55 protein-coding genes and 1 pseudogene (1 of these 56 running past the window's edge) are annotated in these 55,196 nt (G+C 72.7%); 30 read left to right on the top strand and 26 right to left on the bottom strand.

Annotation, left to right across the window (positions count from 1 at the left end):
- A pseudogene (locus tag VLJ82_RS00470) lies at positions 1-801 on the bottom strand (SGNH/GDSL hydrolase family protein); the annotation flags it as partial.
- A gap of 275 nt (positions 802-1,076) precedes the next feature.
- Here VLJ82_RS00470 and VLJ82_RS00475 point away from each other — a divergent pair.
- The 5 genes from VLJ82_RS00475 to VLJ82_RS00495 all read left to right on the top strand — a co-directional run bounded on the left by VLJ82_RS00475 (position 1,077) and on the right by VLJ82_RS00495 (position 6,459).
- A complete protein-coding gene (locus tag VLJ82_RS00475; RefSeq protein ID WP_408661352.1) occupies positions 1,077-2,702 on the top strand; it encodes a class I adenylate-forming enzyme family protein in 1,626 nt (541 codons plus the stop codon).
- Entirely contained in the window at positions 2,699-3,916 is a 1,218-nt protein-coding gene (locus VLJ82_RS00480; protein ID WP_408661353.1) for an MFS transporter, read from the top strand. Before VLJ82_RS00475 ends, VLJ82_RS00480 begins: the two co-directional genes overlap by 4 nt.
- On the top strand, positions 3,913-4,668 hold the full coding sequence (locus VLJ82_RS00485) for an SGNH/GDSL hydrolase family protein (RefSeq protein ID WP_408661354.1): 756 nt from the start codon (positions 3,913-3,915) through the stop codon (positions 4,666-4,668). Before VLJ82_RS00480 ends, VLJ82_RS00485 begins: the two co-directional genes overlap by 4 nt.
- Positions 4,669-4,825: 157 nt before the next feature.
- Entirely contained in the window at positions 4,826-5,980 is a 1,155-nt protein-coding gene (locus tag VLJ82_RS00490; RefSeq protein ID WP_408661355.1) for an ImmA/IrrE family metallo-endopeptidase, read from the top strand.
- The gene (locus tag VLJ82_RS00495; protein ID WP_408661356.1) at positions 5,980-6,459 is read left to right on the top strand and encodes a DUF4411 family protein; all 480 of its coding nucleotides are present in this window, start codon (positions 5,980-5,982) and stop codon (positions 6,457-6,459) included. The genes VLJ82_RS00490 and VLJ82_RS00495 overlap by 1 nt, the downstream gene beginning before the upstream one ends.
- Here the strand turns inward: VLJ82_RS00495 and VLJ82_RS00500 are convergent, their stop codons facing one another.
- The 9 genes from VLJ82_RS00500 to VLJ82_RS00540 are packed head-to-tail and all read right to left on the bottom strand — an operon-like array spanning position 6,460 to position 14,877.
- On the bottom strand, positions 6,460-7,824 hold the full coding sequence (locus tag VLJ82_RS00500; protein ID WP_408661357.1) for a hypothetical protein: 1,365 nt from the start codon (positions 7,822-7,824) through the stop codon (positions 6,460-6,462).
- Positions 7,821-8,732 carry a phytanoyl-CoA dioxygenase family protein gene (locus VLJ82_RS00505; RefSeq protein WP_408661358.1) on the bottom strand — a complete coding sequence of 304 codons (912 nt, stop codon included), beginning with the start codon at positions 8,730-8,732 and terminating at the stop codon, positions 7,821-7,823. The genes VLJ82_RS00500 and VLJ82_RS00505 overlap by 4 nt, the downstream gene beginning before the upstream one ends.
- Before the next feature lie 2 nt (positions 8,733-8,734).
- Positions 8,735-9,835: a 4-hydroxyphenylpyruvate dioxygenase gene (gene hppD / locus VLJ82_RS00510; RefSeq protein ID WP_408661359.1), complete on the bottom strand. Its 1,101-nt coding sequence runs from the start codon at positions 9,833-9,835 to the stop codon at positions 8,735-8,737.
- Positions 9,832-11,151 carry a beta-ketoacyl-[acyl-carrier-protein] synthase family protein gene (locus VLJ82_RS00515; RefSeq protein ID WP_408661360.1) on the bottom strand — a complete coding sequence of 440 codons (1,320 nt, stop codon included), beginning with the start codon at positions 11,149-11,151 and terminating at the stop codon, positions 9,832-9,834. The genes hppD and VLJ82_RS00515 overlap by 4 nt, the downstream gene beginning before the upstream one ends.
- Entirely contained in the window at positions 11,148-12,755 is a 1,608-nt protein-coding gene (locus VLJ82_RS00520) for a class I adenylate-forming enzyme family protein (protein ID WP_408661361.1), read from the bottom strand. The genes VLJ82_RS00515 and VLJ82_RS00520 overlap by 4 nt, the downstream gene beginning before the upstream one ends.
- Positions 12,752-13,285 carry a beta-ketoacyl synthase chain length factor gene (locus tag VLJ82_RS00525; RefSeq protein WP_408661362.1) on the bottom strand — a complete coding sequence of 178 codons (534 nt, stop codon included), beginning with the start codon at positions 13,283-13,285 and terminating at the stop codon, positions 12,752-12,754. Before VLJ82_RS00525 ends, VLJ82_RS00520 begins: the two co-directional genes overlap by 4 nt.
- A complete protein-coding gene (locus VLJ82_RS00530; RefSeq protein ID WP_408661363.1) occupies positions 13,282-14,373 on the bottom strand; it encodes a beta-ketoacyl-[acyl-carrier-protein] synthase family protein in 1,092 nt (363 codons plus the stop codon). The genes VLJ82_RS00525 and VLJ82_RS00530 overlap by 4 nt, the downstream gene beginning before the upstream one ends.
- Positions 14,366-14,608 carry a hypothetical protein gene (locus VLJ82_RS00535; RefSeq protein ID WP_408661364.1) on the bottom strand — a complete coding sequence of 81 codons (243 nt, stop codon included), beginning with the start codon at positions 14,606-14,608 and terminating at the stop codon, positions 14,366-14,368. The genes VLJ82_RS00530 and VLJ82_RS00535 overlap by 8 nt, the downstream gene beginning before the upstream one ends.
- Positions 14,608-14,877 carry an acyl carrier protein gene (locus tag VLJ82_RS00540; RefSeq protein WP_408661365.1) on the bottom strand — a complete coding sequence of 90 codons (270 nt, stop codon included), beginning with the start codon at positions 14,875-14,877 and terminating at the stop codon, positions 14,608-14,610. The genes VLJ82_RS00535 and VLJ82_RS00540 overlap by 1 nt, the downstream gene beginning before the upstream one ends.
- A 16-nt stretch (positions 14,878-14,893) precedes the next feature.
- On the opposite strand from VLJ82_RS00540, the gene VLJ82_RS00545 reads away from it, so the two are divergent.
- Positions 14,894-15,574, top strand: a complete 681-nt coding sequence (locus VLJ82_RS00545; protein WP_408661366.1) for a 4'-phosphopantetheinyl transferase family protein — start codon at positions 14,894-14,896, stop codon at positions 15,572-15,574.
- On the opposite strand, the gene VLJ82_RS00550 is transcribed toward VLJ82_RS00545, so the two are convergent.
- Positions 15,505-16,899, bottom strand: coding sequence for a class I adenylate-forming enzyme family protein (locus tag VLJ82_RS00550; protein WP_408661367.1), 1,395 nt, complete (start codon positions 16,897-16,899; stop codon positions 15,505-15,507). The two genes, VLJ82_RS00545 and VLJ82_RS00550, sit on opposite strands and share 70 nt — an antisense overlap.
- A gap of 278 nt (positions 16,900-17,177) precedes the next feature.
- Between VLJ82_RS00550 and VLJ82_RS00555 the strand changes: the two genes are divergently transcribed.
- From VLJ82_RS00555 to VLJ82_RS00565, 3 genes are all read left to right on the top strand, one after another.
- Positions 17,178-17,975: a beta-phosphoglucomutase family hydrolase gene (locus tag VLJ82_RS00555; protein WP_408661368.1), complete on the top strand. Its 798-nt coding sequence runs from the start codon at positions 17,178-17,180 to the stop codon at positions 17,973-17,975.
- Entirely contained in the window at positions 17,972-20,341 is a 2,370-nt protein-coding gene (locus tag VLJ82_RS00560) for a glycoside hydrolase family 65 protein (RefSeq protein WP_408661369.1), read from the top strand. Before VLJ82_RS00555 ends, VLJ82_RS00560 begins: the two co-directional genes overlap by 4 nt.
- Positions 20,342-20,577: 236 nt before the next feature.
- Positions 20,578-20,997, top strand: a complete 420-nt coding sequence (locus VLJ82_RS00565) for a CBS domain-containing protein (protein WP_408661370.1) — start codon at positions 20,578-20,580, stop codon at positions 20,995-20,997.
- A 66-nt stretch (positions 20,998-21,063) separates the two neighbouring features.
- Here the strand turns inward: VLJ82_RS00565 and VLJ82_RS00570 are convergent, their stop codons facing one another.
- Positions 21,064-21,222: a hypothetical protein gene (locus VLJ82_RS00570; protein ID WP_408661371.1), complete on the bottom strand. Its 159-nt coding sequence runs from the start codon at positions 21,220-21,222 to the stop codon at positions 21,064-21,066.
- A gap of 170 nt (positions 21,223-21,392) precedes the next feature.
- Between VLJ82_RS00570 and VLJ82_RS00575 the strand changes: the two genes are divergently transcribed.
- The 3 genes from VLJ82_RS00575 to VLJ82_RS00585 all read left to right on the top strand — a co-directional run bounded on the left by VLJ82_RS00575 (position 21,393) and on the right by VLJ82_RS00585 (position 23,519).
- A complete protein-coding gene (locus tag VLJ82_RS00575; RefSeq protein ID WP_408661372.1) occupies positions 21,393-22,292 on the top strand; it encodes an NAD(P)-dependent oxidoreductase in 900 nt (299 codons plus the stop codon).
- A 101-nt stretch (positions 22,293-22,393) separates the two neighbouring features.
- Positions 22,394-23,233, top strand: coding sequence for an alkaline phosphatase family protein (locus tag VLJ82_RS00580; RefSeq protein ID WP_408661373.1), 840 nt, complete (start codon positions 22,394-22,396; stop codon positions 23,231-23,233).
- Positions 23,234-23,324: 91 nt separating this feature from the next.
- Positions 23,325-23,519, top strand: coding sequence for a hypothetical protein (locus VLJ82_RS00585; protein WP_408661374.1), 195 nt, complete (start codon positions 23,325-23,327; stop codon positions 23,517-23,519).
- A gap of 6 nt (positions 23,520-23,525) precedes the next feature.
- Here VLJ82_RS00585 and VLJ82_RS00590 read toward each other — a convergent pair whose 3' ends face one another.
- Positions 23,526-24,446: an NADP-dependent oxidoreductase gene (locus tag VLJ82_RS00590; protein ID WP_408661375.1), complete on the bottom strand. Its 921-nt coding sequence runs from the start codon at positions 24,444-24,446 to the stop codon at positions 23,526-23,528.
- Between the two features lie 102 nt (positions 24,447-24,548).
- Positions 24,549-26,339, bottom strand: coding sequence for a glycoside hydrolase family 3 N-terminal domain-containing protein (locus VLJ82_RS00595; RefSeq protein WP_408661376.1), 1,791 nt, complete (start codon positions 26,337-26,339; stop codon positions 24,549-24,551).
- Between the two features lie 295 nt (positions 26,340-26,634).
- On the opposite strand from VLJ82_RS00595, the gene VLJ82_RS00600 reads away from it, so the two are divergent.
- Complete coding sequence (locus VLJ82_RS00600; RefSeq protein ID WP_408661377.1) at positions 26,635-27,654, top strand: iron-containing redox enzyme family protein; 1,020 nt, start codon at positions 26,635-26,637, stop codon at positions 27,652-27,654.
- Positions 27,651-28,622, top strand: a complete 972-nt coding sequence (locus VLJ82_RS00605; protein ID WP_408661378.1) for a glycosyltransferase — start codon at positions 27,651-27,653, stop codon at positions 28,620-28,622. Before VLJ82_RS00600 ends, VLJ82_RS00605 begins: the two co-directional genes overlap by 4 nt.
- 7 nt (positions 28,623-28,629) lie before the next feature.
- Here VLJ82_RS00605 and VLJ82_RS00610 read toward each other — a convergent pair whose 3' ends face one another.
- Entirely contained in the window at positions 28,630-28,899 is a 270-nt protein-coding gene (locus VLJ82_RS00610) for a CDGSH iron-sulfur domain-containing protein (protein WP_408661379.1), read from the bottom strand.
- Positions 28,900-28,982: 83 nt separating this feature from the next.
- A complete protein-coding gene (gene malQ / locus VLJ82_RS00615) occupies positions 28,983-30,896 on the bottom strand; it encodes a 4-alpha-glucanotransferase (protein ID WP_408661380.1) in 1,914 nt (637 codons plus the stop codon).
- Between the two features lie 250 nt (positions 30,897-31,146).
- Here malQ and VLJ82_RS00620 point away from each other — a divergent pair, with 250 nt between their 5' ends.
- The 3 genes from VLJ82_RS00620 to VLJ82_RS00630 all read left to right on the top strand — a co-directional run bounded on the left by VLJ82_RS00620 (position 31,147) and on the right by VLJ82_RS00630 (position 33,219).
- Positions 31,147-31,926, top strand: a complete 780-nt coding sequence (locus VLJ82_RS00620; protein ID WP_408661381.1) for an ANTAR domain-containing protein — start codon at positions 31,147-31,149, stop codon at positions 31,924-31,926.
- Positions 31,927-32,103: 177 nt separating this feature from the next.
- Positions 32,104-32,451, top strand: a complete 348-nt coding sequence (locus VLJ82_RS00625; RefSeq protein WP_408661382.1) for a hypothetical protein — start codon at positions 32,104-32,106, stop codon at positions 32,449-32,451.
- Positions 32,452-32,535: 84 nt separating this feature from the next.
- Positions 32,536-33,219 carry a DUF6766 family protein gene (locus tag VLJ82_RS00630; RefSeq protein WP_408661383.1) on the top strand — a complete coding sequence of 228 codons (684 nt, stop codon included), beginning with the start codon at positions 32,536-32,538 and terminating at the stop codon, positions 33,217-33,219.
- A gap of 2 nt (positions 33,220-33,221) precedes the next feature.
- Here VLJ82_RS00630 and VLJ82_RS00635 read toward each other — a convergent pair whose 3' ends face one another.
- The gene (locus tag VLJ82_RS00635; RefSeq protein ID WP_408661384.1) at positions 33,222-33,629 is read right to left on the bottom strand and encodes a PPOX class F420-dependent oxidoreductase; all 408 of its coding nucleotides are present in this window, start codon (positions 33,627-33,629) and stop codon (positions 33,222-33,224) included.
- A gap of 135 nt (positions 33,630-33,764) precedes the next feature.
- On the opposite strand from VLJ82_RS00635, the gene VLJ82_RS00640 reads away from it, so the two are divergent.
- Complete coding sequence (locus tag VLJ82_RS00640) at positions 33,765-33,947, top strand: hypothetical protein (RefSeq protein WP_408661385.1); 183 nt, start codon at positions 33,765-33,767, stop codon at positions 33,945-33,947.
- A 10-nt stretch (positions 33,948-33,957) separates the two neighbouring features.
- Here the strand turns inward: VLJ82_RS00640 and VLJ82_RS00645 are convergent, their stop codons facing one another.
- The 7 genes from VLJ82_RS00645 to VLJ82_RS00675 all read right to left on the bottom strand — a co-directional run bounded on the left by VLJ82_RS00645 (position 33,958) and on the right by VLJ82_RS00675 (position 40,370).
- Complete coding sequence (locus tag VLJ82_RS00645; RefSeq protein ID WP_408661386.1) at positions 33,958-34,353, bottom strand: SRPBCC family protein; 396 nt, start codon at positions 34,351-34,353, stop codon at positions 33,958-33,960.
- On the bottom strand, positions 34,350-34,910 hold the full coding sequence (locus VLJ82_RS00650; RefSeq protein ID WP_408661437.1) for a GNAT family N-acetyltransferase: 561 nt from the start codon (positions 34,908-34,910) through the stop codon (positions 34,350-34,352). The genes VLJ82_RS00645 and VLJ82_RS00650 overlap by 4 nt, the downstream gene beginning before the upstream one ends.
- A gap of 41 nt (positions 34,911-34,951) precedes the next feature.
- Positions 34,952-36,451: a CoA-acylating methylmalonate-semialdehyde dehydrogenase gene (locus VLJ82_RS00655; RefSeq protein WP_408661387.1), complete on the bottom strand. Its 1,500-nt coding sequence runs from the start codon at positions 36,449-36,451 to the stop codon at positions 34,952-34,954.
- Positions 36,452-36,596: 145 nt separating this feature from the next.
- A complete protein-coding gene (locus VLJ82_RS00660) occupies positions 36,597-38,231 on the bottom strand; it encodes a RecQ family ATP-dependent DNA helicase (protein WP_408661388.1) in 1,635 nt (544 codons plus the stop codon).
- Positions 38,231-38,503: a hypothetical protein gene (locus VLJ82_RS00665; RefSeq protein ID WP_408661389.1), complete on the bottom strand. Its 273-nt coding sequence runs from the start codon at positions 38,501-38,503 to the stop codon at positions 38,231-38,233. The genes VLJ82_RS00660 and VLJ82_RS00665 overlap by 1 nt, the downstream gene beginning before the upstream one ends.
- 176 nt (positions 38,504-38,679) lie before the next feature.
- Positions 38,680-39,315 carry a DedA family protein gene (locus VLJ82_RS00670; RefSeq protein WP_408661390.1) on the bottom strand — a complete coding sequence of 212 codons (636 nt, stop codon included), beginning with the start codon at positions 39,313-39,315 and terminating at the stop codon, positions 38,680-38,682.
- A gap of 62 nt (positions 39,316-39,377) precedes the next feature.
- On the bottom strand, positions 39,378-40,370 hold the full coding sequence (locus tag VLJ82_RS00675; protein WP_408661391.1) for an FKBP-type peptidyl-prolyl cis-trans isomerase: 993 nt from the start codon (positions 40,368-40,370) through the stop codon (positions 39,378-39,380).
- Positions 40,371-40,511: 141 nt separating this feature from the next.
- On the opposite strand from VLJ82_RS00675, the gene VLJ82_RS00680 reads away from it, so the two are divergent.
- Positions 40,512-41,453 (top strand): MBL fold metallo-hydrolase, encoded by a 942-nt coding sequence (locus VLJ82_RS00680; protein WP_408661392.1) that lies wholly within the window; start codon positions 40,512-40,514, stop codon positions 41,451-41,453.
- A gap of 42 nt (positions 41,454-41,495) precedes the next feature.
- Here VLJ82_RS00680 and VLJ82_RS00685 read toward each other — a convergent pair whose 3' ends face one another.
- Positions 41,496-43,034, bottom strand: coding sequence for an alpha,alpha-trehalose-phosphate synthase (UDP-forming) (locus tag VLJ82_RS00685; RefSeq protein ID WP_408661393.1), 1,539 nt, complete (start codon positions 43,032-43,034; stop codon positions 41,496-41,498).
- Between the two features lie 416 nt (positions 43,035-43,450).
- Between VLJ82_RS00685 and VLJ82_RS00690 the strand changes: the two genes are divergently transcribed.
- From VLJ82_RS00690 to VLJ82_RS00710, 5 genes are all read left to right on the top strand, one after another.
- Complete coding sequence (locus VLJ82_RS00690; protein ID WP_408661394.1) at positions 43,451-43,903, top strand: SRPBCC family protein; 453 nt, start codon at positions 43,451-43,453, stop codon at positions 43,901-43,903.
- Between the two features lie 113 nt (positions 43,904-44,016).
- Positions 44,017-44,940 (top strand): metal ABC transporter solute-binding protein, Zn/Mn family, encoded by a 924-nt coding sequence (locus VLJ82_RS00695; RefSeq protein ID WP_408661395.1) that lies wholly within the window; start codon positions 44,017-44,019, stop codon positions 44,938-44,940.
- Positions 44,937-45,788, top strand: coding sequence for a metal ABC transporter ATP-binding protein (locus VLJ82_RS00700; RefSeq protein WP_408661396.1), 852 nt, complete (start codon positions 44,937-44,939; stop codon positions 45,786-45,788). Before VLJ82_RS00695 ends, VLJ82_RS00700 begins: the two co-directional genes overlap by 4 nt.
- Positions 45,785-46,696, top strand: coding sequence for a metal ABC transporter permease (locus tag VLJ82_RS00705; RefSeq protein WP_408661397.1), 912 nt, complete (start codon positions 45,785-45,787; stop codon positions 46,694-46,696). The genes VLJ82_RS00700 and VLJ82_RS00705 overlap by 4 nt, the downstream gene beginning before the upstream one ends.
- Positions 46,693-47,559 (top strand): metal ABC transporter permease, encoded by an 867-nt coding sequence (locus tag VLJ82_RS00710; protein WP_408661398.1) that lies wholly within the window; start codon positions 46,693-46,695, stop codon positions 47,557-47,559. Before VLJ82_RS00705 ends, VLJ82_RS00710 begins: the two co-directional genes overlap by 4 nt.
- On the opposite strand, the gene VLJ82_RS00715 is transcribed toward VLJ82_RS00710, so the two are convergent.
- Positions 47,551-48,195, bottom strand: coding sequence for a 2'-5' RNA ligase family protein (locus VLJ82_RS00715; RefSeq protein ID WP_408661399.1), 645 nt, complete (start codon positions 48,193-48,195; stop codon positions 47,551-47,553). The two genes, VLJ82_RS00710 and VLJ82_RS00715, sit on opposite strands and share 9 nt — an antisense overlap.
- A 122-nt stretch (positions 48,196-48,317) precedes the next feature.
- Here VLJ82_RS00715 and VLJ82_RS00720 point away from each other — a divergent pair, with 122 nt between their 5' ends.
- The 6 genes from VLJ82_RS00720 to VLJ82_RS00745 all read left to right on the top strand — a co-directional run.
- Positions 48,318-48,689, top strand: coding sequence for a cupredoxin domain-containing protein (locus VLJ82_RS00720; protein ID WP_408661400.1), 372 nt, complete (start codon positions 48,318-48,320; stop codon positions 48,687-48,689).
- 248 nt (positions 48,690-48,937) lie between these two features.
- Positions 48,938-50,371, top strand: a complete 1,434-nt coding sequence (locus VLJ82_RS00725; RefSeq protein WP_408661401.1) for a phenylacetate--CoA ligase family protein — start codon at positions 48,938-48,940, stop codon at positions 50,369-50,371.
- Position 50,372: 1 nt separating this feature from the next.
- A complete protein-coding gene (locus tag VLJ82_RS00730; RefSeq protein WP_408661402.1) occupies positions 50,373-51,326 on the top strand; it encodes a hypothetical protein in 954 nt (317 codons plus the stop codon).
- 219 nt (positions 51,327-51,545) lie between these two features.
- Positions 51,546-53,456 (top strand): ATP-binding protein, encoded by a 1,911-nt coding sequence (locus tag VLJ82_RS00735; RefSeq protein ID WP_408661403.1) that lies wholly within the window; start codon positions 51,546-51,548, stop codon positions 53,454-53,456.
- Between the two features lie 31 nt (positions 53,457-53,487).
- Positions 53,488-54,141 carry a GOLPH3/VPS74 family protein gene (locus tag VLJ82_RS00740; RefSeq protein WP_408661404.1) on the top strand — a complete coding sequence of 218 codons (654 nt, stop codon included), beginning with the start codon at positions 53,488-53,490 and terminating at the stop codon, positions 54,139-54,141.
- Positions 54,142-54,363: 222 nt separating this feature from the next.
- Positions 54,364-55,196 carry the 5' portion of a patatin-like phospholipase family protein gene (locus VLJ82_RS00745; RefSeq protein ID WP_408661405.1) on the top strand. It continues 532 nt past the right edge of the window, so 833 of the gene's 1,365 nt are visible here — the first part of the coding sequence; the start codon lies at positions 54,364-54,366; the stop codon falls past the right edge of the window.

The raw sequence follows: 55,196 nt of genomic DNA on the forward strand, positions 1-55,196 counted from the left end.
GCCCGCGAAGCCGCCGTCACCGGGTTCGAGACCCTCGTGGCTCAGCCGGGCTCCTGCGCGGCTGACGTTCAGCACACCGGGCAGCGCCTTGGGGTGGACCTTGCCCTGCAACCGGTCGAAGAGCTGGTCGGGCCAGCGCAGGTTGCTGTTGACCGCGATGCCGTTGCCGTCGCCGAGCGAGTCGCCGAACACGATCACCGAGCCCGCCGCCTTGTCGCGGAGCACGTCGACGCCGGACAGGAAGAACCAGCAGCAGGTGCGCGTGATGGTGAAACCGGAGCCGCTGACGTCATTGGCGAGGTCGGTCGAGCCGACGAAGTTGGTCTGCTGGGACTGGCCGTGGAAGGTGGTCGGGCCGGTCGGGGTCGGGAAGTACACCGTGACCACCAGGTCCTGCTCGTTGCCGACCGCCAGGTCGACCGGGTCGCTGAGCAGCTCGGCACCCTTGTTCATCACCGCCGACGGCTGGCCGCCGAAGCTCAGCTGGTGCAGGGACGCGGCGTCGATGTCGGCCTGGGTTGCGGTGCTCGTGTCGGGCTTGGCCACCGTGGCGTGCCCGACGGTCACCGCCTGGTCGCCGTCCTCGTTGGACAGCTTGATCCGGACCTGGCTGCCGCTGACCGTGGTGTGCACGATCAGCCGGACCGACTGGTTGGTGAACCCGGTGTTGGTCGAACCGGCGGAGTTGCCGTGGGTGACCGCGGCCATCCAGGTACCGGCCCACTGCCGGCCGTGCACGGGTTGCGGCGTGGCCGCCGACGGTGAGCTGGCCGCGGCCAGGCCACCGGATCCGGTGAACAAAAACGCCGACCCGAGCAGAGCCAGCGCACCGGTGACTGCGGTGCCTTTCGCTTTTGACGAAATTCCAGACATTCGAGGTGAACCTCCATACGGCGCAGCGCTCGAACCCCCGGATTGTTGGAACTGTCAGCGGCGCCTGGTCAATGGGAACGAAAGGTAGTACCGCCGAACTTCGGCAGTCAAGGGAGTGTTAAAGAAGTTTTTCCCGTCTTTCGGTCGTAACGGATGGCATTTCTCGTAGAGTGCGAACCACAAACCGGGATTCTGGAGGTGCCGTGCAGCCCCGATCCGGCAACCGGGCCAGTTACGTGCATGGTGCCCTGGAACTCTTCGAGGAGCTGGCCGACCTCGAGGCCATCGTCGGCGGCGGCCGGCGGCTGACGTACCGCCAGCTGCGGCAGGACGTGCTCGACCTCGCCGCTGCGCTGGCCGATCACGGAGTGCGATCGGGCAGCGCGGTCCTGGTGATGATGAGCAATTCCGTCTCGGGACCCGTCCTGCAGTTGGCCCTGCACCTGCTGGGCTGCCGCTCGATGTGGATCGCCTCGGTGACTGCCCGCCGCGAGATAATGCAGTTCGCCGAACTGGCCGCTCCCGACGTGTTCGTCTACGACCCTGCCGCCCCGAACCAGCTCGGAGGCGAGATCAGCGCGGCGCTGCCCGGGATTCCGGTGCTGTGCATGGGCGCAGGCGGCGCCGGCCCGGACCTGACCGCTCCGCGGCCGCCGGGCGCGCCGGCCTGGTCGCTGGACACCCCGACCGCGGAGCCGGAGTCGTTCCTGCAGACCAGCGGCACCACCGGAACGCCCAAGCTGGTGCACCACAAGCACGGCTTCTACGCCCAGATCCTCGAACTGGGACGGCAGTTCCGGGCCGCCGGCTTCCCGGTGCTGCGGCACCTGTCGCACTCGCCGATGTGGCTGGCCAGCGGCCAGATGACCGGCCTGTTCAACCTGTTCACCGGCGGCGTGCTGTTCCTGCGGGAGGACTGGGACCCGGCGGCGTTCCTGCGGGTGGTCGAGGCCGAACGGCTCAACTCGACATTCCTGACCCCGCCGATGCTCTACGAGGTGCTGGACCACCCGGACTGCGAAACAGCCGATTTCTCCAGCATGTTCATGTTCAACGTGGGCGCCGGGCCCGCCTCACCCGCCCGGCTCCGGCAGGCCATCGCGCGGTTCGGGCCGGTGCTGCGCATCGTGTACGGCCTCAGCGAGGCGGTGGTGATCACCGCACTGCCCAACCTGACCGACGACCCCGAGCACCCGGAACGGCTGCGCTCGTGCGGCACGCCCTTCGGCGACGTCCGGATCCAGATCCGCGACACCGCCGAGCTCGCCCGACCGACCGGCACCGAACCACCGGTACCCACCGGGCAGACCGGCGAGGTGTGGGTGCACAGCAGGCTCAGCTTCTCCGGGTACTTCGGCCAGCCCGAGCTCACCGCCGCGACCATCGTCGAGGGCTGGGTACGCACCCGCGACCTCGGCTACCTCGACGACGACGGCTACCTGTACCTGGTGGACCGGGTGCACGACATGATCGTCACCACCCGGCGCAACTGGGCGATCTTCTGCCGCCCGATCGAGGACGCGCTGGCCGAGCATCCCGAGGTACGCGCGGCGGCGGTGATCGGCGTGCCCGACGAGATCGTGGGTGAGGTACCGCACGCCTTCGTGGTGACCACCGAGGGCGCCCGGGTCAACGAGGCGGAGCTGATCGAGCTGGTCGGTGAGACGCTGAACGAGATGTGGGCGCCGCACTCGGTGGAGTTCGTGGCGGCGCTGCCGCGCAACCGCTCGGCGAAGGTGGACAAGCAGGCGCTGCGGGCGGCCTGGGCGGCGCGGGCGAGCCAGCCGGCCGGGGCAGAGCCGGCCGGCGCCGCGAGCGGGCCTGCGTGAGCCCGCGGGCCAGGTATCTCGCCCTGCTCGGCGCGGACATCGGGTCCACGCTGGGCAGCCAGATCTCGCTGGTCGCCATTCCCTGGCTGGTGCTGACCACCACCGGCAGCGCGGCCGACATGGGCCTGGTGGCCGCCACCGAGATGATCCCGTACCTGCTGTCCAGCATGCTGCTCACCCCGGTCGCCGACCGGCTGGGCCTGCGCACCAGCTCGGTGCTCTGCGACCTCGGCAGCGCGCTGGCGGTCGGCTGCATCGCGGCCTTCCATCAGGGCGGGCTGGCGTTGCTGCTGGTGCTGGTGGCCCTCGCCGGCGCGCTGCGCGGCGTCGGGGACCGGGTCAAGCACGTGCTGCTGCGCCCCGCGGGGCAGGCGGCGGGCTACTCGGCGATCCGGATGACCTCCACCTACGAGGGGCTGAGCCGGCTCGCCGCGCTGCTCGGCGCCCCGCTGGGCGGCCTGCTGATCGCGGGGTTCGGCGCCCGCGGCGCGGTGTGGCTGGACGCGGCCTCGTTCGCCGGATGCGCGGTGGTGGTGGCTGTGGTGGTGCGGGCGGCCCAGGCCGGTACCGCCACCCGGCAGGCCCCGGCCGAGCCGTACCTGACCGCCCTGCGGGGCGGCTTCCGGTACCTGCGCGAGGACCGGACGCTGGCCCGGATGGTGCGGGTGGTGTTCGCGCTCAACGTCTTCGCCACCGCGGCGACGGCGGTCTTCATCCCGGTGTGGGCCCGGGACGTGCTGCACTCCCCCCAGGGCCTGGGCCTGGCACTGGGCGCCTATGCCGGCGGCGCCCTGGGCGGCACCCTGCTGTTTACCCTGCTGGCCGACCGGCTGCCGCAGTACCCGGTGTTCGTGATCGGCGGCCTGGTCAGCTGCCTGCCCCGGCTGCTGGTGCTCGCGCTGAGCGACAACCTGCTGGTGGTGGTCGCGGTGAACGTGCTGGCCGGGCTGGGCATCGCCTCGGTGAACCCGATCCTGGGCGCGGCGCTCTACCAGCGGGTGCCGGACGCCCTGCAGACCCGGGTGATCGGCCTGTGCGGAACGGTGTGTTTCACCGGAGTGCCGATCGGCGCGCTGGCCGCCGGCTGGGCGGTCAGCCGGCTCGGGCTGCACACCGCCCTGCTGGCCGCGGTGCTGGTCTGCGTGGCGGTGCTGGCCGGACCGCTGGCGGCCCAGCGGCGGGCCAGGCTCGACCTGTCGGTGAGCCGGGCATGATCGCCGGCGAGCGGGCCGGCCATTCCGGCGAGCGGGCCGGCCATTCCGACGACCGCGCGGCCGAGCTCGCCGATCCGGACTGCCTGGCGGCCGACGAGGCCGGGGCGTTGCTGACCGGCCATCCGTGGCGGCGGCTGGTGGTGCTCGGCGACAGCGTCGCGCACGGCCCGTTCTTCCCGGTGCCGGGCTTCACCCCATTGCGGTGGAGCGATCGGGTGGCCGCCGAGCTGCGGGCGAGCGCGCCGGACCTGGACTACCGCAACCTCGGGGTGGACGGCCTGCTGACCCGCGAGGTGCGGGCCGGGCAGCTGGAGCCGGCCCTGGCGTTCCGGCCGGATCTGGCGCTGGTGGTGTGCGGCGGCAACGACGCGTTCCGTCCGAACTTTGCCGAGCAGGCCGAGGCGGTCGCCGCGGAGCTGACCGCGATGCTGGCCGAGCTGCGCGCGGCCGGGGCGCAGCCGGTCATCATCGGCATCTTCGACGTCTCGCACAGCCCGTTCCTGCCCGACCGGTACCGGCTGTCGCTCCGGCGCCGGCTGGGGTTGCTGGCCGAGCAACTGCGCACCGTCGCCGGCCGCTCGGGCTGCGTGCACGTGGACCTGAGCCGGCATCCCCGCTCGGCCGACCCGGAGCTTTACGCGCCGGACGGCAAGCACGGCAACGCCCGCAGCGACGCCATCGCCGCGGCCGAGGTGGTCCGGGCACTGGGCGCCTGGCGCAAGACTGCGGACAGCCGGAGCGCGCCACTATGACTGGTACGGCGACCGGTCGTCGATCCCGTCAAGTCCGATGTGCGAATTAACGTAGGAGCCGCGCTATATATTCAGGCGGTCGTGACCGGACCAATGGCGATCGCGGCCCTAGTCTGGGGTTTGGCAGGCATCGAGGGCAGGGAGGAGAAGCGGCGCCATGGCCAACCGGGTGAGCGTCGCTCCCGAACTGCTGGTGTGGGCCCGCAAGCGTTCGGGTCGTCAGGTGAGCGACTTCGCCAAACGCTTTCCGAAGCTCGAGCAGTGGGAAAGCGGTGCCCTCGCACCCACGATGCGGCAACTGGAGAACTACGCCAAGGCCACGCATACCCCGATCGGCTTCTTCTTCCTGCATGAGCCGCCTGTCGAAGAGGTGCCGCTACCGGACTTCCGGACGTTCGGTGACGAGCATGTGCTGACGCCGACGCCCGACCTGCTCGACACGGTGTATGCCTGCGAGCTACGTCAGGACTGGTACCGCGACTTCGCCCAGGAGCGAGGTTACGACGAGGTCGGGCTGGTCGGCAGTTTCAGCGTCAGCGACGATCCCGAAGTCGCCGCCGGAACCTTGCGGGACCTCCTCGGCTTCGGGCTGGCTCGTCGAGCCGACTTCAGGACGTGGAGTGATGCGCTGAACGGTCTCCGCGACCACGCGGAAGACGCCGGCGTACTGGTCATGATCAACGGTGTCGTCGGCAGCGATACTCATCGCAAGCTGAATCCGAAGGAATTCCGGGGCTTTGCACTGGCTGACAAGCTGGCGCCGGTGGTGTTCGTCAACGGTGCCGATACCAAAGCAGCGCAAATCTTCACGTTGGCTCACGAACTGGCCCACCTGGCACTAGGTGGCTCGGCCCTGTCGCGTCCTGATCTCGCCGACTTGGACATGGGCTCGGGGGTGGAGGCGTGGTGCAATCGAGCGGCCGCCGAGTTGTTGGTGCCACGAGCCTCGATCGCCCAGGAGTACACCGAAGGGCCCGACCTCACGGCAGAGCTGGACCGGCTGGCGAAGTTGTACAAGGTGAGCACCCTAGTTGTGCTTCGCCGGATCTATGACGCGGGTTTGATGCCCTGGTCGGTGTACCGAAGTGCGTACCAGGACGAGCTCGCACGGGTGCTGGAACTGGCCACCAGCGGCAGTAGCGGCGGGAACTTCTACAACACCGAGCCGATTCGCGTCAGCCGGACCTTCGCCCGGGCGTTGGTGACCGATACGAACGAAGGCAGGACGCTGCACCGGGACGCATTCCGCCTGCTGGGCTTCAAGAAGTTCTCGACGTTCGAGGAACTGAGCCAGCGCCTCGGGGCCGCTTGATGTACTTGCTTGACGCGAACGTACTGATCGACGCCAAGAACCGGTACTTCGCCTTCGACATCGTGCCTGCCTTCTGGGACTGGTTGGCCGCACAGCACTCAGCGGGCAAGGTATTCATCGTTCAGGCGGTGCACGACGAGATCGTCAGCGGCGGAGACGAGTTGGCGAACTGGGTCAAGGCGCAGCCTGCCTCGTTCAGCTTGGCACCCACAGCCGCGGACGCAGCGTCGCTCACTTCAGTGAGCGCGTGGGCTAACGGCAGTGGTTTCAAGGCGGCGGCGGTGTCGGACTTCCTCCAGGCGGCTGATTACTTCATCGTCGCCCAGGCGTTGACGCTCGGCTTTGCAGTGGTGACTCTCGAGAAGCCCGACCCCCTCTCCAAGAAGCGGATCAAGATTCCCGACGCCTGCGCCGCGGTCGGAGTCACCTGGATCACGCCGTTTGAGATGCTGCGAGCCGAAGGTGCGAAGTTCGCCTAGCTAGCCCTCGACCAGGGCGAACCCGTCGACCAGCGCGCCGAAGGCCACGTTCAGCACGGAGCCGCCGCCCGGGAAGCCTATCCGCGTCTCGCCGCCGCACTGCTCGCCGCCGAACTGGTACGGGCCGAAGCAGCACGGCACGCCCTGGGAGACCACCTCTCCGGTAGCCATGTTGACGAAGTCCATCGGCAACAGATCGCCCACGACGAGTTCCTGCAGCAGGAAGGCGCCACCGGCCGCGGCCCGCTCGAGTGCGGCGCGCCACTCCTCCGGGGTGGCGTCCGGGCCGAGCAGCACGTCCCGGCCGTTGGTGCCGTCGCTCGGCTTGAGCACCAGCTCGCTCCGGCGGGCAACCGCGTCGGGCACCTGGTCGGCGGTGAGCAGCGCCGTGGCCGGGATGTGCGCCCGGACCAGGTCGCGGTCGGCCTCGGAAAGCTGCGGCAGGTCCTCCCACAGCCATGCCAGGGTGAGCTTGTTGGTGAGCAGCCAGGTCGTCGCCGAGGTGAAGCACCGCACGGTGCCGGCCCGGACCACCCGTTCCAGGGCATCCACGCCGGGACCGGGCGGTGGGATGTCGGGTACGAACATCCGCAGCACGGTGCGGAACGGCTGGCCGTCCACCAGTAGCCGGTCCTGCTCGTCGGCGTCCAGCCAGTCCAGCCAGTACGGAACGAGCTCGAATCCGGCCAGTGCTGCCCGGTCCCTGACCGGCTTCAGGAAGTTCAGGAACTCGCGCTGGTCGGCCGGGCCGGCGTGGCCGACGCTCCAGTCCGACACCATCACCACCCGGCGGTCCTCGGCCGGCCCCAGCCACCGCGCCACCGTCCGCAGCCGGCCGTCCACCGCCGACGGCGGCCGGTAGATGCCGGCCGCCTCACTGATCCCCTCGGCGCGGTACACCGCGTCGAAGTTGGCCGCCAGGTTGTCCGAGTCGAAGGCGCCGCCCAGCGCCCCGTCGATGTTGAACTCGACGAACTTGGGCACCCCGCCGCTGAACAGCACGTCCGGTCGGCTGGAGACCAGCAGCTCGGAGGTCAGCGGCTCGTCGTCGTCGAGCAGCCGGATCCGGCCGGCGGGCACGCCCAGCGCCCGGCGCAGCTCACCGGCGGTGCCGGCCCGGCGCCGGCAGGCCTCGAGGATCAGCTCGGCGATCCGCACCGACACCTCGTGCAGCGCGGTGAACATCGACGAGGTCATGATCACCGGCCGCAGCGGCCGCCAGGTCTGGTTGTAGCTCGGCACGTTCTGGTGCACTTCGCGCCAGTGCCGCACCCCGCAGGCCACGATCTGCTCGCGCACCGGCTCCGGCAGCGTCTCCCAGCCGGTCTCGGTGCTGCCCCACCGAAAAGTGGTCGATGCGCTCATGACCGCCACAGGGTCGGGCAGTACACCGGGTCGGAGTAGTCGGGGTAGCCCTCGGCGGTCCGCCGGACCAGGCTGTCGTGGTTGTAGCCGGCCAGCGCCCCGGTGGACAGCCCGAACTCCCGGAAGGCGTTGTCGCCGTCCTGCAGGTGCAGCGAGATCGCCCGGCGCGGCCGGCCGCTCAGGTTCGCGCCGCTGCCGTGGTAGGTGCGGCAGTGGTGGAAGCTCATGTGGCCCTTGGGAATCTCCATCGGGATCCTGACCACCTCGGCGCCGTTGTGGGCGGCGTTCTCGGCCAGCATCACGTCCAGCTGGGACTTGTCCCGCTCGGCGAAGTGCCGCACCGTGCTGTCGTCGGTGCCGATCTCCTCCCAGCGGTTGCTGCCGTCGACCATGGTGATGGTGCCCATCTCCACCCCGCAGTCGTGGAACGGGATGAACGCGGTGAGCATCTTCTCCGAGCTGCAGCAGGACCAGTAGTGCTTGTCGAAGTGCCAGGGCACCACGTTGGTCGGCTCGGAGGCCACCGGCGGCTTGTAGATCATGGTGGACTGGAAGATCCGGATCTCCTCGGCCTGGGCGAGCCGGGCGGCAACCGCGCCGACCAGCGGCTTGCGCAGGATCGCGGCGATCGCGTCGCTCTCGTAGTGCACGTAGTCGTTGTGCCGCTGCACCTGCCCGTGCTGGGGTTCCCAGTAGGCGAGCTTGGCCGGCCGGTTGGGCAACCGGCGGTCCCGGGCGCCGTCGTAGTAGTCGTCGCTGGCGGCCACCAGGGCGTCGATCTCGGCGTCGGAGAAGAGCTTGCCGGACAGGTACCAGCCGTGCTCGGCGTAGAAGCGGACGTCGGCGTCGGAGGGCAGCAGCGCCTCCTCCTCGGCGGTGAGGCGGAACTCGGTGCTGGTCGTCGTCATCGTCACACTTCCATGGGTTCGGGGTCGGGATCGGCGGCCATCGGGGTGGGTGCGTGCACCATCTCACGTTCCTTTGCCTCGTACAGGGCGCGGATGTTCCCGCTGCCGAAGGTGCGGGCACCGCGGCGCTCGATGACCTCGAGGAACAGCGTGCGCCGGACGTGGGTGGACTCGGTGAAGATCTGCAGCAGCTGGCCCCAGTGGTCGCGGTCGACCAGGATGCCCAGCCGGGCCAGATCCGCCACCGACGCGTCCACATGGCCGACCCGCTGCTCCAGGGTGCGGTAGTAGGCGTCCGGGGTGGACAGGAAGCGCACCCCGCGGGCGCCGAGGTGGTCCACCGCCGAGACGATGTCGTCGGTGATCAGCGCGATGTGCTGCACCCCGGCCCCGGCGTGCCACTGCAGGAAGTCGTCGATCTGGCCGGGCCGCCGCTCGACGTCCGGCTCGATCAGGGTGAAGGTCACCCCGCCGGACGGGCTCTGCACCACTACCGAGTTCATGCCCTGGCCGGCCACCTCGATGTACTCGGTGAAGATCTCGGCGAAGCCGTAGACCTCCTGGTAGAAGTCCGAAGTGGCCTGCAGCTTGCCGGCCGGCACGCAGATGGCCAGGTGGTCGATCCGGGAGAACATCGGGTGCTCGTTCGGCTCCCGCTCCAGCATCTCGATCGGCCCGGGCAGGAAGCTGTCGCCCTCGCGCTGCACCAGCCGGTGCACCACGTCGCCGAACCCGCCGACGTCGGCGAAGGTTACCGAGGAGGTGCCGTCGGTGAACGAGCGCGGCGGCGACACCGGGGCCGCGCCGCGGCTGACCAGTTCGGCGAAGCACTCCGCCACGTCGTCGACCCGCATCGCCACCACCGCCACGCCGTCGCCGTGCCGCTGGACGTAGCTGACCGCGTTGTGCTCGGCGGCCAGGCCCGAGGTGAGCACCAGCCGCACCTCGCCCTGCGCCATCAGCAGCGAGCGCTGATCCATCAGCCCGGTCTCCGGCCCGCCGCGGCCGGCGGCCTCCAGCCCGAACGCCGAACCGTAGTAGTAGGCAGCCTGCTGGGCGTCACCGACGAACAACTCCAGATGGTCGATATCGAAGATGTTCATGGGGTGTTCTCCTCGCGTGCGTGGTCGTCCTGGGTGCCGGCGACAGCGACGGCTGGGTGGCGGCGTGGGGTGGCGCTGCGGCCGAACAGCAGGGTGACGTTCTGTCCGCCGAAGCCAAAGGAATTCGACATCGCGTACTGCGCTGCAGTCAACAGCGGCCGGTCACAGATGTGGTTCAGTTCGCACTCGGGATCCGGATCGGTCAGGTTGTAGGTGGGCGGCAGGATGTCGCAGTTGAGCGCCATCGCGCTGATCGCGGCCTCCACCACCCCCGAGGTGCCCAGCATGTGCCCGGTCAGCGACTTGGTGGAGCTCACCGCCGGCCGGGCGGTGCCGAACGCCTGACCGATCGCGTGCGACTCGGCGACGTCGCCGAGCTTGGTGGAGGTGCCGTGCGCATTGACGTAGCCGACCTGATCGGGCGCGATCCGGGCGTCGGCGAGCGCGGCGCGCATGCAGGCGGTGGCTCCGGTGCCGGCCGGATCCGGAGCCGTCGGGTGGTAGGCGTCGGTGCTGACGCCGTAGCCGACCAGGTCGGCATAGCCCCGGGCGCCGCGCTCGTCGGCGTGTGCGGCCCGTTCCAGCACCAGCAACGCCGCGCCCTCGGACAGCACGAAGCCGTTGCGGCGCCGGTCGAAGGGCCGGCTGGCCTGGCTCGGGTCGTCCCAGTCCCGGGCTAGCGCCCGGGCGTTGTCGAAGGCCTCGGCGAAGGTCGGGAACAGCGGCGCCTCGCTGGCCCCGCAGATCACCACGTCCGCCTCGCCGGAGCGGATCAGCCGGATCCCGTCGGCGATCGCCTGGGCGCCCGAGGCGCACGCGGTGCCCACCACCGAGGTGTAGCCGCGGATGCCGTGCTCGATGGCGATCCGGGCCGACGGCATGTTCGGCAGGATGCCGGTCAGCAGGTAGGGGCTGACCCCCACCCGGCCGCGCGCCGCGCGGTCGAGCACCTGCGACTCCAGGGTGGACATGCCGCCCACCCCGCCGAGGATCACCGAGACCCGGTCGGGCCGGACGTCCTGCCCGACCACCAGCCCGGCGTCGGCCAGCGCCGCCCGGGCGGTCAGCAGGGCCAGCACGATGGTCCGGTCCAGCGTCTTGCGCTCCGGGCCGGAACCGATGCCGGTCGCGTCGAGGGCGCCCACCATGCCGGCCACCTCGATGGAGCCGGCGACCGGATGGCCCTCCGGTGGCCGGGCCAGGCCCGAGCGTCCGGTGCACACCGCGTCGAACACCTCGGCGATCCCGGTGCCGACCGGGGTCAGCATGCCGATGCCGGTGATCACCACGCCGGGGCGGGTCGCCTCGGCGCTCACCGGACCGGCTCCTGCGCCCGCAGCACGGCCTTGCGCACCTTGCCGGTGGCCCCCTTGGGCACCTGCTCGGCCGGGGTGATCGCGATCCGCCGCACGGTCGCCGCGGTGGCCGGGTCCAGGGCGGCGCGCACCGCCGCGCTGAGCTGGTCCAGGTCGGCGTTCGCGGCCGGGTCCACGTCCAGCAGCACGTCCGAGACGACGCCGTCCTCGGTTCGCCTGATCACCACGGTGCAGTCGGCCACCTGCGGGCAGGCGGCCTGGATGCGCTCCTCGGCCAGCGCCGTGTAGTACCGGGTGCCGTCCGGGCCGGTCACCGAGTCGGCCGCCCGGTCCAGGTGGAAGAACCGCCCGTCGGCGTCCCGGCGTACCAGGTCCCCGGTCAGGTAGTAGCCGTTGCGGCGGGCCCGGTAACTGGTCAGCGAGTCGTTCCAGTACCCCGGCGACAGCGAGGGCGACCGGATGCCTAGGTGGCCCACCTCGCCGTCGGCGACCGGCTCGCCGTCGTCGTCGAGCACCGCCGCCTCGACGAAGCGGTACGGCTGCCCGATGCACCGGTCGTAGCTGTCGGTGTCGGCGCGGTGGGTGATGTGGAACATCGAGTGGCCCATCTCGCTGGAGCCCAGGCCGTCGATGAAGCTGGAGCCGGCGCGGCGCACCACGCCCTGCCGGGTCATCTCCTCGTGCGAGCCCACCGCCACCAGGTGCCGGACGTGCGGCTCATGGGTGCAGTCGCCGGTGTTGAACCACAGCCGGACGCAGTCCAGGTCGTAGCCGGCCAGGTCCAGCCGGGCCAGCTCGGCCCAGGTCACCGAGAAGCCGAAGACCCCCTCGGGACGCCAGCGCTCGATCGCCGCCAGCACCCGGGCGCCCTGCTGGGACGACAGCGCCAGGAAACCGGCCCGGTTGGCCAGCGCCTGGTTGACCATCAGCACGGTGGCGGTGTGCGCGGCCGGCAGCGCGTTGAGGATCCGCCGGGTGCCCTGGGCCTGCGGCATGCTCAGCAGGTGGCGGGTGGCGGCGAACAGGCTGGCGTGGGTGTGCAGCACCGCCTTGGGCATGCCGGTGGTGCCCGAGGTGTGGGTCAGCACCACCGGGTCGTCGCGATGGTGCCGGTACGGCGCGGGGGCGGCGTCCGGGTCGGCCTCCCCTAGTTCGACGACGGCGTCCGGGACGGCCTCGCCCAGGTCGTGGCCGGCCAGCTGGGCCAGCCGGTCGGCGTCGGCGAACACCGCGCGGGCCCGCAGGCCGCGGACGTAGGCCGCCACCGTGGCCGCCGGCAGGTTGCCGTTCACCAGCGCGGGGATCGCTCCCAGCCGGTTGGCCGCCAGGAAGGACAGGATCTGGTCGGCCGCCGTCGCCGACCAGATCGCCACCGGATCCCGCGGGCCGAATCCCCGGGCGTGCAGCGCCGCGGCCCGGGCGGCGACCCGCTCGTCGAGCTGGCCGAGGGTGAGCGGGTGCTCCGCGGGGTGCTGCTCGACCGCGGTGTCGAAGCTCAGCCCCGGCCCGTCTGGGTCAGCACCCAGATCCAGCAGCCGCTGCAGGACGTTGCCGGCGCCGATCAGCGGATCGGCGGCGAGCGCACCGCGGCTGGGCACCTTCACGAGGCGGCCCTGCCGGCCAGCAGCAGCGCGTGCGCCCGGTCAACCGAGTCCGGCACCGCCGGGTCGGCCTGCTCGGCCAGGATCAGCAGCACCTCGTCGGCGTCGCCGTCCTCGAGCAGCAGCTCCGCCTCGGCCAGCCCGTCGGCCAGCGGGTCGCCCACCGGGCTGATGCCGACCACCGGGCCACCCAGGCCCCAGCGGGCGGTCAACTGGCCCACCACGCTGTTGGGTGCGATCTGGAAGAAGAACAGCGGGCCCAGCCGGCGGCCGGCGGCGACCTTGTCGCGCACGTGCCCGGCGCTGACCACGTCGTTGCCGGCGGTCACCAGCAGCACCGCGGTGCGCTCCCGGGACGCCGTCGCGGCCTGCTCGCCGTAGTGGCCGCCCAGGCAGCCCTCGGCGGCCGCGGCGACCAGCGGGCTGAAGGAGGACAGCACGTAGCCGGGCAGCACCGGCAGTTCGCGCGCCGGCTGCTCGGGCCAGCGGTACTCGCTCAGCACGGCCAGTCGGTCGGAGGAGATGGCGGTCATGTCGCCTGCACCAGCAGGGCGGTGTTCGCGCCCCCGAAGGCCGAGTTCAGGCTGAGCGCGTAGGGGCTGGCCACCGGCCGGGGCGAGCCCGCGATGACGTCCAGCGGGCAGGACGGGTCCGGGCCGAGGTAGCCGGCGTTGACCGGCAGCTTGCCGGCCTGCAGCGACAGCACCGTGATCACCAGCTCCAGCAGGCCGGAGGCCTCCAGCGCGTGGCCGTGCACCGCCTTGGTCGAGCTGACCGGGATCCGGTCCGCCGCGGCGCCGAGCGCGGTGCGCAGCGCGGCGGCCTCGGCGGCGTCGCTGAGCTGGGTGCCGGTGGCGTTGGCGTTGATGTAGCCGAGCGCGTCCGGTGCCACGCCGGCCCGCCGCAGCGCCGCCTCGACGGCCCGCGCAAGCCCGCCGCCGTCCGGGGCCGGCTGGCACGGGTGGTAGGCGTCGCCGGCCCGGCCCCAGCCCACCAGCCGGGTCGCCGGCCGGCGGCCACGGGCGGCGGCCGCCGCCTCGGACTCCAGCAGCACCGCGGCGACCGCGTCGCCGAGCAGCAGCCCGGTCCGGCCGGCGCTGAACGGCCGGACTGCCCCGTCGGTGGCCAGCGCCTGGCCGGCGTCGAACAGGGCGAACTGGTCGGACTCCACCAGGTAGCCGGCGGCCACCAGCACCCGCTCGGCACCGCGCCGAATCAGCAGCGCGGCGTCGGCGACGGCGGTGCTGGCCGACACGCAGGCCCCGATGTAGACCCGGCCGGCACCGGCCAGGCCGGCTCGCTCGGCGAGCCGCACCGCCTCCGCGCCGGCACCCGGATGGCCGTGCACAGCGAGCAGCAGCGGGGTGGCGGCCCGCTGGCCGGCGGTCAGCCCGGCGTCCTGGCAGGCTTGCTCGACCACCCCGGCGAGCTCGTCGGAGAGGCTGCCGGCCCGGTCCAGGGTGGCGGCGAGGCCGACCCGGCGGCCGCTGACGTCGAAGCGCCGGACCGGCCCGAACGCGGCGGTGCCGGACAGCGCGGCAGCCAGCTGCGGCTCGCTGCCGCGGCCGAGCGCGCTGAGCACCGCGAGGCCGGTGATGCCGACCGGCAGGACCTCAGCCATGGCTGCTCCGGACCGACTCCCCCAGCAGCTGCACCGCGTCGGTGATGGTGCGCAGCCGGGCCAGCTGCTCGTCGTCGAGGTCGAGCTCGATGCCGTAGCGCTGCTCGACCTGGTGCACCAGCCAGGCGACCTCCATCGAGCTCAGCCGCTCCAGCGTCGAATCCGGGCCACGGGTGCCCAGCGGGGTCAGCATGGCGAGCACGTCGTCCCGGTCCAGGTTCGGAGTGTCCGGCATCAGCCCTGCTTGCTGCCGGCCGTCTGGGAGACCCGCTCGGCCACCGCGGCGGTGAACTCACCGACGGTCATCAGGGCCAGTGCCTCGGACTCCTCGGCGCGGAACCGGAAGTGGTAGTGGTCCTCGGTACGCATCAACAGGTCGGCCAGGGCGAGCGATTCCAGGTCCAAGCCGGACGGGCCCAGCGTGGTGTCGTCGTCGAGCCCTTCGACGTCGTAGTTCATGTCGATCAACGAGGCGACGACGAAAGCGCGGACCTCATTCTGCATTGGGTACCTTCTTTCCGTGGGCTGGCATGGAGATTCCGGAACGGGCACTGTGCACGCCTGGGTGGTGGCCTGTCCGCACCGGTCGCGGGCCGAGGCCCGCCGGCTGCTGGTCGAGGCCGGTGCCCGGCTGCTGGAGGTCGAGGTCAGGCAGGTCGTGGTCAGCCGGGAGCCGACCGGCCAGCCGGTCGTACGGACCGCCGGCGGTTCTGGCGCGCGCGTCTGGGTCAGCCTCAGCTACGGTCCCGGCCTGCTCGCGGTGGCCGCGAGCCTGGCCGGCCCGGTCGGCATCGACCTGGAGGGCGAAACCCGGCCGGAGATCAGCCGGCTGGCCAAGCGCTGGTTCGACCCGGTCGAGGCCGACTGGTTGCGGGAGCGGCCGGCGGCCGACCGGCCGCGGGACTTCCTGCTGCTGTGGACGGCGAAGGAGGCGCTCGGCAAGGCGCTGGGCGTCGGGTTGCGGGATGCCGGGCTGCGCCGCCGGGTGCCGCTGCCACCGGTTGCCGACGGCAGCTTCCACCCGGTCCCGGACGGCCTGTGGCTTGCCCACCCGGCACCGCACCCGGGCTGGGTGCTGGCGGTCGCCTCCGGGGTGCCGGTCTCGGCGCTGGTCGTGCAGGACGAGGGCGATCATGTCGTGCCCGCCCGGAGCACGGCGCGGTCGCGAACCAGCTTGCCGGTGGTGGTGCGCGGGAACTGATCGAAGACCTGGTACAGCTGCGGCCGCTTGTAGCCGGCCAGCAGGGTGGCCAGCCGGGCCTCGATGTCTTCCACCCGGCAGTCCGGCTGCAGTTGCAGGTAGGCCACGATCACCTCGTCGAACAGCACCACGGCCGCCGTCACGCCGGGCAGCGCGCCGATGGTGCTCTCCACCTCGGCCAGATCCACCTGCAGGCCGCCGATGGTGACCTGGGAGTCCAGCCGGCCCAGGATGGTGACCAGGCCGGTGTCGGGGTCCACCCGGCCGGCGTCCCGGGTGCGTAGCCAGCCGTCGGACCACCGGTCCGGCACCGCCGGACCGAGGTAGGGCGAGGCCTCGCGCGCGATCTGCAGCTCGCCGTCCACCGCCCGCACGGTGATGCCCGGCGCCGGGCGCACCGCGGGCCGGTGGCTGCCGTCGAGGTCGGTGCCGATCACCCCGACCTCGGTCATGCCGTACATGTTGCCCAGCGGCACGCCGAACCGGTCGGCGAACCGGGCCGCGGTGGCCGCCGGCACCAGCTCGCCGCCGGTGGTCATCCGGCGCAGCTGCGCCGGCCGGCGCTCAGGCGCGGTGGCGCTCAGCAGGTTGATGTGGAACGGCACCCCCAGCACGGTGGCCGGCGTCGCGGTGCTCTCGATCGCGTCCAGGATGCTGTCGCCGGTCAGCCGCTGCGGCGGGACCAGCTCGACGCCGGCGTGCAGCCCGTACAGCAGCCCGCCGACCAGCCCCAGCACGTGCACCATCGACGGCAGCAGGATGATCCGCTCGCCGGGCGAGGCGACCCCGTCGATCTGGGTGTAGCGGCGGATCTCGGCGATCAGGTCCGCAGCCGTCCGGCCGATCACCTTGGACGGCCCGGTGGAGCCGGAGCTCAGCTGGATGACCGCGTGCTCGCTGGGAGCCGGCTGCGCGCCGTGCGAGCTGATGGTGTCCTCGACGTCGAAGAAGACCCGCAGGCCGCCGGCCACCCGTTGCGGGGAGACGATCACCTGCGGCAGCAGCCGCTGCCGGGCCTGCTCCACCTCGTGGTCGGTGAGCCGGTAGTCGAGCAGGATCGCCTGGGCGCCCAGCTGCCAGACCGCCAGCAGGTTGGCCACGTAGGCCATCGAGGGCGGCAGCCGCAGCGCCGCGGCACCGCCCGGCCGCAGCCCCGCGGCGGTCAGCCGCTCCCGCCGGTCGGCCACCAGCCGGCGCAACTGGTCGCGGGTGATCGGATCGGGAACGCGGAAGCACACCGCGGAGTCGGGGCCGGCCAGCAGCACCTCGTCGACCCAGCCGGCATCGGTTGCCCACGTCGCATCCGCCCGTTGCTCCATGGTCATTGCGCAAACTCCATAAACTTCGCTGGCTGACTACGGCGGGTGACTGAATTGCAGAAGATAAACGAGTGGTAACTCACCGGCTGGGGAGGATTGCCGCAGACCTTACGCGCTTCGCACCTTGCTGTCATTGGGCTTTGAATAACCGTCCCATCCCGTTTACAAAGGCTTCGTCCAGCGCGCCGGACAGGCCGCCCGGCTTGACTGCAACTAGCCTTGGAAGCTGTCCGGCCAGGGTGAAATACCACCCGGTTCCGGCCATTCTTGTGCAGGGGGCTGAGATGGCACTGGGGCTGCCCGACGGCGTGCTGGCCTGCCTGTTCGACCTCGACGGGGTGCTCACCGACACCGCGGCGGTGCACGCGGTGGCCTGGCAGCACACCTTCGACGAATTCCTGCGGGCCCGCGACGGCGCGAGCTTCCGGCCGTTCGAACACACCGACTACGAGCGCTACGTGGACGGCAAGCCGCGCGAGGACGGCGTGCGCGACTTCCTGGCCTCCCGCGGCATCACCCTGCCCGAGGGCAGCCCGGACGACCCACCGACCGCCTCGACCGTGCACGGGGTGGGCAACCGCAAGAACGCCGAGCTGACCCGCCGGATCGCCGAGGACGGGGTGGCGGTCTTCCCCGGCTCCCGGCGCTACCTGGAGGCCGCCGAGCGGGCCGGGCTGCGCCGCATCGTGGTCTCCTCCAGCGCCAACACCGAGCTGGTGCTGCGCACCACCGGGCTGGACCGCTTCGTCGAGGGCCGGATCGACGGCGTCACGCTGGTGCAGCGGCAGCTGGCCGGCAAGCCCAGCCCGGACTCGTTCCTGGCCGGGGCGGAGCTCGCCGGGGTGCTGCCGGCCCAGGCGGCGGTGTTCGAAGACGCGCTGGCCGGGGTGGCGGCCGGCCGGGCCGGCCGGTTCGGCTACGTGGTGGGCGTGGACCGGGTCGGGCAGGCCGACGAGCTGCGCGAGCACGGCGCCGACGTGGTGGTGCGCGACCTGGCCGAGCTGCTGGCCGGCGAACCGGCTGGCGGCGAACCGGCTGGCGGCGAACCGGCTGGCGGCGAACCGGCGGGGGGCGGCCGGTGATCACCGACGCCCGGTTCCCGATCGAGCCCTGGCAGGTGCGGGAGCTGCGGCTCGACCTGGAGATGCTGGCCCAGAGCGAGTCGGTGTTCGCGCTGTCCAACGGCCACATCGGGGTGCGCGGCACCCTCGACGAGGGTGACCCGAGCGGGCTGCCGGGCACCTACCTCAACTCCTTCTACGAAGCCCGGCCGCTGCCCTACGCCGAAGCCGGCTACGGCTACCCCGAGTCCGGCCAGACGGTGGTCAACGTCACCGACGGCAAGCTGATCCGGCTGCTGGTCGACGACGAGCCCTTCGACATGCGCTACGGCACCCCGGTGCGGCACGAGCGGGTGCTGGACCTGCGCACCGGCACCCTGCGCCGGTCCGTCGAGTGGATCTCGCCGGCCGGTACCCGGATCCGGGTGCGCTCCGAGCGGCTGGTCTCCTTCACCCAGCGCGCCATTCTGGCGATCCGCTACCAGGTCGAGGCGCTCGACGCCCCGGTCCGGGTGGTGGTGCAGTCGGAGCTGGTGGCCAACGAGGAGCTGCCCAAGCAGTCCGGCGACCCCCGGGTGGCCGCGGTGCTGGAACGCCCGCTGGAGGCGGTCGAGCACAGCTCCAGCGGCAACCGGTCCGCGCTGCTGCACCGCACCCGGGTCTCGCAGCTGCGGATGGCCGCCGCCGTCGACCACGTCCTGGACAGCGATACCGAGCTCGACTCGCACACCTACGTCCAGCCCGACTGGTCGCGCACCACCGTCGGCGCGCGGCTGGCGGCCGGCCAGACGCTGACGGTCACCAAGTTCGTCGCCTACGGCTGGTCCAGCCAGCGCAGCATCCCGGCGCTGCGCGACCAGGTCGACGCCGCGCTGTCGGCGGCGCTGCACACCGGCTGGGACGAGCTGCTGGCCGAGCAGCGCCGCTACGTCGATGACTTCTGGGACGGTGCCGACGTCGAGCTGGACGGCGACGACGCGGTGCAGCAGGCCGTCCGGTTCGGGCTGTTCCACGTGCTGCAGGCCGGCGCCCGGGCCGAGCAGCGCGCCATTCCGGCCAAGGGGCTGACCGGACCCGGCTACGACGGCCACGCCTTCTGGGACACCGAGAGCTTCGTGTTGCCGGTGCTGACCGCGACCGCCCCGAAGGCCGCGGCCGACGCGCTGCGCTGGCGGCACTCGACGCTGGACCTGGCGCTGGAGCGGGCCCGGGTCCTGCAACTGGCCGGCGCCGCCTTCCCCTGGCGCACCATCCGCGGGCAGGAGACCAGCGCGTACTGGCCGGCCGGCACCGCGGCCTTCCACATCAACGCCGACATCGCGCTGGCGGCCGTCCGGTACGTGCAGTGGACCGGCGATGAGGACTTCGAGGCCGGCTGCGCGCTGCCGTTGCTGGTCCAGACCGCCCGGCTCTGGCACTCGCTGGGCTACGCCGGCACCGACGGCCGGTTCCACCTCGACGGGGTGACCGGGCCGGACGAGTACTCCGCGATCGTGGACGACAACACCTACACCAACCTGATGGCGGCCCGGAACCTCAGCTACGCCGCCGACGCCGCCCGGCGCTGGCCGGACCAGGCCGGCGAGCTCGGGGTGGACGAGCGGGAGATCGAGGCCTGGCAGGCGGCCGCGGACACCATGGCGGTCCCTTACGACGCCGAGCGCGGCATCCCGGAACAAGACCGCGGCTACCACCGGCACGAGGTCTGGGACTTCGCGGCCAGTGCCGCCTCCGAGGGCTACCCGCTGCTGCTGCGCTCGCCGTACTTCCAGATCTACCGCAAGCAGGTGGTCAAGCAGGCCGACCTGGTGCTGGCCCTGCACTGGTGCGGCGACTCCTTCAGCCTGGAGGAGAAGGCCGGCGCGTTCGGCTACTACGAGCAGATCACCGTCCGGGACTCCTCGCTGTCGGCATGCTCGCAGGCCGTGATCGCCGCCGAGGTGGGACACCTGGACCTGGCGCACGCCTACCTCGGCGAGGCCGCCCTGATGGACCTGCGCGACCTGGAGCACAACACCCGCGACGGGGTGCACGTCGCATCGCTGGCCGGGGCCTGGATCGCGCTGGTCTGCGGGTTCGGCGGGATGCGCGACCACGGCGGCCGGCTCAGCTTCGCTCCGCGGCTGCCGGCGGCGATCTCCCGGCTGTCCTTCGCGGTGCGCTGGCGCGGCTGCAAGGTCCGGGTCGAGGTGCACGCCGACCGGGTCCGCTACGCCGTGGTGGACGGCAGCCACGGCGCGCTGAGCTTCGACCACCACGGCTCGCAGCTGAGCTTGGACGTCGGCGCGCAGGTCGAGCTGCCGATCCCGCCGCTCGCGGTGGACAGCCCCACCCCGAGCCAGCCGGCCGGCCGGGCACCGGGAGAGGCGTTCCGGATCGAGCGCTGAGCCCGGGCTCCCTCAGCGACCGGTCGGTTCGGCACCAGCCGACTACGCCGGGCGGGTTTATCCGGAGCGGTCGCGTTGGTACGGCCGGCACGGCTGAGGTTACGGTGGGGATCCGGTCAGCAGCGACCCGGTGCCGCCGCTCTCCCCCGCCCCGGTTCCTCTCGTGCGAGAGTGTGCCGGTCGGGGTTCCCCGGCCTGCTGGACAAGGGAGATCGGCCCCAGCAAGGAGGCCCGAAATGGCTACCACCGTTTCTGACGTGATGACCCGCAATCCCGAGACCGTCGAGGCCGGCGAGCCGGTCGCCGAGGCCGCCCGGCGGATGCGCGATGCCGACATCGGCGACGTGCTGGTGCTCGACAACGGCCGGGTGGTGGGCATCCTCACCGACCGCGACATCGCCGTCCGGGTGGTGGCCGAGGGCAAGGACTCTTCGACGCCGGTCCGGGAGGCGTGCTCGGCCGGCGACCTGCAGACCGTCGCACCGGACACCTCGCTGCAGCAAGCGGTGCAGCTGATGCGCAGCAACGCCGTGCGCCGGCTTCCGGTGGTGGAGAACGACCGGGCGGTCGGCATTCTCAGCCTGGGTGACATCGCGATCGAGCAGGACGAGACCTCGGCGCTGGCCGACATCAGTGCCGCGGAACCGAACGACTGACCGGGCCCATCAGCCGGACGCCGATCAGCCGGGCACGCTTGGATCGTGCGCGGCTGATCGGGTCGCTCAGCCGCTGCGCGCCCCGGCGGGCCGCCGGTCGGCGGCCGGGCTCCGATCGTCGGCCGGTTGCTGGCCCCGCCGTTCCCAGCGCAGCACGAACATCGCCACCAGCGCGAGGTTGCCGAACACGACGAGCAGGCTGACCACCACTGCCAGGGCGATCACCCGGCACTCCGCGGGGCAGCAGGCAGCGGGTAGGAGGATTTCATGACACACCGTCTCCAGACGCAGTGCGCCCGATCCGGCCACTGCAGCACAGTTTCTGCTCCTGGCCGAGCAGGTCCCATCCTAGCCACCGGCCGGTCCGGCACCGGACGGCCGGGCGGGCCGGCCCGGTGACCGCCGCGACCGGGACGCCCACCGTGGCGGTGCTCGGCACCGGGATCATGGGGGCCGGCATGGCCCGTTCGCTGCTGCGCAACCAGATCCCGGTCCGGGCCTGGAACCGCACCGCGAGCCGGGCGCAGCCGCTGGCCGCCGACGGCGCGCTGGTCGCCGGATCGGTTACCGAGGCGGTGTCCGGCGCGGACGTGGTCCTCACCATGCTCTACGACGGCGATGCCGTGCTGGACGTGATGACCGAGGCGGCGCCGGCCTGCTCGCCGTCCGCGATCTGGTTGCAGTCGGCCACCATCGGGCTGGCCGCGACCACCCAGGCCGCGGCGCTGGCCGAGACCGCCGGGTTGCGGCTGCTGGACGCCCCGGCGCTCGGCACCAAGCAGCCGGCCGAGCAGGGCAAGCTGGTGATGCTGGCCGGCGGTCCCGGTTCGCTGCTGGCCGAGCTGCGCCCGGTGCTGGACGCGATCAGCACCCGCACCGTCCACGCCGGCGAGCTGCCTGGCCAGGGCACCGCCCTCAAGCTCGCCTGCAACGCCTGGATCGCCAGCATCACGGCCGCCGCCGCCCAGTCGCTGACGCTGGCGTCCGGGCTGGCGGTGGAGCCGCGGCTGTTCCTGGAGGCGATCAGCGGCGGCGCCTCGGACTGCGCCTATGTCCATCTCAAAGGCGGGCAGATGCTGGCCGGGGAATTCGACCCGGCATTCGCGCTGGACGGCGTCAGCAAGGACCTGGGGCTGATCACCGAGGCGGCTGACCGGGCCGGCGCCGACACCACCCTGCTGGCAGCGCTCAGCCAGGTCTACCGGGTGGCCAGCGAGCGTGGCTACGGCAGCCAGGACATGGCGGCGGTGATCCGCGCCTTCGACGCGGGCCTGATCGGCGGGCCGAGCAGCTGAGCAAGAGCCGGTTCGCCGTCCTGCTGGCTGCCGTGCTGGCGGCCTCGGCATGCGGCGGCGGGCGAGCTACCGACCGGACACCGCGGGCGGCGGCGCCGATCTTGTCGAGTCCACCGGCGACCTTTGGTTCGGCACCGGCCACCGGCTCGGCGGCGACCTCGGCGCCCACCAGCTCGGCGGCCACCGGGGTGCCGAGGTTCGACCACATCGTGGTCGCGGTGGTCGAGAACCACGCCTACTCCGAGATCATCGGCCGGCCGAGCGCGCCGTTCCTGAACTCGCTCGCGGCCCGGGGCGCGCTGCTGACCCGGTCCTACGCGGTGACCCATCCCAGCCAGCCGAACTACCTGGCGCTGTTCTCCGGCTCCACCCAGGGGCTGACCAGCGACTCCTGCCCGCACCGCTACACCGGCCCGAACCTGGCCGCCGCGCTGCGGGCCGCCGGCCTGAGCTTCGTCGGCTACTCCGAGGACCTGCCGGCTGCCGGCTACCCCGGGTGCGGCAGCGGCAACTACGCCCGCAAGCACAACCCGTGGGTGAACTTCCCCGCGCTGCCGGCCGGCCTGAACCAGCCGCTGACCGCCTTTCCGGCCGACCCGGCCCGGCTGCCGACCGTCTCGTTCGTGATACCCAGCCTCGCCAACGACATGCACGACGGCACCGTCGCGCAGGGCGATGCGTGGCTGGCCGCGCACCTGGGCAGCTACGCCGCCTGGAGCAGCACGCACAACAGCCTGCTGATCGTCACCGCCGACGAGGACGACAACGGCCACGGCAACCGGATCGCCACCATCCTCGCCGGCGCGCACGTCGAGCCCGGCCGGTACGCCACCCGGATCGACCACTACGGCCTGCTGCGCACCCTGCTGGCCAGTTACCGGTTGGCACCGTTCGGTGCCGCGGCGCGGGCCCCGGCGCTCACCGGCATCTGGGCCGGCTGAGCCGGTGCCGGCCGGACCGGCCAGAATGGGAGACGGAGTGCACCCGGGCGCCGTCCGGCAACCGGAGCAGAACCGACGAAAGGTAACGGACGTGACTGACCCGGAATTCGGCATCGAGGTGCCCGAGGCGGATCGGTTGGAGCAGTTGCAGGAAGCGGACGCCGGCATCGAGCCGGTGCAGCGCGCGCAGGACGACCCACCGCTGTTCGACGTCGGCAGCGCCAACCCCGCCGACGTGCTGGAGCAGCACCGGGAGGTCCCGGCCGACGACGAAGAGGACTGGTGAACGCGGTCAGCTGATCCGCAGCACGACCTTGCCCAGCGCGTGGCCGGACTCCACCGCCGCGATCGCGGCCGGTGCCTGGTCGAAGTCCAGCACGGTGCTGACGTGCGGGTCCAGCACGCCCTCGGCGGCCAGCCGGGCCACCTCGGCGAGCACCCGGGGCCCGCGCTCGCGGCGGATCGCCACGCCGCCGAACCGGGCCGCGGTGTCCGGGTCGGCAGCCGTGACCAGCTTCGCCGGGTCGGCCAGCAGGCCGGCCACGGCTGCCAGTGCCGCGCCGCCGACCAGGTCGAAGATCGCGTCCACCCCGTCCGGCAGCGCCGCGGCCAGCCGCTCGGCCTCGCCCTCGCCGTACGGGATCAGCACCGCACCCAGCGATTCCACCAGCTGCCGCTTGGCCGGGCTGCCGGTGCCGAAGACCCGGATGCCGCGGTGCCGGGCGAGCTGGGCGGTGGCGATGCCGACGCCGCCGCCGATGCCGGTGATCAGCAGCCGCTGACCGGCGGCCAGGTCCAGCTGGGCCAGCCCGTCGTAGGCAGTGGTGGCCGCCACCGGCAGCGCCGCGGCATCGACGAAGCTGAGCCGTGCCGGCTTGGCCACCACCGAGTCCTGCCCGGCCAGGGCGTACTGCGAGAACGCGCCGGAACCGGCGGCGGGCCAGCCCAGCACCTCGTCGCCGGCCGAGAATCCCTCGACCGACGGGCCGGTTCCGACGACCACGCCGGAGATCTCGCTGCCGAACTGCGAGGGCAGCTGCCGAGGTGAGAAGCCGGCGAACCGGCCGCTGCGCACCTTGTGGTCGACCGGGTTCACTCCGGCGGCACGTACCTCGACCAGCAGCTGGCCGGCGCCCGGCCGCGGCAGCTCGACTTCGGCGAACTCCTGGGTGTCCGGGCCGCCGTACTCGCGGAAGCGGAAGACCGTAGGCACTCGAGGCACCTTCCTGTCGGCGGTGGCTGCTGGCGGGTCTGACAGCAGCTGGCACCAGTGCCCAACCCGGCCCGGCACCGCCGCTATTCCAGGCCGGCCGGGTCAGTCCGGATTGCTCGCCAGCGCGCTGAGCTGGACGAAGCTGCCGTTGAACCGGTCCTGGCCACCCGGCAGCGGTCCGGACGCGGCACTCTGCCAGAGGGTCCAGGTCGCGGTGCCGGCCGGGACCGCCGCCGGCGGGCTGGTGGTGTAGCTGGGAATCCAGAACGGGTTGGTGGCGGCGAACGCGCCGGAGTTGCCGGTGCAGGTGTTCCACCAGTCGAAGCCGGCGTAGATCATCGGGTACTTCGAGGTCCGGACGTGCATCTCGGTGGAGAACGCGCTGATCCAGCTGACCATCGCGGCCGGCGACAGCCCGTAGCAGGTGCTGCTGCCCGGCTGCAGCACCAGGGCGGGTGGCAGCGTCCTGCCGTCGCCGGACCAGCCCCCGCCGTGCGCCAGGAAGTAGTCGGCCTGCGCGGTGCCGCCGGAGGAGTCCGGGTGCGCGTAGTGGTACGCGCCGCGGATCATGCCGATGGTGTAGGAGCCGTTGTACTGCTGGGCGAAGTAGGGGTTGGTGTAGCTGGTGCCCTCGGTCGCCTTGACGTAGGCGAACCGGGCCCCGGCGTTGTAGGCGGCCTGCCAGTCCACGTTGCCCTGCGCGCTGTAGACATCCATCCCCCGACCGAGCAGGCCGCGGCGGTCCTTGGCGGTGAGGATGCGCAGCACCGAGGCATCGACCCGGGACCGGAACGCCGAGTCGGCGTTGGCCTTGGCCAGCACGGCGTCATACATCGCCGGCATCACCGACGGGTCCACGGTCAGCACCAGGTCGCCGCCGGCGGTGAGGAAGTTGACCGCCCGGGCGCCGGGCGTCCAGGCGCGTACCTGGGCGGCCTGGCCGAGGTCGTCGCTGACGATGACGCCGGTGAAGCCGAGGTCGCCGCGCACCATCCCGGTGACGATGGTCGAGGAGAAGGCGGCGGGGTTGGCGGCATCGATCTTGCTGTAGTAGGCCGTCGACATCATCAGCATCGGCGCACCCGCCCGCACCGCGTCGGCGTAGGGGGTGAGGTAGCTGTCGGTCCGGGTGGTCTGGGAGTCGGTGACCCCGCTGCTGACGTCGGGATTGGCCGTCACCCGGCCCAGGCCCGGGAAGTGCTTGATCGCGGCGTCCACCCCGGCGTCGGCCAGTCCCTGGGCGAACGCGGTGCCGTGCGCGGACACCGTCGCCGGGTCGTAGCCGTACTCGCGCTGGTAGTAGCCGATCGGCGGGTTGGACGGAGCGAACGCGGCACTCGGGACGGTGTCCAGCACCGGGGCCAGGTCCAGCTGCACGCCGGCCGCCCGGAGCTGGCCGCCCCACACCTTGGCGTCCGCGCGCAGGGTGGCGGTCGAGTAGCCGCCCTGGGTGAGGGCGCTCGGGATGGTCGAGAAGCCGGTGCCGGACAGCACCTGCACCTGGCCGCCCTCCTGGTCGGCGGCGATGGCGAGCGGCACGCCGGCCGTGGCCGACAGGCTCGCCTTGCCCTGCAGGGTGGCGGTGACCGAGGCGGTCGACGCCACCCCGGCGGAGCTGCGCCCGGTGAGGATCACGTTGCCGGCGTGGTAGGTCTGGATGTCGGTGACGGTCTGGCTGCTCACCGAGCCCGCCGGCGTGCCGACCAGGAACAGCTGGCCGACCCGCTGGGGCAGTGACATGCTGGCCAGCACGGCGTTGGCGACGCTGCTCGCGCTCAGCGGCGCGGCAGCCGCCCGCACCGGCCCGCCCGGGCTGGCCGGCGTGAGCGCGGCCAGCAGGCAGCCGGCGACCAGTGCCGGAGGGAGCAGCCGGCGGCCCGACGACAGCGACATCTCTTCTCCTGCCAGGCGTTTCGTGCAAAACGGTGGATTCGCGGCCAGACCTTACCCGGTCCTAGACGTTCTGGCTGACTGGCCGCGGCAGGGCCGGCAGGAGTGATCTGCTGGGTTAGCATGAAATGGCTCGACCCAGAGCGTGAACGGCCCCGCGGCCCGCGCTCGACCAGGCTCGAGCAACCCCCGGGGCTCGGCCTGAGGATGCCGCCATGCCCAGCTTGCTGTCGAGTTCCCGCCTATCCCGCACCGGATTGCCGCCCGGCCCCGCCCGGCTGACGGAGGCGGTGTCGCGATGAGGCTGCCCGAGCCGCGTGGCCCGCTGACCGAGGAGCTGGTCGCCGCGCTGCGCCGGCCGGCCGGTTCGGTCCAGCTGTTCGGCGCGGGCCTCAGCCTGGACCATCCGGCCGCCGCGCTGGCCGACGACGACCTGCAGCTGGGCCTGTGGACCTGCTACGAGCTGCACTACGACGGCTTCGCCGACGCCGCCCCGGGCTGGGAGTGGCAGCCCGAGCTGCTGGCCTGGACGCGCACCCTGGAGGAGCGGTTCGGCGAGGCGCTGCGCGACTGCGTCCAGGTTTCGCCGACGCCGCCAGACCTGCCGGTCGCCGACCGGCTGCGGGCGCTGGTCGACGCCGACGACGGCCCGCCGCTGTCGCGGTACCTGCAGACCAGTGCGACCGTCGAGCAGTTCCGGGAGTTCGTCACCCACCGCTCGATCTATCACCTCAAGGAGGCCGACCCGCACAGCTGGGCGATCCCGCGGCTGCGCGGCCGGGCCAAGGCGGCGCTGGTGGAGATCCAGTCCGACGAGTACGGCGCGGGCGCGCCTGCCCGGATGCACTCGGAACTGTTCCGGGCCACCATGCGCGGCCTGGGCCTGGACGACAGCTACGGCCACTACCTCGACCAGGTGCCCGGCGGCACCCTGGCGATCAGCAACCTGATCTCCTACTTCGGCCTGCACCGGGACAACCGGGGCGCCCTGGCCGGCCACCTGGCCGCCTTCGAGATGACCTCCTCGGCACCGAACCGCCGCTACGGCAGGGGATTGCGCCGGCTGGGCGGCGACGCCACCGCCACCCGGTTCTACGACGAGCACGTGACCGCCGACGCGCTGCACGAGCAGCTGGCCGCCCACGACCTGTGCGGCTCGCTGGTGGCCGACGAGCCGCAGCTGGCCGACGACGTGCTGTTCGGCGCGGCGTGCGCGCTGCACCTGGACAACCTGTTCGCCGAGCGGCTGCTGGGCTGCTGGTCGGCGGGCCGGTCCTCGTTGCGCGACACCGTCGCCGTGGCGGCCGGACTGCCATGACCCTGAGCTACCTGCTGCCGATCAAGAGCGAAGCGGGTCGCGACATCGGGGAACTGGCCCGCTACCTCGACCAGGTGAGCCGGGCCGCGCAGGTGATCGTCGTCGACGGCTCGCCGCCGGCGGCCTTCGCCGCGCACCGCGCCGTGCTGGGCCCGGCGGTCACCCACGTCCGCCCGGCGGCTGATGTCCGCTACCGCAACGGCAAGGTCAACGGCGTGGTGACCGGCTTCCGGCTGTGCGACTCGGACAAGGTCGTCATCGCCGACGACGACGTGCGCTACGAGCCGGCCCAGCTGCACCGGCTGGAGCTCGCCCTGGACACCGCGGACCTGGTCCGGCCGCAGAACTACTTCCGGCCGCTGCCCTGGCACGCCCGCTGGGACACCGCCCGCTCGCTGCTGAACCGGGCGGTGGCCGGTGCGGACTTCCCGGGCACCCTGGCGGTGCGGCTGACGCCGGAGCTGCGGGCGGCCGGCTACGACGGCGACGTGCTGTTCGAGAACCTCGAGCTGATCCGGACGGTGCACGCGGCCGGTGGCCGGGAACGGTTGATGCTCGACCTGTACGTGCGGCGGTTGCCGCCGAGCACCCGGCACTTCCTGCGGCAGCGGGTGCGGCAGGCCTACGACAGTTTCGCCCAGCCCGGACGGATGATCGCGGAGCTGGCGCTGCTGCCGGCCTTCCTGGTGCTGGGCCGGCACCCGGCCCGGCTGGCCCTGGCATTGGCTGCCGCGGTCGGGCTCGCCGAGGCCGGCCGGCGCCGGGGACACGGCCGGACGGTCTTCGCCTCGGGATCGGTGTGGTTCACCCCGGCCTGGCTCGCCGAGCGTTCGGTGTGCTCCTGGCTGGCGGTGGCGACCCGGCTGCTGTTCGGCGGCGTGCGCTACTCCGGCGACCGGATCTCGCGGGCCGCCCATTCCCCGGCGGAGCTGCGGCGCCGCTGGCGGCCCGTCGGCCGGCGGACCTGACAGCCGGTCAGCTCCGGCCGGCGAGGCGGTGGCTGCCGTCGCAGAACGGCTTGACCGCCGACCGCCCGCACCGGCACAGCGCCACCGCCCGGCCGCTGCGCGGGATCGGGGTGCCGTCCAGCTCGCACAGCGCGAAATCGCCCCGCACGATGAGCGGGCCGTCCGGGTAGGGCGTGATGCGGGCCGCGGCGTCCTCGACCCGGTCGATGGCGTCGATGGCATCGATGGCCTCGAGAATGTCGGCAGGCGGCACGGGCTCCGTTCCGGATTCCGTCATGGCCGCCTCCCCCGTCTGCCCGTCGACACCCTTCCACCGTAACCAATGGCCGCCACCCGGCGGTCCAGCCGTGCCCCGGCCCGTCAGGTGTCCGATGTCTTTCCCGGCGGCGGAACAAGCCGATCGCCCGGGGCGTGTCGGGTGTCGGCCGCCGCGGCAGCCACGGCAGCAGCCGTCCGGCAGGCCCGGTCCAGCACCTCGGCGATGGCTGCGGCGCCCGGCAGGGACGGCAGTTCCTCCACCGGCACCGGCAGCGGCACCGACCAGTTCTGCCGCCGGGTGGTGCCCGGCAGGTTCGGCCGCAGCTCGATGCCGGCCGCGTCCTCCAGGGTGGCGGCCAGCAACGTCGAGGGCGCCCGGGCCAGCGCCCGGTAGGCCGCGACGGTCACCTGTTGCGGGGTGGCCCCGGCGGGTGCCGCGGCCAGCTCGGCCAGGTGGGCACGCAACTGCTCGGTGCTGGCGGGGTCAGCGTCCAGGCCACTGGCCTGCTGGTCGGCCAGGTCCGCCCCGCTCCACAACCCGGCCACGGTGGGCAGGTCATGGGTGGTCACCGCGGCCAGCGCGGGCACCGGCCAGGCCGGCGGCGGTTCCTCCTCGAACCACAGCAACCGGTAGGACAGCATGTTGCGGGCCGCCATCTCCTCCCGCAGCCCGGGGGCGACCGTGCCCAGGTCCTCCCCCACCACCAGCGCCTGGAACCGGTGGCTCTCCAGCGCCACGATCTCCAGCAGGTCGGCCACCGGGTAGGAGACGTAGCCGCCCTCGGTGGGCGGGCTGCCCTCCGGGATCCACCAGAGCCGCAGCAGCCCCATCACGTGGTCGATGCGCAGGCCGCCGTTGCGGGCCAGGGTGGCCCGCAGCGCCTCGACGAACGGTTGGTAGCCGGCCTGCCGCAGCCGCCACGGCACGAACGGGTGCAGTCCCCAGTCCTGGCCGCTGAGGTTGAACGGGTCCGGCGGGGCGCCCACCGTGACGCCCTCGGCCATCACCTGCTGCCAGGCCCAGGTGTCGGCGCCGTTCGGGTCGACGCCGATCGGCAGGTCCTGGATGACGGCCACCCCGGGCGCCCGGTCGGAACAGCCGGACAGCTGCAGCTGCAGCAACCACTGCAGCCAGGCGTAGAAGCCGATCGCCTGCTCGGCCTCCCGCTCGAACCGCGGCACCGCCTCGCCGTCCGGGTGGCGCAGCTCCGCGGGCCAGTCGCGCCAGCTGGCACCGTGCCGGTCGGCCAGCGCGCACCAGGTGGCGAACCGCTGCAGCGCGGGTCCCTGCTCGGCCCGCCAGCGCGCGAACTCCTCCTCCGGCCGGACCTGGGAGTACACCCGGTGCAGTGCGGCGCGCTTGAGCCGCCACACCGCGTCCCGGTCGATCAGCGGGCCGGCGTTGGCGGCGCGGCCGGCCTGTTGCAGGTCGCGCAGGTCCACCCGGTCGGCGCCGGGCACGTCCTCGATGCGCAGATAGATCGGATTGCGGAACGCCCTGCTGGTCGGAAAGTACGGGCTGGGTTCCTGCGGCAGGGTGGGCGCGGCCGCGTGCAGCGGATTGACCAGCACGAAGCCGGCGCCTTGCCCCGCCGCCCACTCGACGATGGTGCGCAGGTCGCCGAGGTCGCCGATCCCCCAGCTGAGCGCGGACCGGGCGGCGTAGAGCTGTACGGTCCAGCCCCAGGCCCGCCGGTCGGGCAGGTAGCAGCGCCCGGGGCCCACGATCAGCTGCCGGGCAACCGGGCCGGTCAGGGTGTGGTAGCCCAGCGGGCAGTCCTCGGGCACCGTGCCGTCGAGATCGAGGGTGCCGCCGCCCTCCAGCCGCAGCCGGCCGGTGACCGGCACCGGGTCGCCCCGGCGCGCCACGATCGGCGCGCTGTCCTCGGCGCCGGCCGGCGGTGTGCCGAGCGCCTGCCGCAGCCGGGCGATCACGGCCGGGTCGATGCGGTGCTCGGAACCCGCGGAGTCCAGGTAGGTTTCGGCAACCTCGGAGGTGGGTGGGGTCAGGCTCACCGGCGTGCCCGTGCCGCGTTCTGGTGCCGTTGCCGCCCCGTTGCCCGCACAACCTCACTATGCCCCGCGGCCGGGATCGCCAGCAAACCGGACGAGACTGTCATCCCGGGCGTCTGGTTACATTGTCACTATTAACCTGGCGCACACTCCTCGATGCCTAAACTGATTCCAGGTTTGACCGGACAGCCTGTGTGCTCAGCGCTGAGACAAGCTCCTGTACCGAGCTACAGACCAGCGGCTGGAGGTAGTCATGCCGAATCTGTCGACCCCACTCACCGAACTGCTGGCCGCCACCGTCCGCTCGCCACTGGATTCCTCGGCGGCGGAGCTGACGGCGTTGCTGCACGGGCTGCGGGCCGCGCCCGATCCGGTGCCGGTGTTCCGCAGCCTGACCCGGCTGCTGGTGCCGCGGCTGTGCCAGGCCGCCACCGTCTGGATCAGCGTCGACGGTCAGCAGCCCAGCGCCATCAGCTGCCAGGTGCTCGGCAGCAGCGGGCACGAGCCGTGCACCCTGGGTCCCGACGTCGCCGCATACTGCTCGGACTCCGGCGCAGGTGGCGACTTCGGAGCCGACGCGGACAGCGTCGTGGTGCCGTTCAGCCCGCCGCCGGTCGATGCGCAACGCGGCTACCGGGGCGTGCTGGTGATGAGTTTCGCCGGTCTGCGCCCGACCATGACCCATGTGCTCATCGGTCACCTGCTGGTGGACCGCGCGGTGGGGCTGGTGCAGCGCGAACAGCTGCAGGCCAAGATCGAGAACCTGCACTGCGCGCTGAACACCAATCGCGAGATCGGCACCGCGATGGGTGTCCTGATGGCCCGCCACCAGTTGACCGCCGAGCAGGCCTTCAGCCTGTTGCGGCGGGCCAGCCAGCACTCCCACCGCAAGGTGGTGGCGCTCGCCGCCGAGGTGGTGCAGACCGGCATGCTGGAGCTGCCCGAGGGTGTCGACCTGACCGAATGCCGTCCGACACCCGGCCCGCCGGCGCAGCGCTACCACCGCCCGCATTCGCTGCGGGTGGCGCAGTGAACTGATCACGACCACCTGCGGGTAGCGCGGTAAACCGGGCCACCGGCGTGTCACCGGCTCCGCCGGCATCCGCCGGTGGAAACTGGCCATACCTGCCCTGAGTGGACCGGATGGAGCGCCGTGCGTCGTCGTCGCAGCCTGCCTGTGCTCCTGGCGGTTCTCGCGACAGCCGCGGCGGTGGCCGGTTGCACCGGCAGCAACCAGCGACCGCAGGTACGCGACGTCGCCGTCGAGTTCGTCGTCGCCGTACAGGACCGGCACGGCCAGGACGCCTGCTCGCTGCTGACCGACGAGGCGGCGGAGTCGGTGTCCGGTGCCACCGACGTGCCGTGCGAGCAGGCGGTGCTGAACGTCGACGAGGACGGCACCGCGGTGCATTCGGTGCAGGTCTGGGGGGACGCCGCGCAGGTGAAGCTGGGCAGCGACACGGTGTTCCTGCGCTGGCTGCCCGGCGGCTGGCAGGTCCGGGCGGCCGGTTGCCAGTCCCAGCCCGGTGCGGCCTACCGCTGCGACGTGGCGGGCTGAACCGATGCGGACGATGTTCTTCACCGTCGCCGTCTTCGTCTTCGTGGGCCTGTGCTACGTGATGGTGATCGGGGCGTTGCACCGGTGAACCGGTTGGGTCGCGCGGTCAAGGACAACGGCCTGACCCTGGCCTTTCTCGGCCTGCTGCTCGGGGCGGTGGTCGGCCAGGCCATCTCGGGGGTGGCTGAGCTCAACGGCGAGCAGCGCGCGACCGGCGGTGCCACGCTCAGCGTCTGGGAGTACCTGGTGTCGTCGGACTTCGGCGTCGACATCGCCGAGAACTGGCAGTCGGAGTACCTGCAGTTCGCCCTCTACATCGTGGCCACCACCTGGCTGGTGCAGCGTGGTTCCAGCGAGTCCAAGCCGCTCGGCGACATCGGCAAGGGCACCGACCGGGAGCAGAAGATCGGCCGGTACGCCGAGAAGGACTCGCCGGCCTGGGCGAAGGCCGGCGGCTGGCGGACTACGGTGTACAGCCGTTCCCTCGGCTTTCTCATGACGTTCTTCTTCGCGATGTCGCTGCTGGCGCAGTCGATCGCCGGCCGGGCCGCGTTCAACGGCCAGTTGCTCGGCCGCAACCAGGACCCGTTGAGCTGGTGGGGCTACGCCACCTCGGCCGACTTCTGGAACCGCACCCTGCAGAACTGGCAGTCGGAGTTCCTGGCGGTGGCGTCGATGGCGGCCTTCTCGATCTACTTGCGGCAGCGCGGATCGCCGGAGTCCAAGCTGGTCGGCGCGCCGCACGGGGTCACCGCCGAAGATCCCTGATATCAGCCCGGTTCGGAGCGGGTCGGCGTGACGACCACCCCGACGTCGCCGTACGGGTACTTCGCCCGGCCGAGATGGCCCACGGTGTTGAGGAACTTCGAGATCGGCACCTGCACGCCGTACTTGGCCCGGACCTTGGTGCGGATGGCGTCGAAGTCCGCCCCGGCGGTCACCAGTTCCGCGGTCGCCGCCACCGGCGTGGTGTCGGTATGCACCCTGCCGCGGGCGTCCGAGGGCTGCACCGTGATCGCCGGGTTGTTGCGCAGCCGCTTGTACTTGCCGGACCGGGACGAGGTCCAGAACCCGTACCGGCCCCCGTCCAGGGACACGATCCAGGTGGCCGTCGACACCGGGGCGCCGGACCTGCGGTAGGTGGTGGCCGAGATGTACTTCTCCTCGCCGAGGCTCATGGCGCGCAGTGTAGGCCGGCAACCGGCCGCCCACCCTGGCTTTGAGGCTGCCTTGAGCCTGCTCGACGGCCGGCCGGCCGGCATGGTTAGCCTCGGAGGAGGAACCCGCCAGAACGCCGAGAGGAAACACACCGCATGAGCGAGCCGAACGTGCACCCGGCCGGTGAGGGCCTGACTGACGAGGAGATGGTGGAGCAGGTCGCCGACCAGACCGCCAGCGACCTGAAGTACTCCGACGTCTTCGAGCGCGAGGCCGACGGCGCCAGCACCGACACCGAGGCCGCCAAGGCCTCCGGCGACGAGCTGGCCGGGGACTGACGCCCGGGGGTCAGCGCGCTTCGAGGAGCCGCTTGACGGTGCCCAGGTCGGCCGTCACGGCGGCGGCATCGCGCTCGAAGTCGGCGTCGCTCATGCCGGGCTGCCTGCGCAGCGTGAAGACCAGCTCGCACCGCTCACCCGCCGCGATCACCCGCATCGGGTTGTAGAAGCTCTGCCCGTCGGGCAGCGTGACCTGGTGGTCGAGGACGCCGTACCGGTTGGGTTCGGCCATCTCGACCAGCACCGGACCGAGCGGTGACCGGGCCACCCACCGGCCGTCGACGAGCTCCACCGAGCTGCCCAGCCCGGCCGCCCAGTGCGCCAGGTTCGCCGGCTGCGAGACGTAGTCGTAGACCTCGGCCGCCGGGCGGTCGATGAAGACGGCGAGGTGCCGCGACTCGGTCACCGAACGCCCGGCCCGGACGGGTCCTGCCAGCCGGACCGATCGATCCGGTACAGCACGTGGCGGCGCAGCCGGTGCCCGGCCGGCACCGACGGATGCTCGAAGTCGCTGGCCGGATCCCGGGTCATGCCCAGCCGGTGCATGACGGCCCGCGAGGCGGCATTGCCGGTCGCGGTGAAGCTGACGATCTCGGCCAGTCCGTAGCTGCCGAAGCCCACCGCCAGCGCCTGCCGGCCGGCCTCGGTGGCGAAACCCTGGCCCCAGGCCGCCCGGCACAGCCGCCAGCCGACCTCGACGGCCGGGGTGAAGTGCGCCGCGAAGCCCGGCACGGACAGCCCCGTGAATCCGATGAACTCGCCGGTGTCGAGGCGTTCCAGCGCCCACAGGCCGAAGCCGTTGGCCTCGAAGCCGGCCTCGATCCGGTCGACGAAGGCGTCACTGGCGGCCCGGTCCAGCAGGTTCGGAAAGTGCGCCATCACCTCGGGGTCGGCGTTCAGCGCCGCGAACGGGGCGCGGTCGGCAGCCTGCCAGCGGCGCATCGCCAGCCGCCGCGTGCGCATCATCGGCGGAGAGGTCGGCATCGGCATCGGCCCGGACGCCGCTAGCTGGTGGTCGGGAAGGAGTAGCTGGCCGCGGAGTCGCTCCGGTGCTCGGGCCAGCGGGAGGTGACCACCTTGCCGCGGGTGTAGAAGGAAACGCCTTCGGCGCCGTGCACGTGCTTGTCGCCGAACAGCGAGTCCTTCCAGCCGCCGAAGGAGTAGTAGGCCATCGGGACCGGGATCGGCACGTTGATGCCGATCATCCCGACCCGGACGCCGCGCTGGAACCGGCGGGCGGCGTCGCCGCTGGAGGTGAAGATGGCGGTGCCGTTGCCGTACGGATTGGCGTTGATCAGCTCGATCGCCTCCTCCACCGTCTCGACCCGCAGCACCGACAGCACCGGGCCGAACACCTCCTCGCGGTAGACGTCCATGTCCGGGGTGACGCCGTCGATCACGGTGGGGCCGACGAAGAAGCCGTCGGAGTTGCCGTCCACCCGCAGCCCTCGGCCGTCCACGCTGAGCCGGGCGCCCTGCTCGGCGCCGCTGCCGATCAGCTTCTCGATCCGGTCCTTGGCCGCCCGGGTAATCACCGGGCCCATCTCCACGCCGTCCTCGCGGCCGGGGCCGACCTTCACCGCGCGGGCCTTGTCCGAGACCACCCGCACCAGCTGGTCACCGGCCGCCCCCACCGCCACCGTCGCCGAGATCGCCATGCACCGCTCCCCCGCGGAACCGAAGGCGGCCGCCACCAGGTGGTCGGAGGCGAAGTCGAGGTCGGCGTCGGGCAGCACCACGGCGTGGTTCTTGGCCCCGCCGAGCGCCTGCACCCGCTTGCCGGTGGCGCTGGCCCGCTGGTGGATGTAGCGGGCGATCGGGGTGGAACCGACGAAGGACACCGCTGCCACGTCGGGCGAGTCCAGCAGCGCGTCGACCGCCTCCTTGTCGCCGTGTACCACGTTGAACACCCCGTCGGGCAGGCCCGCCTGCTGCCACAGCTGCGCCACCAGCAGCGAGGCGGACGGGTCCCGCTCGCTGGGCTTGAGCACGAAGGTGTTGCCGCAGGCGATCGCGATCGGGTGCATCCACATCGGGACCATCACCGGGAAGTTGAACGGGGTGATGCCGGCGACCACGCCCAGCGGCTCGCGGAAGGAGTAGGTGTCGATGCCGGCCGACACCTGGTCGGAGTACTCGCCCTTGAGCAGGTGCGGGATGCCGCAGGCGAACTCCACCACCTCCAGGCCGCGCTGCACCTCGCCCCGGGCGTCGCTGAGCACCTTGCCGTGCTCGTCGGTGATCAGCCCGGCGAGCTCGTCGACGTGGCTGTTGACCAGTTCCCGGAAGGCGAACAGGATCTTGGCGCGCCGGCTCAGCGAGCTCTGCGACCAGTCGGTGAACGCCGTGGCGGCCACCTGCACCGCCTCGGCCACCTCGGCGGCCGAGGCCAGCGCGACCTGGGCCTGCTGCTGCCCGGTGGCCGGGTTGAACACCGGCGCGGTGCGGCCCTGCGGATCGCTGACCTGCTTGCCGCCGATCCAGTGCTCGACCATCGTCCCCATCGCCCGGCCCCCTTGCTCGCTCGATCGCCGGGCCACGGGAACTGGCCGGCCTGCCCGCCGAGACTACCCGCGAGGGCGGCCGCGGCCGATGGTTCACCCACCCGCGACCCGGTCGACCGGCCTCAGCCGACCCGGTTGACCAGTCTCAGTCGACCGGGGTGAGCAGCTCCCGCTCGGCGACCACGTCCAGGGCCAGCGTCCGGAAGCCCACGTCGTCGAAGAGCACCACCACCCGGCCGGGTTCGTACTGCTGGACCACGCCGATCCCCCACTCGGCGTGCTCGACCCGCTGGCCGAGCGCGAACGGCATCGCCTGCACGGTGGTGGAGGTGCCGGCGTCGCAGTTGTCGCAGTTGCCGCACGGCTGCTGGTGTTCCTCGCCGAGCAGCTGCAGCAGCAGCCGGCGCCGGCAGTCGGAGGTCTCGGCGTAGCGGCGCACCAGCTCCACCGCGGTCTCGGCCTGCACCCGGCGCTGCTGGGCCGCGTGCTCGGCCTCCGCGACGGCCCGGCCGGCGTCTTCGCCCCGGGCGGTCCGGCGCAGGCCGGCCCGCTGCTCGGCCACCGCGCCCACCGCGATCAGCGCGTTGGCGGCGCGCCGGACCCGGGCGCTGCTCAGGCCCGCCCGGCCGGCCAGCGCGGCGGGCTGGACCGGCTGGTCGTCGAGTGCTGCCAGTACCGCCCTCAGGTCGCTACCGGACGGGCCCTGGCCGGCGCCGAAGTACCGGGCCAGGCCGTAGCCGCCGGGCCAGCTCAGCAACACCGCACGGGCCGGCTCCCCGTCCCGGCCGGCCCGGCCGACCTGCTGGTAGTAGGCGTCGAGGTCCTCGGGCGGGTCGGCGTGCAGGATCAGCCGCACGTCCGGCTTGTCGATGCCGAGGCCGAAGGCGCTGGTGGCGACCACCACCGGCACCGAGCCGTCCAGGAACGCCGTGTGGGTGGCCTCGCGCTGCCTGCGCGACAGCGAGCCGTGGTAGTGCGCGGCCGCCAGGCCCGTTGCGGCCACCGCCTCGGCCAGTTCCTCGCTGCGCCGGCGGCTGGACACGTAGACGATGGCGGTGCCGGACTCGCCGAGCCGGCGAGCGAAGGAATCGGCCAGGATCTCGAGCACCTGCGCGTCGGCGGCCGGCTCATCGGTCACCAGCCGGCTGCCCAGCCAGATGTTGGGACGGTCGAACTCCCCGACGATCACGGCTGGATCGGCCATCCGCAGGGCGGCGATGATCTCGCGGCGCACCCGGGGCGAGGCGGTCGCGGTGAGCGCCAGCACCCGCGGCCGGCCCAGCGCGGCGATCGCCGCCGGCAGCCCGAGGTAATCGGGCCGGAAGTCATGGCCCCAGGAGCTGACGCAGTGCGCCTCGTCCACCACGAACAACGACACCTTGGTCGCGGTCAGCGCCCGCAGCACCTCCTCGCGGGCCAGCTGTTCCGGCGAGAGCAGCAGGAACTCCAGGTCGCCGGCGGCCATCCGGTCCAGCACCGCACGCTGCCGGGCCCGCGGCAGCAGGCTGTTGAGCAGGGCCGCCGGCGGGCCGGCCTCCGCCAGCGCCACCAGCTGGTCCTGCTGCAGCGAGACGGTGGGCGAGACCACCACCGTCGCGCCGGGCAGCAGCTGCCCGGCCACCCGGTAGATCAGCGACTTGCCGGTGCCGGTGGCGAGCACCGCGAGGGTGTCGCGCTCCAGCGCCGCCTCGAGTGCCTCGGCCTGTCCCGGCCGCAGCGCCACGGTGCCGAGCAGCTGCCGGACGGCGGCCGACACCTCGCGCCGGGTGGGTTGCTCCATCAGGGCTGGTGGCCGATCCGGGCCAGCCGGAAGCGGGCCAGCCGCTCGGCGAGCTCGGGCAGCGCCGAGGCCGGGGTGGCCTGGATGTCGCAGACGCAGCCGATCACCACGTCCAGGACCTGCGACAGCGGCAGGCAGCACTCGTACTCGCGGTAGAGCCGTTCCACCACCGCCCCCAGCGAGGCGCATACCGGCTCGGGCAGGGACGGGACGGCGGCGCGGGCGGGCACCTCGGGGGCCGGCGGCGTCGCCGGCAGGACCAGAGTCGTCATCAGGATGGCAATCTGCGAGATCGTCGCGATGCCACGAGCCGGCCGGCCAGGCAGGGGTGCCCAGGTGCCCGGTTCCTCACCGCGAACGCCTAAGGCTGCGTACCCAACCTGTTTTTCACAGTAACCGATCAGGGCAGGGCGTGCTACGCAGGACGTATCCGACATCCGACGCCGGCTCAGGCCCGCTTGCCGGCCGCCTGGTCCTCGTCCTGCCGGGCGTGCTTGGCCCGGCGGCGCCGGACGACGACGAAGGCGACGACGGCCACCAGCAGCGCCAGGCCGATCAGGTTCGCGTAGTGCTCGATCCGCTGGTACTGGCTGCCGGCCAGGTAGCCGAGGATCACGAAGGCGGTGGCCCAGACTGCGCCGCCCAGGACGTTCCAGGCCAGGAACCGGCCGTAGTGCAGCCGGCTCATGCCGGCCATGCCCGGCACCAGCGCCCGCAACGCCGCGGTGAACCGTCCGAGGAAGACCGCCTTGCCGCCGTAGTGCCGGATCGTCTCCTCGGCCCGGTCAACGTGCTCGGGCTTGAGGATCCGGTTGGGAACCTTGGCCAGCAGCGTCTCGCCGTAGCGCTGGCCGACCCAGTAGCCGACCGAGTCACCGATCACGGCGCCGGCGATGGCGGCGACCAGCACGGCCGCCAGCGGCAGCTTGTGCTGGTTGGCCAGCACTCCGCCCAGGATCACCCCGATCTCGCCGGGCAGCACCACACCGACGAAGGCGGACGCCTCCAGGGCCGGCAGCAGGAAGACCAGGCTCAGCGCCAGCCAGGGCGGCAGCTCGAGGATTCCCTCCAGCAGGTGTCCCATGCTGCCAACGTACCCCCGGCTGTCCGGCCGGCAGCTGGCTCAGCCGCGCTGCGGGAACAGCCTCAGAACTGGCCGACCACGTCCACGATCAGGACGCCGGCCGGTGTCGCCGGCTGGGCCTGCTGGCTGCCGGACGCGGGGGTGGCCGCGATCGGCGGGGTCAGGATCAGCACCCGGCTGCCGACCTTGTGCCCGTTGAGCGCCGACGCGACCGACAGCACGTTGGTGGCGGGCGCCGTCTGCGGCGCCTTGCCCCAGGTCGACTCGGTCTTGGTGCCGGTGGCGAGGTCGGTCTGGACTACCTGCAGCACCAGCGTCTTGGTGCCCTCGATCGGCGCGCCGGTGCCGTTGACCAGCAGCGTCGCGGCCGGCTTCTTCGGCGCCTTCACCCCGGCGGTGCTGAGCACCGTCGGCGGCTTGCCGGCCACGTTGGTCAGCTTGGGCAGGCCGGCTGGCAGGGTGCTCACCGCCACCCCCGGCGCCGAGGCGTCCGGAGCGAAGGCCGCCACCAGGTCGACGACGAAGACCAGCGTGTCGGTTCCGCTGATGCCGGCGTCCGGCTGGCCGGAGCTGCCGTAGCCGTCGGCCGGCGGGATCGACAGCAGCACCCGGCTGCCGAGCCGCTTGCCGACCAGCGTCTTGTCCCAGCCCGGGATCACCGCGCCGGTCCCGATCACGAAGGCGGCCGGCTTGCCCCGCTCGAAGGAGCTGTCGAAGACGTTCGGCTTGCCGTCCTTGCCCGCCCAGGTCTGGCCGCTGTAGTTGGCCACCAGGGTGTCGCCCTTGCCCACCGTGGCGCCGGAACCGGTCGAGAGCACCTGCTCGGCGAGCTGGCCGGGGGCCGACTGGTCGGCGATCGAGACGTCCGGCTTGGTGCCGAAGCCACCCTTGACGGTGACGCCGCTGACCCCGCTCGCCGCACCGGAGGCTGCCGGCGAGCCGGAAGCTGAGCCGGAGGGAGCCGACGAGCCGGAGTCGTCGGAGGAGGAACACGCCGCCAGCAGGACCAGCGGCAGCGTGAGGGTGGCAAGCAGCAGGCGCGAACGAGAAGGCACAAACATCCCCAACCGGGTGATCATGGTATCGAGCAAACCTGACCAGCCTAGCTCGGATCCGGCGCTGCCTGCGCCGCCGGAGCCTGGCAGAGTCAGCGCCGGACCGACCTGGTCCCCGATCAGAGCACGGGAGCGCCGCCGATGAGCACGGTCGACTACACCGACGGGCTGCACCAGCTGGCCGACGGCGTCTGGGCCTGGCTGCAGCCGGACGGCGGCTGGGGGTTGAGCAACGCCGGCCTGGTCGACGGCGGCGGGCAGAGCCTGCTGGTGGACACCCAGTTCGACCTGCCCCGCACCCGGCGGATGCTGGCCGCGATGGCCGCGGTGACGGCCGGCTCGCCGATCCGGCACGCGGTGAACACCCACGGCAACGGCGACCACTGCTACGGCAACGAGCTGCTCGATCCGGCGGTGCGGATCTGGGCGGCGCCGGAGGCCGGTGCCCACCTGCAGGCCGAGTCGCCGCAGCTGCTGGCCACCCTGATGAGCGCCGACTTCGGCCCGCAGCTGTCGGCCTACCTGCACCGGGCCTTCGGCGCGTTCGAGTTCACCGGCATCACCGGACGGCTGCCCGACTCGCCGGTGACCGCCGACACCGACTTGGCCGTCGGCTCGCGCACCGTCCGGCTGCTGCGGCTGGGCCCCGCGCACACCTACGGCGACGTGGCGGTCTACGTCCCGGACAGCGGCGTGGTGTTCGCCGGCGACCTGCTGTTCATCGGCGGCACCCCGATCATGTGGGCGGGTCCGGCCGGCAGCTGGATCGCCGCGCTGCACCGGCTGCTGGAACTGGACGCCGAGCACTACGTCCCCGGGCACGGCCCGGTCACCGACGCCGCCGGCGTGCGCGAGGTGATCGAGTACCTGGCCCACGTCGAGGCCGGCGCCGCCGAACTGCACGCCCGGGGCCGGACCGCCGAGCAGGCGGCCGCCGAGATCGACCTGGGACGCTTTGCCGGTTGGGGCAATCCGGAGCGGGTGGTGATCAACGTCGACAGCTGCTACCGGGCGCTGGACCCGGCGCACCCGGAACCGGACGTGCTCGCGCTGTTCGGCGGAATGGCCCGCTGGCGGGCCTAGGCCCTACCGCGACAGGGCAGCCCTACCGCGGCAGGGCAGAGCTCAGACCTGCATCTGCGGCTCGGGCTCGGCAGCCACCGGGCCGCCGTGCAGGGCGTCGAGGAAGGTGTCCGCCCAGCGCGAGACGTCGTACTCGCGGACCCGCTTGCGCATCGTCCGCATCCGCCGGCGGGCCTCGGCCGGTGAGATCCGGGCGGCCCGGGCGATGGCGTCCTTGAGCCCGGAAATGTCGTGCGGATTGACCAGGAAGGCGCCGCCCAGCTCGTCGGCGGCGCCGGTGAACTCGCTCAGCACCAGCGCCCCGGACTCGTCGTAGCGGCAGGCCACGTACTCCTTGGCGACCAGGTTCATGCCGTCGCGCAGCGAGGTCACCAGCATCACGTCGGCGGCCAGGTACAGCGCGGCCATCTCCTCCTGCGGATAGGAATGGTGCAGGTAGTGCACCGGCGCGCTGCCCACCTCGCCGAACTCGCCGTTGATCCGGGCGACCGTCACCTCCACCTCGTCGCGCAGCCGGCGGTACTGCTCGACCCGTTCCCGGCTGGGGCTGGCGACCAGCACCAGGACGTCCTCCGGCGAGGTGAGCCGGCCGTCGGCCAGCAGCTCGCCGTAGGCCTTGAGCCGGTGCGCGATCCCCTTGGTGTAGTCCAGCCGGTCCACGCCGAGCAGCAGCGTCTTGGGATGGCCCAGGGCCTGCCTGATCTCGGCGGCCCGGGCCTTGACCTCGGGCCGGCGGGCGATCGCCTCGAAGCCCTCCGAGTCGATCGAGATCGGGAAGGTGGCCGCCCGTACCGTCCGGTCGTCGTCGGCGGCGGCCCGGCTGGTGCGGGCCCGGCCCACCGAGTTGGCCGAGATGTCGCGGCGCCAGCTGCGCGGCACCCGCACCAGCGAGCCGCGGGTGGTCAGGCCCGCGGCCCGGCGGCAGGCCCGCAGGAAGTTGGTGGCATCGCCCTGCCGCTGGAAGCCGACCAGGTCGGCGCCCAGCAACCCCTCGACGATCTGGCGCCGCCAGGGCAGCTGGGCGAAGATCTCGTAGCCGGGAAAGGGAATGTGGTTGAAGAAGCCGATCCGCAGGTCCGGCCGGCCGGCCCGCAGGATGCCCGGCACGAGCTGCAGCTGGTAGTCCTGCACCCACACCACCGCGCCCTCGCCGGCCTGCTCGGCCGCGGCCTGGGCGAAGCGCCGGTTGACCCGGACGTAGGCGTCCCACCAGGCCCGGCGGAACCGCGGCGGGGCGATCACGTCGTGGTACAGCGGCCAGAGCGTGTCGTTGGAGAAACCCTCGTAGTAGTCGCGGACATCCTCGGCGGTCAGGCTCACCGCGACCAGCCGCATGCCCGCCTCGTCGAAGGGCTCCGGCGCCGGGCCCGGTGCGCCGGTCCAGCCCACCCAGGCACCGTCGGCCTTCTGCATCACCGGTTGCAGCGCGGTCACCAGGCCACCGGGGCTGCGCCGCCAGGACACCTCGCCGTCCGGGTCCTCGATCCGGTCCAGCGGCAGCCGGTTGGCCACCACCACGAAGTCGTAGTTGCCCGGCGCGGCGGACAGTGCCGCGTCGCGGTCGTGCGTCGTGCTGCCCATCAGCTCGACTCCCCTGTGCCTGGCAAGGCGCGGTACGCCGGCCTGATACCGAGAGTTACGGCTTGGCCTAGCTCCTTCTGACCATAACCTGCGGGCCTGTCCGGTTGCCGATGGGGCCGTGCCCAACTGCCGACGGCAGCTGCAGCAGTCCGGCCGGGACGAAAACCGTGCCACCCGGGGGCCCGCTTGCGGTGACCCGGGGTATCCGGGCACAGTGGCCTCAGGCCGTACGTCGCTGCAGCGGTGTCCGGTCCAGGCCCGGCCGGCTCAAACCGCGAGCCGATCGGGCCGACTGACCGGACTTTCGCACCGGTGCCCGGTGCCCGGATCGCGACCCGCCCCCACCCCGGGCAGCAGCTGCCCGCGACCCGTCGCGCGCTGGCATCACCGTGCCCGAATACCCTTGCAGGAAAAGGATGATCGCGACATCGAGGCCGATCGAGGCGAGTGCTGAGCAAGTATGGACGGTGCTCGGCGACGGCTGGTCCTACGCCGGCTGGGTGGTCGGCGCCTCCCGGATTCGCACCGTCGAGGAGTCCTGGCCTGCCGAGGGATCCGCACTCGCGCACTCGGTCGGCAGCTGGCCGGTGCTGCTCGACGACCGGACCGAGGTGCTGACCTGCCGGCCGGGCCGGCTGCTGCGGCTGCTCGCCCGGACCCGCCCGCTGGGCGCGGCGCTGGTGGAGATCGAGATCACCGAACGGCCCGGAGTGGGCGGCTGCACCGTGACCATCCGCGAGGACGCGGTCAGCGGTCCGGCGCTGCTGGTGCCGGCTCCGGTACGCCAGCTCGCGCTGCTGGCCCGCAACCGGGAATCGCTGCGCCGGCTGGACTTCCTGGTACGCGGCCGAGCGGCTGCCCGGCACTGACGAACGGGCTGCGGCCTAGGCACTAACGAAATTGACAATCAATGTCATTAAGGGTTGGCTAGGCACCGGCCACTCCGCCGAGCGGCCGAGGGATCCCGCCTGGGAGAGTTCCGATGCCGACTTCAGCCGCCGGACGGCCGGTGCTGGCTGCACTGCTGCCGGTCGTGCTGCTGCTCGCCGGCTGCGCCACCTCGCCCAGCGTGTCGCGGGCGGCCAGCGGCGGGGTGATCGAGGTGGCCGCCAGCACCAGCGTCTGGGGCAGCATCCTCAGCCAGCTCGGCGGCAGCCATGTCCGGGCCAGCTCCATCATCTCCCGCCCGCAGACCGACCCGCACGCCTACGAGCCGACCCCGGCCGACGCCCGCACCATCGCCCGGTCCCGGCTGTTCGTCGAGAACGGGGTGGGCTATGACCCGTGGGCCGCCCGGACGGTGGCCGCCAGTCCCGACAAGAACCGGGTGGTGATCGACGTGGGCCGGCTGGTCGGCACCGGAGAGGGCGGCAACCCGCACCGCTGGTACTCCCCCGCCGACGTCAGCACGGTGGTGGCCGCGATCAGCGCCGGCCTGGCGCAGGCCGACCCCGCCGACGCAGGCTACTTCGCCGACCGGCGCCGGCAGTTCCAGAGCGAGGGGCTGGCCGGCTACCACCGGCTGATCTCCGAGATCCGGGACCGGTTCGCCGGCAGCCGGATCGGCGCCAGCGAGAGCATCGTCGCCCCACTGGCCCAGGCGCTGGAACTGGACCTGATCACCCCGGCCGGGCTGCTGCGGGCAGTCAGCGAGGGCAGCGAGCCGAGCGCGGCCGACAAGGCCGCCAGCGAGGCCCAGCTGCGCGGGCGCCAGGTCGCGGTCTACCTCTACAACAGCCAGAACGCCACTCCGGACGTCGCCACCCAGCTGGCCGCGGCGCGCGCGGCCGGCGTGCCGGTGGTGGCGGTCACCGAGACCGTCAACCCGCCGGGCGCCAGCTTCCAGCAGTGGCAGGTCAGCCAGCTCGAGGCGCTGCGCGCGGCGCTGGAACAGGCGGCGCGATGAGCGAGCAGCTGCCGGCCGGGACGGTGCTGCCGGCCGGCGCGGCGGAGGTGCTGGCGCTGGCCGGGGTCTCGGTGACCGCCGGCGGCCGGCTGATCTTCTCCGACGTCAGCCTGCGGGTGCGGGCCGGTGAGTTCGTGGCGGTGCTGGGCCCCAACGGCGTCGGCAAGTCCACCCTGCTCAAGGCGGTGCTGGGACTGCAGCCGACCAGCGCCGGGACGATCCGGGTGCTCGGCGGCGCGCCGGGCCGGCACAACAGCAGCATCGGCTACCTGCCGCAGCGGCGCGCCTTCGACCCGGCCACCCGGATTCGCGGCACGGACGTGGTGCGGATGGGCTGGGACGGCGACCGGTGGGGCGTCGCGCTGCCCGGCCGGTGGAGCGGCCGGGCCGGCCGCGAGGCCCGCGACCGGGTCCGGGAGGTGATCGCGCTGGTCGGCGCCGAGAGCTACGCCTCCCGCCCGATCGGCCAGCTGTCCGGCGGCGAGCAGCAGCGGCTGCTGATCGCCCAGGCCCTGATCCGGCATCCGAAGCTGCTGATACTGGACGAGCCGCTGGACAGCCTGGACGTGACCAACCAGGCCTCGGTGAGCGCGCTGGTGCAGTCGGTCTGCCGCAGCCACCAGGTGGCGGTGCTGCTGGTCGCCCACGACGTGAACCCGATCCTGCCCTACCTGGACCAGGTGATCTACCTCGCGCACGGCGGGGCGGTGATGGGCCCGCCGGAGCAGGTGATCACCTCCGACACCCTGAGCATGCTCTACGGCACCGCGGTGGACGTGCTGCGCGACCGCAGCGGGCGGCTGGTGGTGGTCGGCCAGCCCGACAGCCACGCCGAGCACCGGCCATGACCGGTTTCAGCCTCGACCTGGTGGCCGACGTCCAGCAGCTGCTCAGCTACCACTTCATGCTCAACGCGCTGCGGGCCGGCACCATCGTCGCGGTGCTGTGCGGCGCGATCGGCTACTTCATGGTGCTGCGCCGGCAGAGCTTCGCCGGCCACACCCTGGCAGTGATCGGCTTTCCGGGCGCGGCCGGCGCGACCTGGCTGGGGGTGGGCACCGGCCTCGGCTACTACGGCTTCTGCGTCGCCGGGGCGCTGGTGATCGCCGCGCTGCCCGGACCCGGCCGGCTGACCGGTGGGCTGGGCGGCGACGGCGAGTCCTCGGCGGTGGTCGGCACCGTGCAGGCGTTCGCGCTGGCCTGCGGATTCCTGTTCGTGACGCTGTACCAGGGCTTCCTGAGCGGGCTGACCGGGCTGCTGTTCGGCAGCATCACCGGGGTGTCCGACGGCCAGGTGCTGGCGCTGCTGGCCGCCGGCGCCGGCTGCCTGCTGGCACTGGCGGTGCTGGGCCGGCCGCTGCTGTTCTCGAGCATCGACGCCGAGGTGGCCCGGGCCCGCGGCGTGCCGGTGCGGCTGGTCGGCACCGCGTTCCTGGTGCTGCTGGGCCTGGCCGCGGCCGGCGCCAGCCAGATCACCGGCAGCCTGCTGGTGTTCGCGCTGCTGGTCACCCCGGCAGCCGCCGCCAGCCAGCTGACCGCGCGGCCCGGTCCGGGCCTGCTGCTGTCGGTGCTGATCGCGGTCGCGGTGACCTGGCTCGGCGAGGGGATCGCCTTCTTCTCGCCGTACCCGATCGGTTTCTGGGTGACCACGCTGGCCTTCGCGGCGTTCTGCCTGGCGCTCGGCTACCGGCACGGCAGGGACCGCTGGGCCCGGCCCCGGGCCGGGCACCCGCAACCGGCCGGGAGCAACCGGTGACCGCGCTGCTGGCCGCGGATCCGGTGACGGGACTCGCCAACATGCTGGGCCAGCCGTTCGTCCGGCACGCGCTGCTGGCCGGCACCGCCATCTCGGTGCTGTCCGGGCTCGCCGGGTACTTCGTGGTGCTACGCGGCCAGGTCTTCGCCGGCGACGCGCTGTCGCACGTCGCCTACGCCGGGGCGCTGGCGGCGCTGGCCGCCGGGCTGGACCTGCGGCTGGGGCTGTTCGCCGCCACCGTCGGGGTGGGGGTGCTGCTGGGGCTGCTGGGCGGCCGCGGCGTCGGCGACGACGTGCTCATCGGCACCACCTTCGCCTGGGTGCTGGGCCTGGGCGTGCTGTTCCTGTTCCTCTACACCGCGGGCGGCAGCAGCGGGGACGCCACCGCCAACGTCAACGTGCTGTTCGGCTCGATCTTCGGGCTCAGCGCGCCGGCCGCCGCGACCGCCACCTGGATCGCGGCGGGCCTGGTCGCGGTGCTGCTGCTGATCGCCCGGCCGCTGCTGTTCGCCAGCATCGACCCGGCGGTGGCGGCCGCCCGCGGGGTGCCGGTCCGGCTGCTCGGCCCGCTGTTCCTGGCGATCCTGGGCGGCACCGTCGGCGAGGCCAGCCAGGCGGTCGGGGCGCTGCTGGTGTTCGGCCTGCTGGCCGCCCCGGCGGCCGCCGCCCGGCGGCTGACCGCCGACCCGTGGCGGGCGCTGGCACTGGCGGTGGCGCTCGCGGTGCTGGCCATGTGGGCCGGCCTGGTGCTGGCCTACGCCGTGCCGGCCCTGCCGCCCAGCTTCACCATCGTGGCCCTGGCCGCCGCCGAATTCGCCCTGGCGGCAGGCTATTCGGTGCTGCGCCGGCCGATATCAGCCTGAGCCGTCAGGACTGCGGCCGCCGGTGGCTGGCTGGCCGGCGCCGAACGGGAACCGGGCCAGCGCGGTCCACGGCCCGCCGTCGTAGCGCCACAGCCGCACCGCCCGCGCGGTGGTGGCGAACGGGGTGAACCGCTCGCGCAGCTGCGCCAGGGTCCGGCGGGCGAGGTCCGGATCGACCTTGTTCTGCACGGTGACGTGCGGCCGGAACCCCTGCCGGTCCTGGGCGGTCAGCCGGTCCCACCAGCGGGACTGCAGGCCGCGGTGCAGGGCGAGCAGCTCCGCCGAGTCCAGCCGGTAGGCCACCCCGCGGCCCAGTGGCATCAGCTCGGGCACCTCGATCCCGAACGGTCGGTAGCCGGCGGCCACCTCGGCCAGGTCGGCGAGCACCGCGGGCTCGATCGAAGCGGGCACGGCGTGGAAGAGGGTGAGGTGCGCGCCCAGCACGGTGCGTCCGGGCGGGAACAGCGCGGCCCGCTCGGCGTCGAACCGGGCCTGCGCGGCCTCGCCGATCTCCAGGCTCACCACCAGCGGGCGGCGCTGCTCGGCATCCGGCGGCATGCCGGCCATGGTGCCAGCCGGCACCGGCAGGCAGGCGGATGCGGCGGTCCCGGCGGGTACCGGCAAAGGTGCGTCCACGAATGTCTGCGAATGTCCCGCACAGAACGCAGGTGACTGCACGACTGGTGTACTTCGGCCAGTCCGGCTGAGCAGCCAAGCGCGGGCACTCGTCATAGGCCAACTCATGGCAAGGAGCCACCGTGGCAGTTCCGCGCATCCTGTTCGCCGTTCCGGTGCTCCTGCTCAGCATGGTGTTGCCGACCGCCGGCGCCGCGATCTCCAGGCCTGCCGACGGCGTGCTGGGCATGACCCACGAGCACTACTCCAGCGAGGTCGTGACGGTGCACCGCGGCGACGCCCTGACCATGCAGAACAACTCGCGCTTCGCGCACACGGTCGGGCCCGGCAAGGACGGCCACCTCGTCGACGCCGCCGGCGTGCCGATCACCGGGGCACACCTGATGGAGACCAACGACGTCCTGACGACGGGGCGGTGGAACACCCCCGGCACGTACACCCTGACCTGCTCGGTGCATCCGGAGATGACCGTCAAGGTCATCGTCACCAGCTAGACAACCGGCAGCGGCCGGCGCCGTCCCGACGAGACCACGGAGAGGAGGTTCACCATGTCGTCACTCAAGAGCAGCGTCAAGCACATCCGCTACGCGATGGGCTCGCTGACCGCGGTGCTGTTCGCCGCCGTCGACGGAAGCGCCTTCTAGGCGGCCTCGACCCGGGTGCCGGCAGGTCCTTCCCGACCTGCCGGCACCGCTCAGGGTGGCCACCGGCCACCAGCACCTTCGAAGGAACGGAGCGGGCAATGTTGGAAACCGGAATTCGACAGTTCCGGATGGCGATGGGCATGGTGTGGGGCCGCAAGCTCGACACCGCCAACCTGGCCCGGCTGGTCGAGGACGCGCTCGCCACCCTGGCCGAGTTCGGCGAGCCCGGCTCGGACGTGCAGGCGGTGCTGGACGGCCCGCTCGCCGACCCGGACTCCCGGGCCGACTTCGCCAGCCGCTGCCTGCGCCGGACCGCCCGCCGGCTGGATGCCCAGTCGCCGTTCTACTCCCGCCGCTTCGCCGCTGCCGGCATCCCGGCCGGCAAGCTCGACGTCGAGACGCTGCGCAGCATCCCGGTCACCGTCAAGCGCGATCTGGTCGACCGGCAGGCCGAGTTCCTGTGCGCCGACGCTACCCGCCACCTGGCAACCCGCACCACCGGCACCACCGGCCGGCCGGCCGAGATCTGGCTGTCGCGCTACGAGCTGGACCTGCTGGCTGGACTCGGCGCGCTGGCCGGCATCCTGCGCGACGAGAACCGGGCCAGCGACATCGTCCAGGTCAACGTCAGCTCCCGCGCCACCCTGTCGGTGCACCTGACCGCCGCGGTCTCCCGGCTGGTCGGCTCCGGCTGCCGGGTGCTGGGCATCGTGCCGCCGGACGAGGCGCTGGACAGCCTGACCTCCGGCGGCGTGACGCTGCTGGCCACCGTGCCCAGCTACCTCGCCGAGCTGGTGAGCGCCGCCCGGCGGCGCGGCCTGGGCCCGGCCGACTTCCAGCTGCGCCGCATCGACGGCGGCGGCGAGGTGCTCTCGCCCAGCCTGGCGGCGGCCGCCCAGGAGACGTTCGGGGTGCCGCGGGTCACCGACGTCTTCGCCATGACCGAGGTGTTCCCGGTCACCGGCCGCACCTGCAGTGCCCGGCACCTGCACCACGACGTCAACATGGGCCTGGTCGAGCTGCTGGACCTGGAGACCGGCGAGCCTGCCGCGCCCGGCGCGCTGGCCACCGTGGTGATCACTCCCTACTACCCGTACCGGGAGTGCATGCCGATCTTCCGCTACGACACCCGCGACGTCGTCCGGTGCCTGCCGGAGGGGACGCCGGACTGCGAGATGGCCGGCATCCCCGCGACCAGCCTGGTGCTCGGCAAGGCCGACCACATCCTGCGGCTCAGCCCGACCTACGTGGTGACGCCCCGCGACCTGGTGGAGGCGGTCGAGGCGCTGCCCAGCCAGCCGTGGCCGGCGCGCTTCCGCGCCGAGGCCGTCGACGGCCGGGTCCGGCTGAGCCTGCCGAAGTCGGCCGTGGCGGGCCTCGGCGAGGCCGAGGCTGCGGACCACTTCGCCCGGCACGGCCTGGACCTCGACCTGGCCCTGGTGCCCGACGCCGAGGCCAGCTCGCTGCGCCAGCTGCGCAGCGACCTGCACGAGACGACGTTCGTCGCCGCCCCCGCCCTCATCGGAGAATGACATGACCCCCTTCCAGCTGAGCGTCCTGGAGTTCTCCGTCGCCGCCCCGGCCTCGGTGCTGACCAGCGGCACGGCGTTGGCCTACCTGCGCCGGGTGCGGTTGGAGCGACCGGCGATCGGCACCTTCAACAGCCGCGACATCAGGGTGCTGTTCACCTTCATCGTGTTCCTGCCGTTCCTGTACGGGCTGCTGCCGCACTGGGCGCTGACCACGTTCCTCAGCATCACCTTCGCCTCGGCGCTGTCCATCGGGCTGCGGCCGCTGCTCAGCCCGGCCATGCTGTGGATCGTCGTCGGCACCCTGATCGGCGGCAGCATCTGGCTGAACCGGACCATGCTCGGCACCGTGTGGGGCTGGCAGCTGTGCTGGCTGGAAGGCGACCTGATGGTGCTGCTGGCCGCGGTCGCGATCTCCAACCTGTACGTCCAGGGCGGCATGAAGTTCAAGCACGTGGCCTGGTTCGCGCTGATCCTGGCCTGTTACGACCTGGCGTTCACCACCGTGCTGCCGGTGAACAGCCACCTCGCCGAGGAATTCCTGGGCTGGCCGCTGGACCCGTCGTTCGGCATGCGGGTCGGCCTGTACAACGCCACCATCGGGGTCGGCGACCTGCTGGTCTACTCGCTGTTCCTGATCGCGGCGTTCAAGGCCTACGGCCGGACGGCCGCCCGGATCGCGATGGCCCTGATCGTGGTGTTCGGCGCGGTGGCGGTGAGCGTGGCGCCGTTGGTGCTGGACAGCTTCATCACCGCCCGCACCGACGTGGCGATCCCGGCGCAGACGCTGTTCGGCCCGGCCGCCTTCGTCGCCTACCTGTGGATGCGCCGGCATTACGGCCGGGAGCGCACCATGCAGGAGTTCCTGGCCAGCAGCGACGTCGTCCGGCCGACCGGATCGCCCGCCGCGGCGCCGGCGCCGCTGCCCACTCCGGTACCCGAGCCCGCGGCTGTCTGATCGACGGTTGCCCGCCCCGCGCGGCTGACTGACCCGCGCCAGCTTGACCCGAGGGCGACGGCCTTTGCTGACAATCCCGGCACTTCTCTTCACATATTCAACCGGTTTCCACATATTTAGAAAGGGTGTTCCGTCCTCGACGTTGTGGCTATATGGTCCCAAAGCGGTGACTGCCGGCGCGGATGCCGGGCTCGTCGACCGGTCGGGGAGGCAGGCAGCGTGGACGGTCAGGGATCGGCATCCGGTCCGGATCCGGCACGGATCACCACCCTCGACGACCTGGCCCGCGAACTCGGCCTGCTCCGCTCCCGGGCCGCCCGCGGCACCCGCTCGGCCCGGGTGAGCCTGGAGGAGCTGGCCGGCCGGATGGGTGAGCCGCGCTCGACCATCCACGCCTACCTGACCGGCCGCCGGCTGGCCCCGGCCGAGGTGCTGGACCGGATGGTGATCGCCCTGGGCGCCAGTTCGGCCGAGCAGCACGAGTGGGCCGAGGCCTGGTACCGGGTGACCGCCAACCGCGACGCAGCACACCGCGGCGCCGGTGCCGAACGAGCCATCCGGACCGGCATCCCGCACCAGCTGCCGCCGGCGGTCGACAACTTCCTCGGCCGGGCCGGCGAGCTCGCCGAGCTCAGCCGGCTGTTCGCCACCGGCCGGCGGGACCAGGGTGGCCGCCCCGGCCCGATCGTGGCAGTCACCGGAACGGCCGGGGTGGGCAAGACGGCGCTGGCGGTGCACTGGGCGCACGCCGGCAGCGGCGACTTCCCGGACGGCCAGCTCTACCTCGACCTGCGCGGCAGCGACCCCGAGCCGCCGGTGCAGCCGGGCCAGGCGCTGGCCGGTTTCCTGCGCGCGCTCGGGGTGGCGGGCACCGAGATCCCGCGCGATCTCGCCGAGCGGGCGGCGCTGTACCGGTCGCTGCTGTCGGGCCGGAAGGTGCTGGTGCTGCTGGACAATGCCCGCGATGTCGAGCAGGTGCGCAACCTGCTTCCCGGCACGCCGTCCTGCGCGGTGCTGGTGACCAGCCGGGACAGCCTCACCGGCCTGGTCGCCCGGCACGGCGGGCACCGGCTGGAGCTGGACGTGCTGCCGCCGCCGGACGCGGTCCGGCTGCTCCGCGCGCTCGGCGGCCCGCAGGTCGATGCCGAGCCGGACGCCGCGCTGGCATTGGCCGAGCACTGCGCCGGGTTGCCGCTGGCCCTGCGGATCGCGGCCGAGCGGACCGGCCACCGGCCGGGCACCCCGCTGGCCGACCTGGTCCGGGAGTTCGCCGGCCGGCAGGCACCGCTGGACCTGCTGGAGGCCGACGAGGACGCCCGGACGTCGCTGCGCGCGGTGCTGTCCTGGTCCTACTCCCGGCTGGCCCCCGACGCGGCCCGGGCGTTCCGGCTGCTGGGCCTGTACCCGGGCGGCAGCGTGCGGCCCGCCGGCCTGGCCGCGCTGCTCGGCACGGCCGGCGTCGCCGAGGCGCGTCACCTGCTGGACGTGCTGGCCCGCGCGCACCTGGTGCGGCAGAGCGGTCCGGACCGCTACCAGCTGCACCGGTTGCTGCTGGCCTTCGCCGGCGAGCTGGCGGTGGCCCAGGACTCCGCGCCGGAGCGGCGGCTGGCCGGTGACCGGCTGCTGGAGTACTACCTCGACGCCGCCGCTCAGGCGATGGACCTGCTGTACCCGGCACCCGTGCACCGGCGTCCGGAGCCGGCGGCCGGGCACCCGCCGGCCGTCCGGCTGGCCGACGCGACGGCAGCCCGCGACTGGCTGGACGCCGAACAGCCCACCCTGGTGGCACTTGCCGGGCAGGCCGGCCAGCAGGGCTGGCCACGGCAGGCGCTGCGGCTCGCCGACCTGCTGGCGGACTATCTCGACGACACCGGACAGGTCGGCGACGCCCTCGCGGTGCACGCCGGCGCACTGGCCGCCGCCCGGCTGTGCGACGACCACGCCGCCGAGGCTCGCGCGGTCCGGCGGCTGGCCCGGACCCGGGGGTGCCTCGCCGAGCCGGCCGGCACGCAACCGATCGGGCACCCCGACCCGGGCGAGCTCGAACCGGCCGGCCAGAGCCTGCTGCTGCACGGCGTGGACGCCACCGTCGAGCGGCCACCGCCGGCGCTGCGCCCGGCATCGGTGTGACCGGACGGCCGCAACCCGCATACTCGCAGGCATGCTGATCGCCGAGGAACTGCTGCTGCTGGGCCTGGACCCAGCCCGCGGAACTCCGCTGGCCAGCCGGCAGTACCTGGTGGTGTGCCTGTCCGGGGCGCTGGTCGGCGAGCTCGCGCTGGCCGGGGCGGTGGAGCTGGCCGGCGGCCGGTTCGTGGCCACCGGCCCGGCTCCGGACGATCCGCTGCTGGCCCGAGTGCACGCCCTGCTCGCCCAGCACACCCTGCGCCGGGCACCCGGCCAGCTCCGCCGGCTGGACCGGGCGCTCGGCGGGGCCTGGTCCCACCTGGTCGACGGTCTGGTCGAGCGGGGCGTGCTGGGCCGGCGCCGGGACCGGATGCTGCTCTGGTCGGTGACCCGGCATCCGGTGCTGCGGCCGGACGCCCGCGACGAGCCGGTGCGGCGGGTGCGGCTGGCCGCCGCCGGGGACGGTTACCTGGAGCCGCGCACCGCGGTGCTGTTGGCGCTGGCCGGGCCCGCCCGGCTGCTGGAGGTGGTGGCACCCGAACGGGCCGCCCGCCGGCACGCCAGGCAGCGCATCAAGGCGGCCAGCGAGCTGACACCGGTCGCGCCGGTGGTGAAGAAGGTGATCGCCGAGATGCAGGCGGCGACCGGCGGCGCCGCGACGGTCGCCGTCACCGCGACCGCCGGCTGAACGGTCACCGCGACCGCGACCGCCGGCTGAGCCCCCGGCAGCGAGCCGGCCAATCCCGGGCCCGGCGCGGCACACCGGGCGCGGACCTCCGGCGCCACTCCCCCGACCGGGACTAGCATTCCGGCACGCGCGAACCGAGTCGTCCTGCTCCGCGGGAGATGGCGGGCTCCGACCGGTCCCCGCACAAACAGCAGTGCAGCGCGTCGGCGAGGAGAGCCCACGATGCCCAGTTGGTCGGTCGCGATCTCAGGCGGCGGGCACCGCGCCAGCCTGTTCGGATTGGGAGCCCTGCAGTACCTGGCCGACGCCGGGCTGAACACCGAGGTGACCTCGATCGCCTCGGTGTCCGGCGGTTCGCTGACCAACGGCTACGTCGGCGCCCACCTGGACTACTCCACCGTGTCGGGCCCGCAGTTCGAGGCGGCGGTGGCGCCGCTGGTGAAGCGGTGCGCCGTCCAGGGCACCGTGCAGTGGGCACCGCAGGCGGTGGCGTTGCTGGCCGGCATCGGCCTGGGTGTGCTGGTGGCGATCGGCGCCTGGTTCCTGCCGGTCGCCGGCTGGCTGCGGCTGGTGCTGTGCCTGCTCGGGCTGGTACTGGCGCTGGGACTGCTGGAGGCCCGCAGCGTGGTCGCGGACCGGATCTTCCGGCGGTTGCTGTTCACCGGACCGGACGGCAACGCGATCCGGCTGGCCGAGCTGTCGGAGTCGGTGACGCACGTGCTGTGCGCCACCGAGGTGCAGTCCAAGGTGCACGCCTACCTGTCCCGGGCGTTCGCCTACAGCTACGAGTTCGGCACCTCGACCGGCGCGGGCAACCTCGAGCTGTCGACGGCGGTGCAGGCCTCGGCCTGCTTTCCGGGCGGCTTCCCGCCCCGCTCGCTGTCGGCGGCGAAGCTGGGGTTCAGCACCCCCGACCGCTCGACGCTGTGGCTGGTGGACGGTGGCGTGTACGACAACATGGGCGAGCAGTGGGCCCAGCGGTTCGTCAGCCGGATGAAGGGAAACGCCGAGCTCGCCGCGGTGGCCGGCGTCGCGCCGGACAACCTGCTGGTGGT

The organism is Jatrophihabitans sp. (assembly GCF_035474675.1).
Classification (GTDB): Bacteria; Actinomycetota; Actinomycetes; order Mycobacteriales; family Jatrophihabitantaceae; genus Jatrophihabitans_A.

Excerpts from the sequence above, each read along its gene's own strand:
- VLJ82_RS00485 (WP_408661354.1), top strand. The coding sequence starts at position 3,913 with ATGATCGCCGGCGAGCGGGCCGGCCATTCCGGCGAGCGGGCCGGCCAT.
- VLJ82_RS00490 (WP_408661355.1), top strand. The coding sequence starts at position 4,826 with ATGGCCAACCGGGTGAGCGTCGCTCCCGAACTGCTGGTGTGGGCCCGC.
- VLJ82_RS00495 (WP_408661356.1), top strand. The coding sequence starts at position 5,980 with ATGTACTTGCTTGACGCGAACGTACTGATCGACGCCAAGAACCGGTAC.
- VLJ82_RS00500 (WP_408661357.1), bottom strand. The coding sequence starts at position 7,824 with ATGAGCGCATCGACCACTTTTCGGTGGGGCAGCACCGAGACCGGCTGG.
- VLJ82_RS00505 (WP_408661358.1), bottom strand. The coding sequence starts at position 8,732 with ATGACGACGACCAGCACCGAGTTCCGCCTCACCGCCGAGGAGGAGGCG.
- hppD (WP_408661359.1), bottom strand. The coding sequence starts at position 9,835 with ATGAACATCTTCGATATCGACCATCTGGAGTTGTTCGTCGGTGACGCC.
- VLJ82_RS00525 (WP_408661362.1), bottom strand. The coding sequence starts at position 13,285 with ATGACCGCCATCTCCTCCGACCGACTGGCCGTGCTGAGCGAGTACCGC.
- VLJ82_RS00530 (WP_408661363.1), bottom strand. The coding sequence starts at position 14,373 with ATGGCTGAGGTCCTGCCGGTCGGCATCACCGGCCTCGCGGTGCTCAGC.
- VLJ82_RS00535 (WP_408661364.1), bottom strand. The coding sequence starts at position 14,608 with ATGCCGGACACTCCGAACCTGGACCGGGACGACGTGCTCGCCATGCTG.
- VLJ82_RS00540 (WP_408661365.1), bottom strand. The coding sequence starts at position 14,877 with ATGCAGAATGAGGTCCGCGCTTTCGTCGTCGCCTCGTTGATCGACATG.
- VLJ82_RS00550 (WP_408661367.1), bottom strand. The coding sequence starts at position 16,899 with ATGACCATGGAGCAACGGGCGGATGCGACGTGGGCAACCGATGCCGGC.
- VLJ82_RS00555 (WP_408661368.1), top strand. The coding sequence starts at position 17,178 with ATGGCACTGGGGCTGCCCGACGGCGTGCTGGCCTGCCTGTTCGACCTC.
- VLJ82_RS00565 (WP_408661370.1), top strand. The coding sequence starts at position 20,578 with ATGGCTACCACCGTTTCTGACGTGATGACCCGCAATCCCGAGACCGTC.
- VLJ82_RS00595 (WP_408661376.1), bottom strand. The coding sequence starts at position 26,339 with ATGTCGCTGTCGTCGGGCCGCCGGCTGCTCCCTCCGGCACTGGTCGCC.
- VLJ82_RS00600 (WP_408661377.1), top strand. The coding sequence starts at position 26,635 with ATGAGGCTGCCCGAGCCGCGTGGCCCGCTGACCGAGGAGCTGGTCGCC.
- VLJ82_RS00605 (WP_408661378.1), top strand. The coding sequence starts at position 27,651 with ATGACCCTGAGCTACCTGCTGCCGATCAAGAGCGAAGCGGGTCGCGAC.
- VLJ82_RS00610 (WP_408661379.1), bottom strand. The coding sequence starts at position 28,899 with ATGACGGAATCCGGAACGGAGCCCGTGCCGCCTGCCGACATTCTCGAG.
- VLJ82_RS00620 (WP_408661381.1), top strand. The coding sequence starts at position 31,147 with ATGCCGAATCTGTCGACCCCACTCACCGAACTGCTGGCCGCCACCGTC.
- VLJ82_RS00635 (WP_408661384.1), bottom strand. The coding sequence starts at position 33,629 with ATGAGCCTCGGCGAGGAGAAGTACATCTCGGCCACCACCTACCGCAGG.
- VLJ82_RS00640 (WP_408661385.1), top strand. The coding sequence starts at position 33,765 with ATGAGCGAGCCGAACGTGCACCCGGCCGGTGAGGGCCTGACTGACGAG.
- VLJ82_RS00650 (WP_408661437.1), bottom strand. The coding sequence starts at position 34,910 with ATGCGCACGCGGCGGCTGGCGATGCGCCGCTGGCAGGCTGCCGACCGC.
- VLJ82_RS00655 (WP_408661387.1), bottom strand. The coding sequence starts at position 36,451 with ATGGGGACGATGGTCGAGCACTGGATCGGCGGCAAGCAGGTCAGCGAT.
- VLJ82_RS00660 (WP_408661388.1), bottom strand. The coding sequence starts at position 38,231 with ATGGAGCAACCCACCCGGCGCGAGGTGTCGGCCGCCGTCCGGCAGCTG.
- VLJ82_RS00665 (WP_408661389.1), bottom strand. The coding sequence starts at position 38,503 with ATGACGACTCTGGTCCTGCCGGCGACGCCGCCGGCCCCCGAGGTGCCC.
- VLJ82_RS00670 (WP_408661390.1), bottom strand. The coding sequence starts at position 39,315 with ATGGGACACCTGCTGGAGGGAATCCTCGAGCTGCCGCCCTGGCTGGCG.
- VLJ82_RS00680 (WP_408661392.1), top strand. The coding sequence starts at position 40,512 with ATGAGCACGGTCGACTACACCGACGGGCTGCACCAGCTGGCCGACGGC.
- VLJ82_RS00685 (WP_408661393.1), bottom strand. The coding sequence starts at position 43,034 with ATGGGCAGCACGACGCACGACCGCGACGCGGCACTGTCCGCCGCGCCG.
- VLJ82_RS00690 (WP_408661394.1), top strand. The coding sequence starts at position 43,451 with ATGATCGCGACATCGAGGCCGATCGAGGCGAGTGCTGAGCAAGTATGG.
- VLJ82_RS00695 (WP_408661395.1), top strand. The coding sequence starts at position 44,017 with ATGCCGACTTCAGCCGCCGGACGGCCGGTGCTGGCTGCACTGCTGCCG.
- VLJ82_RS00700 (WP_408661396.1), top strand. The coding sequence starts at position 44,937 with ATGAGCGAGCAGCTGCCGGCCGGGACGGTGCTGCCGGCCGGCGCGGCG.
- VLJ82_RS00705 (WP_408661397.1), top strand. The coding sequence starts at position 45,785 with ATGACCGGTTTCAGCCTCGACCTGGTGGCCGACGTCCAGCAGCTGCTC.
- VLJ82_RS00725 (WP_408661401.1), top strand. The coding sequence starts at position 48,938 with ATGTTGGAAACCGGAATTCGACAGTTCCGGATGGCGATGGGCATGGTG.
- VLJ82_RS00730 (WP_408661402.1), top strand. The coding sequence starts at position 50,373 with ATGACCCCCTTCCAGCTGAGCGTCCTGGAGTTCTCCGTCGCCGCCCCG.
- VLJ82_RS00740 (WP_408661404.1), top strand. The coding sequence starts at position 53,488 with ATGCTGATCGCCGAGGAACTGCTGCTGCTGGGCCTGGACCCAGCCCGC.